52 protein-coding genes (2 of these 52 cut by a window edge) are annotated in these 56,723 nt (G+C 66.5%); 24 read left to right on the top strand and 28 right to left on the bottom strand.

Features of this window, described 5'->3' with window-relative positions; all coding sequences use genetic code 11:
* Positions 1 to 1,458, bottom strand: the 5' portion of a protein-coding gene (locus C5B91_RS17605; protein ID WP_115820107.1) for an ABC transporter permease subunit. 669 nt of this gene lie to the left of the window's left edge; the window shows 1,458 of its 2,127 coding nt (coding positions 1-1,458); the start codon lies at positions 1,456 to 1,458; its stop codon lies off the left edge, out of view.
* 207 nt (positions 1,459 to 1,665) lie between these two features.
* Positions 1,666 to 3,762 (bottom strand): ABC transporter substrate-binding protein, encoded by a 2,097-nt coding sequence (locus C5B91_RS17600; RefSeq protein WP_115820108.1) that lies wholly within the window; start codon positions 3,760 to 3,762, stop codon positions 1,666 to 1,668.
* A gap of 154 nt (positions 3,763 to 3,916) precedes the next feature.
* Here C5B91_RS17600 and C5B91_RS17595 point away from each other — a divergent pair, with 154 nt between their 5' ends.
* The 3 genes from C5B91_RS17595 (at position 3,917) to C5B91_RS17585 (ending at position 7,361) form a co-directional block, all read left to right on the top strand.
* On the top strand, positions 3,917 to 4,159 hold the full coding sequence (locus tag C5B91_RS17595) for a hypothetical protein (protein WP_229722663.1): 243 nt from the start codon (positions 3,917 to 3,919) through the stop codon (positions 4,157 to 4,159).
* Between the two features lie 490 nt (positions 4,160 to 4,649).
* Entirely contained in the window at positions 4,650 to 5,705 is a 1,056-nt protein-coding gene (locus C5B91_RS17590; RefSeq protein ID WP_115820109.1) for a S9 family peptidase, read from the top strand.
* A gap of 117 nt (positions 5,706 to 5,822) precedes the next feature.
* Complete coding sequence (locus tag C5B91_RS17585) at positions 5,823 to 7,361, top strand: glycoside hydrolase family 28 protein (RefSeq protein ID WP_115820110.1); 1,539 nt, start codon at positions 5,823 to 5,825, stop codon at positions 7,359 to 7,361.
* 48 nt (positions 7,362 to 7,409) lie between these two features.
* Here the strand turns inward: C5B91_RS17585 and C5B91_RS17580 are convergent, their stop codons facing one another.
* Positions 7,410 to 8,786: a DUF362 domain-containing protein gene (locus C5B91_RS17580; protein ID WP_004041218.1), complete on the bottom strand. Its 1,377-nt coding sequence runs from the start codon at positions 8,784 to 8,786 to the stop codon at positions 7,410 to 7,412.
* 23 nt (positions 8,787 to 8,809) lie between these two features.
* The gene (locus C5B91_RS17575; RefSeq protein WP_004971560.1) at positions 8,810 to 9,958 is read right to left on the bottom strand and encodes a Gfo/Idh/MocA family protein; all 1,149 of its coding nucleotides are present in this window, start codon (positions 9,956 to 9,958) and stop codon (positions 8,810 to 8,812) included.
* Positions 9,959 to 10,333: 375 nt separating this feature from the next.
* Between C5B91_RS17575 and C5B91_RS17570 the strand changes: the two genes are divergently transcribed.
* From C5B91_RS17570 to C5B91_RS17550, 5 genes are all read left to right on the top strand, one after another.
* Positions 10,334 to 12,433 carry a pectate lyase gene (locus tag C5B91_RS17570; protein ID WP_181950718.1) on the top strand — a complete coding sequence of 700 codons (2,100 nt, stop codon included), beginning with the start codon at positions 10,334 to 10,336 and terminating at the stop codon, positions 12,431 to 12,433.
* Between the two features lie 99 nt (positions 12,434 to 12,532).
* Positions 12,533 to 13,639, top strand: coding sequence for a Gfo/Idh/MocA family protein (locus C5B91_RS17565; RefSeq protein ID WP_004041221.1), 1,107 nt, complete (start codon positions 12,533 to 12,535; stop codon positions 13,637 to 13,639).
* A 103-nt stretch (positions 13,640 to 13,742) separates the two neighbouring features.
* The gene (locus C5B91_RS17560; RefSeq protein WP_049968778.1) at positions 13,743 to 14,510 is read left to right on the top strand and encodes an IclR family transcriptional regulator; all 768 of its coding nucleotides are present in this window, start codon (positions 13,743 to 13,745) and stop codon (positions 14,508 to 14,510) included.
* A 679-nt stretch (positions 14,511 to 15,189) separates the two neighbouring features.
* A complete protein-coding gene (locus C5B91_RS17555; RefSeq protein WP_004971567.1) occupies positions 15,190 to 15,375 on the top strand; it encodes a hypothetical protein in 186 nt (61 codons plus the stop codon).
* Positions 15,376 to 15,480: 105 nt separating this feature from the next.
* Positions 15,481 to 15,882, top strand: a complete 402-nt coding sequence (locus C5B91_RS17550) for a hypothetical protein (RefSeq protein WP_049968779.1) — start codon at positions 15,481 to 15,483, stop codon at positions 15,880 to 15,882.
* A 29-nt stretch (positions 15,883 to 15,911) separates the two neighbouring features.
* Here C5B91_RS17550 and C5B91_RS17545 read toward each other — a convergent pair whose 3' ends face one another.
* The 5 genes from C5B91_RS17545 to C5B91_RS17525 all read right to left on the bottom strand — a co-directional run bounded on the left by C5B91_RS17545 (position 15,912) and on the right by C5B91_RS17525 (position 21,121).
* Entirely contained in the window at positions 15,912 to 17,045 is a 1,134-nt protein-coding gene (locus tag C5B91_RS17545) for an ABC transporter ATP-binding protein (RefSeq protein WP_008097191.1), read from the bottom strand.
* A gap of 10 nt (positions 17,046 to 17,055) precedes the next feature.
* Positions 17,056 to 17,922, bottom strand: coding sequence for a carbohydrate ABC transporter permease (locus C5B91_RS17540; protein ID WP_008097192.1), 867 nt, complete (start codon positions 17,920 to 17,922; stop codon positions 17,056 to 17,058).
* A 4-nt stretch (positions 17,923 to 17,926) separates the two neighbouring features.
* Positions 17,927 to 18,820, bottom strand: coding sequence for a carbohydrate ABC transporter permease (locus tag C5B91_RS17535; RefSeq protein WP_049968780.1), 894 nt, complete (start codon positions 18,818 to 18,820; stop codon positions 17,927 to 17,929).
* A 22-nt stretch (positions 18,821 to 18,842) separates the two neighbouring features.
* Entirely contained in the window at positions 18,843 to 20,315 is a 1,473-nt protein-coding gene (locus tag C5B91_RS17530; RefSeq protein WP_081909253.1) for an ABC transporter substrate-binding protein, read from the bottom strand.
* 128 nt (positions 20,316 to 20,443) lie between these two features.
* Entirely contained in the window at positions 20,444 to 21,121 is a 678-nt protein-coding gene (locus tag C5B91_RS17525) for a glycerophosphodiester phosphodiesterase (protein WP_049968781.1), read from the bottom strand.
* 114 nt (positions 21,122 to 21,235) lie between these two features.
* On the opposite strand from C5B91_RS17525, the gene C5B91_RS17520 reads away from it, so the two are divergent.
* Positions 21,236 to 22,000: an inositol monophosphatase family protein gene (locus C5B91_RS17520; protein WP_049968782.1), complete on the top strand. Its 765-nt coding sequence runs from the start codon at positions 21,236 to 21,238 to the stop codon at positions 21,998 to 22,000.
* A gap of 75 nt (positions 22,001 to 22,075) precedes the next feature.
* Here C5B91_RS17520 and bioB read toward each other — a convergent pair whose 3' ends face one another.
* Positions 22,076 to 23,134 (bottom strand): biotin synthase BioB, encoded by a 1,059-nt coding sequence (gene bioB / locus C5B91_RS17515; RefSeq protein ID WP_115820111.1) that lies wholly within the window; start codon positions 23,132 to 23,134, stop codon positions 22,076 to 22,078.
* 141 nt (positions 23,135 to 23,275) lie between these two features.
* On the opposite strand from bioB, the gene C5B91_RS17510 reads away from it, so the two are divergent.
* Entirely contained in the window at positions 23,276 to 25,408 is a 2,133-nt protein-coding gene (locus tag C5B91_RS17510; RefSeq protein ID WP_049968784.1) for a glycoside hydrolase family 3 protein, read from the top strand.
* A 13-nt stretch (positions 25,409 to 25,421) separates the two neighbouring features.
* On the opposite strand, the gene C5B91_RS17505 is transcribed toward C5B91_RS17510, so the two are convergent.
* From C5B91_RS17505 to C5B91_RS17495, 3 genes are all read right to left on the bottom strand, one after another.
* Positions 25,422 to 25,772 (bottom strand): SHOCT domain-containing protein, encoded by a 351-nt coding sequence (locus tag C5B91_RS17505; RefSeq protein ID WP_115805575.1) that lies wholly within the window; start codon positions 25,770 to 25,772, stop codon positions 25,422 to 25,424.
* Between the two features lie 56 nt (positions 25,773 to 25,828).
* A complete protein-coding gene (locus tag C5B91_RS17500) occupies positions 25,829 to 26,167 on the bottom strand; it encodes a hypothetical protein (protein WP_049968786.1) in 339 nt (112 codons plus the stop codon).
* A gap of 218 nt (positions 26,168 to 26,385) precedes the next feature.
* The gene (locus tag C5B91_RS17495; protein WP_115820112.1) at positions 26,386 to 26,985 is read right to left on the bottom strand and encodes a MarR family transcriptional regulator; all 600 of its coding nucleotides are present in this window, start codon (positions 26,983 to 26,985) and stop codon (positions 26,386 to 26,388) included.
* A 437-nt stretch (positions 26,986 to 27,422) separates the two neighbouring features.
* Between C5B91_RS17495 and C5B91_RS17485 the strand changes: the two genes are divergently transcribed.
* The 3 genes from C5B91_RS17485 (at position 27,423) to C5B91_RS17475 (ending at position 30,820) form a co-directional block, all read left to right on the top strand.
* Positions 27,423 to 29,513 (top strand): heavy metal translocating P-type ATPase, encoded by a 2,091-nt coding sequence (locus C5B91_RS17485; RefSeq protein WP_394337595.1) that lies wholly within the window; start codon positions 27,423 to 27,425, stop codon positions 29,511 to 29,513.
* A gap of 192 nt (positions 29,514 to 29,705) precedes the next feature.
* Positions 29,706 to 30,305 (top strand): phage tail protein, encoded by a 600-nt coding sequence (locus C5B91_RS17480; protein WP_008097214.1) that lies wholly within the window; start codon positions 29,706 to 29,708, stop codon positions 30,303 to 30,305.
* Entirely contained in the window at positions 30,302 to 30,820 is a 519-nt protein-coding gene (locus C5B91_RS17475; protein WP_115820113.1) for a phage tail protein, read from the top strand. The genes C5B91_RS17480 and C5B91_RS17475 overlap by 4 nt, the downstream gene beginning before the upstream one ends.
* Positions 30,821 to 30,841: 21 nt before the next feature.
* Here C5B91_RS17475 and C5B91_RS17470 read toward each other — a convergent pair whose 3' ends face one another.
* On the bottom strand, positions 30,842 to 31,039 hold the full coding sequence (locus C5B91_RS17470) for a hypothetical protein (RefSeq protein WP_008097216.1): 198 nt from the start codon (positions 31,037 to 31,039) through the stop codon (positions 30,842 to 30,844).
* A 152-nt stretch (positions 31,040 to 31,191) separates the two neighbouring features.
* Between C5B91_RS17470 and C5B91_RS17465 the strand changes: the two genes are divergently transcribed.
* Together C5B91_RS17465 and C5B91_RS17460 are read left to right on the top strand one after the other, a co-directional pair.
* Positions 31,192 to 31,686: a TRAM domain-containing protein gene (locus C5B91_RS17465; RefSeq protein WP_115820114.1), complete on the top strand. Its 495-nt coding sequence runs from the start codon at positions 31,192 to 31,194 to the stop codon at positions 31,684 to 31,686.
* Positions 31,687 to 31,781: 95 nt separating this feature from the next.
* The gene (locus C5B91_RS17460; protein ID WP_008097218.1) at positions 31,782 to 32,231 is read left to right on the top strand and encodes a hypothetical protein; all 450 of its coding nucleotides are present in this window, start codon (positions 31,782 to 31,784) and stop codon (positions 32,229 to 32,231) included.
* 118 nt (positions 32,232 to 32,349) lie between these two features.
* Here the strand turns inward: C5B91_RS17460 and C5B91_RS17455 are convergent, their stop codons facing one another.
* The 8 genes from C5B91_RS17455 to C5B91_RS17420 form a co-directional block, all read right to left on the bottom strand.
* On the bottom strand, positions 32,350 to 33,378 hold the full coding sequence (locus C5B91_RS17455) for a transcription initiation factor IIB family protein (RefSeq protein ID WP_115820115.1): 1,029 nt from the start codon (positions 33,376 to 33,378) through the stop codon (positions 32,350 to 32,352).
* A 102-nt stretch (positions 33,379 to 33,480) separates the two neighbouring features.
* On the bottom strand, positions 33,481 to 34,653 hold the full coding sequence (locus tag C5B91_RS17450; RefSeq protein ID WP_008097220.1) for an ABC transporter permease: 1,173 nt from the start codon (positions 34,651 to 34,653) through the stop codon (positions 33,481 to 33,483).
* A 22-nt stretch (positions 34,654 to 34,675) separates the two neighbouring features.
* Positions 34,676 to 35,872 carry an ABC transporter permease gene (locus C5B91_RS17445; protein WP_115820116.1) on the bottom strand — a complete coding sequence of 399 codons (1,197 nt, stop codon included), beginning with the start codon at positions 35,870 to 35,872 and terminating at the stop codon, positions 34,676 to 34,678.
* Between the two features lie 49 nt (positions 35,873 to 35,921).
* Entirely contained in the window at positions 35,922 to 36,716 is a 795-nt protein-coding gene (locus C5B91_RS17440) for an ABC transporter ATP-binding protein (RefSeq protein ID WP_199519542.1), read from the bottom strand.
* Between the two features lie 6 nt (positions 36,717 to 36,722).
* Positions 36,723 to 37,907 carry a hypothetical protein gene (locus C5B91_RS17435; protein ID WP_049968793.1) on the bottom strand — a complete coding sequence of 395 codons (1,185 nt, stop codon included), beginning with the start codon at positions 37,905 to 37,907 and terminating at the stop codon, positions 36,723 to 36,725.
* A 222-nt stretch (positions 37,908 to 38,129) separates the two neighbouring features.
* The gene (locus tag C5B91_RS17430) at positions 38,130 to 38,435 is read right to left on the bottom strand and encodes a translation initiation factor (RefSeq protein ID WP_008097228.1); all 306 of its coding nucleotides are present in this window, start codon (positions 38,433 to 38,435) and stop codon (positions 38,130 to 38,132) included.
* Between the two features lie 97 nt (positions 38,436 to 38,532).
* A complete protein-coding gene (locus tag C5B91_RS17425) occupies positions 38,533 to 39,306 on the bottom strand; it encodes a helix-turn-helix domain-containing protein (protein WP_004971611.1) in 774 nt (257 codons plus the stop codon).
* A gap of 109 nt (positions 39,307 to 39,415) precedes the next feature.
* Positions 39,416 to 40,993, bottom strand: coding sequence for a helix-turn-helix domain-containing protein (locus C5B91_RS17420; protein ID WP_115820117.1), 1,578 nt, complete (start codon positions 40,991 to 40,993; stop codon positions 39,416 to 39,418).
* A 442-nt stretch (positions 40,994 to 41,435) separates the two neighbouring features.
* Between C5B91_RS17420 and C5B91_RS17415 the strand changes: the two genes are divergently transcribed.
* The 3 genes from C5B91_RS17415 to C5B91_RS22515 all read left to right on the top strand — a co-directional run bounded on the left by C5B91_RS17415 (position 41,436) and on the right by C5B91_RS22515 (position 43,098).
* Positions 41,436 to 41,819, top strand: coding sequence for a hypothetical protein (locus C5B91_RS17415; protein WP_115820118.1), 384 nt, complete (start codon positions 41,436 to 41,438; stop codon positions 41,817 to 41,819).
* Between the two features lie 379 nt (positions 41,820 to 42,198).
* Positions 42,199 to 42,816 carry a class I SAM-dependent methyltransferase gene (locus C5B91_RS17410; protein ID WP_004971616.1) on the top strand — a complete coding sequence of 206 codons (618 nt, stop codon included), beginning with the start codon at positions 42,199 to 42,201 and terminating at the stop codon, positions 42,814 to 42,816.
* Between the two features lie 120 nt (positions 42,817 to 42,936).
* Positions 42,937 to 43,098: a hypothetical protein gene (locus C5B91_RS22515; RefSeq protein ID WP_004971617.1), complete on the top strand. Its 162-nt coding sequence runs from the start codon at positions 42,937 to 42,939 to the stop codon at positions 43,096 to 43,098.
* A gap of 113 nt (positions 43,099 to 43,211) precedes the next feature.
* Here C5B91_RS22515 and C5B91_RS17405 read toward each other — a convergent pair whose 3' ends face one another.
* Both C5B91_RS17405 and C5B91_RS17400 read right to left on the bottom strand, forming a co-directional pair.
* Positions 43,212 to 44,213, bottom strand: a complete 1,002-nt coding sequence (locus C5B91_RS17405) for a PQQ-binding-like beta-propeller repeat protein (RefSeq protein WP_115820119.1) — start codon at positions 44,211 to 44,213, stop codon at positions 43,212 to 43,214.
* A gap of 250 nt (positions 44,214 to 44,463) precedes the next feature.
* The gene (locus C5B91_RS17400; protein WP_008097237.1) at positions 44,464 to 45,252 is read right to left on the bottom strand and encodes a winged helix-turn-helix domain-containing protein; all 789 of its coding nucleotides are present in this window, start codon (positions 45,250 to 45,252) and stop codon (positions 44,464 to 44,466) included.
* Positions 45,253 to 45,448: 196 nt separating this feature from the next.
* Here C5B91_RS17400 and C5B91_RS17395 point away from each other — a divergent pair, with 196 nt between their 5' ends.
* Positions 45,449 to 46,423, top strand: a complete 975-nt coding sequence (locus tag C5B91_RS17395) for a DMT family transporter (protein WP_008097238.1) — start codon at positions 45,449 to 45,451, stop codon at positions 46,421 to 46,423.
* Positions 46,424 to 46,682: 259 nt separating this feature from the next.
* On the opposite strand, the gene C5B91_RS17390 is transcribed toward C5B91_RS17395, so the two are convergent.
* Genes C5B91_RS17390 through C5B91_RS17380 form a run of 3 tightly spaced genes read right to left on the bottom strand, consistent with a single transcriptional unit; the run spans position 46,683 to position 49,208 of the window.
* Positions 46,683 to 47,081: a hypothetical protein gene (locus C5B91_RS17390; protein ID WP_049968796.1), complete on the bottom strand. Its 399-nt coding sequence runs from the start codon at positions 47,079 to 47,081 to the stop codon at positions 46,683 to 46,685.
* Entirely contained in the window at positions 47,078 to 47,443 is a 366-nt protein-coding gene (locus C5B91_RS17385; RefSeq protein ID WP_181950719.1) for a phosphatidate cytidylyltransferase, read from the bottom strand. The genes C5B91_RS17390 and C5B91_RS17385 overlap by 4 nt, the downstream gene beginning before the upstream one ends.
* 58 nt (positions 47,444 to 47,501) lie before the next feature.
* The gene (locus C5B91_RS17380; RefSeq protein WP_049968797.1) at positions 47,502 to 49,208 is read right to left on the bottom strand and encodes a histidine kinase N-terminal 7TM domain-containing protein; all 1,707 of its coding nucleotides are present in this window, start codon (positions 49,206 to 49,208) and stop codon (positions 47,502 to 47,504) included.
* A gap of 200 nt (positions 49,209 to 49,408) precedes the next feature.
* On the opposite strand from C5B91_RS17380, the gene C5B91_RS17375 reads away from it, so the two are divergent.
* The 5 genes from C5B91_RS17375 to C5B91_RS17355 all read left to right on the top strand — a co-directional run bounded on the left by C5B91_RS17375 (position 49,409) and on the right by C5B91_RS17355 (position 56,567).
* On the top strand, positions 49,409 to 51,394 hold the full coding sequence (locus C5B91_RS17375; RefSeq protein ID WP_115820120.1) for a helix-turn-helix domain-containing protein: 1,986 nt from the start codon (positions 49,409 to 49,411) through the stop codon (positions 51,392 to 51,394).
* A 202-nt stretch (positions 51,395 to 51,596) separates the two neighbouring features.
* Entirely contained in the window at positions 51,597 to 52,220 is a 624-nt protein-coding gene (locus tag C5B91_RS17370) for a TasA family protein (RefSeq protein ID WP_049913744.1), read from the top strand.
* Positions 52,221 to 52,324: 104 nt separating this feature from the next.
* A complete protein-coding gene (locus tag C5B91_RS17365; protein WP_115820121.1) occupies positions 52,325 to 53,821 on the top strand; it encodes a TasA family protein in 1,497 nt (498 codons plus the stop codon).
* A gap of 3 nt (positions 53,822 to 53,824) precedes the next feature.
* The gene (locus C5B91_RS17360; protein ID WP_115820122.1) at positions 53,825 to 54,661 is read left to right on the top strand and encodes a signal peptidase I; all 837 of its coding nucleotides are present in this window, start codon (positions 53,825 to 53,827) and stop codon (positions 54,659 to 54,661) included.
* 7 nt (positions 54,662 to 54,668) lie between these two features.
* On the top strand, positions 54,669 to 56,567 hold the full coding sequence (locus C5B91_RS17355; protein ID WP_115820123.1) for a hypothetical protein: 1,899 nt from the start codon (positions 54,669 to 54,671) through the stop codon (positions 56,565 to 56,567).
* Between the two features lie 33 nt (positions 56,568 to 56,600).
* Here the strand turns inward: C5B91_RS17355 and C5B91_RS17350 are convergent, their stop codons facing one another.
* Positions 56,601 to 56,723: the 3' end of a hypothetical protein gene (locus C5B91_RS17350; protein ID WP_008097251.1), read on the bottom strand. The gene runs 234 nt beyond the window's last position; only the last 123 of its 357 coding nucleotides appear in the window; the start codon falls outside the window, past its right edge; the stop codon is at positions 56,601 to 56,603.

Raw genomic sequence — 56,723 nt, 5'->3', positions numbered from 1 at the left:
CACCGCCGCGCCCGACAGCATCATGATGAGCATCGGGCGGGTCGCGAGCACCTGCTGTGCGAGGAGGTCGCGCCCGATGTCGTCGGTGCCGAGCGGGTAGCGCATGTTCTCCAGCGGTTGCAGGAGAATCGGCCCCTGCATCGGCCTGACCTCGGGGACGAGGAACTGCCCGAACAGCCCGAGGAAGCCGAAGATACCGAGGATTATCGCGCCGACCCGCGCCCGTGGCGAGGTCCAGATGATGCGGAACGGGGTCAGGAGGCTCTGGTCGATTCGCTCTCTGATGTACTCTCCGCGCGAGAAGTCGGAGCTATCGACGTCGAAGCTCATCGCGCCGCTGGCCGAGATACGGTTCCCTTCGATGCGGTCGTCGATGGTTTCGGTCTCGTCCGCGCCGCCGCCCCGCAGGCGGTTGACGAACCGCTGGAGCGTTTCGCGGTACGACCGCGAGTAGGACTCGCGCTGGGTGTGCCCGGCGCGGGGGTCGATGAAGCCGTAGGTGAAGTCGGCGATGAGCAGGCCGATGACGGTGACGATGGTAAACAGGATGACCGCCGCCATGACCGTCGTGTAGTCCCGCGCCATCGTGGCTTCGTAGAAGTAGAAGCCCATGCCGCGGTAGCGGAATATCTGCTCCATAATGACCGACCCGCCGAACAGGCTGGCGAGGCCGGCCATGAGGCCGGTGTACATCGGCAGCATCGAGTTCCACCCGATGTACCGCAGTTGAATCCGGCTGTCGGGCAGTCCCCTGAGTTCCGCCACGTCGACGTAGTCCTCACCGATGATGCGGGTACAGTGCGCGCGGAACTCGAGGCCGCCCCACGAGGTCAGCGCGAACGCCATGATGGGCAGCGCCGCGTGTCGCAGCACGCTGGCCATGAACTCGATGTTGAACCCGGGCGTGAGCGCGTTGTCGTACCGCCCCCCGTTGGGGAAGAACTCGGTACCGAATCCGAGCGTGAAAAGCAGTACGAGCCCGACGATGTAGTACGGGACGGCGTCGGAGAAGATGACGAAGTAACTCCCGACCACGTCCCAGGTGTCGCCCTCGTGGACGGCGAGGAAGCCGCCGATGAGAAACACCATGATGGTGCCGATGACGAGGGCGAAAAGCGAGACGAACATCGTCCACGGGATTGCCGGTCCGAGCACGTTCCAGACCGGGTCCGCGTAGAAGATAGACCGTCCGAAGTCCAGTTGCGCGACCGACACGATGTATTCGACGTACGCCTGCAGCATCGGCTTGTCCGGGTTGATGTTCGAGTACATCTCGACCATCTGGTTGAGGCGGGTCGACGAAACCGCCCCTCCGGACCGCTGTCTGATCTGCGCGGCGATGTAGTCCATCGGCCCGCCGGGAATGAGCCGAACCGTCACGAACGAGAACGTGATCGCCGCCCAGACCGTTATCAGGGCCTGCGCTATCCGGCGCACGTAGTAATTTTTCTCGACCATCCTTGCTAGTTCTTACCTCTCATGTGGGTACTTAATCATTATGAATAGGGCTACTTTCGTCCGCACTCGACCGAACCGACCTCGCCGTCGTCGCGTCCGGAGGCGGCGCGTTGCGCCTCCGGACGGGGAGTTCACCGTATGGCTGATACGTTCTGACTGATTCGGTGAGACGACGGTTTCTCGTTCAGGTGGCGGCGCTCGGCGCGGTTACTGGCCTCCCTCCGCCGGGTGGAAGTATTCGGTTCCCATCTTGGCCATGTACTGGCAGTAGGAGTACTGACCGATCTCGACGATCTCGTAGCGGTATGCCGGGTTCAGGTTGTCGTTCGGGGGCTTCGTCGCCCAGTTGTCGTGATTCAGCCAGTAGCCGCCCGTGCCGCCCTCCTCGTTGATGAGCATCATCGGCAGCGACTGGTTGAATATCCACGAGACTTCCGCGACCTTCTGTCTGCGCTCTTCGTCCGACATCTGCGTCCGGAGCTCGTTGAGCTTGTCGATGACGTCGACTTCCTGGAGGTCACCGGCCGGGTCGCCGATGGGGTACGGAACCTCGACGACGCGGTCCATCGCCCAGCTGTCGTTGCTCGGAAGCGGCTGTCCGGACAGCGACTCCTGGACTCTGAAGGAGTTCGAGAAGCCGAGGAACGGCGGGCCGGACTTCGCACCGCCCCAGTTGTCGAACAGTAACTCCCAGTCGCCGGACTCCATGGTCTTGCCGGCGCGGATGGTCGCTTCCTGTGCGGTCACTTCGGTCTGGAGACCGAAGTCGTCCAGGTAGGACTTCGCGATCTGTGCGAACCGTAGGGCCATCGGCTCCTCGTCGGACGTCGCCGTGTAGAACCGAAGGGTGACGTTCTCCCCGTTCGGGTCCTTCCAGCGGTTGCCCGACTTCGAGAAGCCGGCGGCCTCGAGGAGTTCGGTCGCCCGCTGTTCGTCCACGTCGTCTTCCGTGTGGGCGTACCGCTCGAGCTTCGCGAGGTCGCCGCTCGGCCAGTTCGAGTTCCCGCCGAACCATGGCACTTCCTTGTCCTGCCCGATGCCGGACGGAATGCGGTCTTCGACCCAGTAGGTGCCGTAGTCCGGAACCCACTCGACGAGCGGCTTCCGGGGGACGATGTGGTGAATCGCCTTCCGGACGCGCGGGTCGCCGGTGATGTCGCTCTGACAGTTGAGCAGGACGCCCATCGCCCCGCTGCGCATCTGCGGCGTAATCTGGTCCTCGGAGAGGCTGTCGGCCGGCCCCCACCCGTTCTCCTTGAGCCGGTCACGAGCGGACTGCGACTCCGGCGGGTAGCTCACGTCGATGACGCCCTCCTGCATCGCCTTGGTCCGCTGTTGCTGGTTCGGGTAGCGGTGCCAGTCGAGGCTGTAGTCTATCATGTCGCCCGTAATCTCGCCGTTCGACCACTCGGCGTCGCTGAAGGGGCTGACGTAGTCGTCGTAGGGTTCGAAGTGCGCGACGTTCTCCTCTCCGCTGACGAACTCCCAGACGGAGTTCCCTGGGACGTTCGCGTTGTCCCAGACGTTCTGTTGAACCGCCTGCATCATCTCCTGCTGGGCGGAGGTCCGTTCCGATTCGGTGGTGGCGTCGTCGAACATCTCGGCGTACTTCCCCCAGATGTCTCGGTGCGCCCAGAGCCACGCGCGGCGTTTCATGTGACCGAACTCGAATATCTCCCGGCTGATGTCGGGCTCGACCAGGTCGAACGTGAGTTCGTACTTCCCGGTCGTCTCCACGTTCTCGTACAGCGGTTGCGCGCCGTAGCCCTTGTGGACGGTCTGCATCAGCTTGCCGATTTTGAGCTGGGTCGCCACGTCCTCCGCGGTCAGGTCGTCGCCGTTGTGCCACGTGTAGGTGTCGCGGATGTTCCACGCGACCTGTCCGTTGTTGGCGTACTCCCAGTCCTCGACGACCATCCCTTTCGTCTTGTTCGACACCTTGTCGTGGACGGCCAGTTGGTCGAACATCGCCCAGTACCACCGGAACGAGAAGTTCGCGGCGTTGCCGTACGGATTGAACCGGGCGTTCGTCGGCGCGAGCGAGATGATGTGGTCGAGCGTTCGACCCGACGACTGGCTGGTCGAATCGCCGTCAGTCGTCGTGCTCCCGCCGCCACCGCCTTCGTTCTCGAGCGGCGTCGGCGTATCCTCGTTCCCGCCCTGACTACAGCCAGCCAGCGCAGCGGCGCCGGCCGTGGCACCGAACGCGTTTCGAAGCAGACGACGGCGCGTCTGTGGCGATACGTCTTCCCACTCGTCGTCGCTGATCCACTTGTCGGACTCAGCGCTGCTTTGCGAATCCATCACACAGTACCCATTATGACTATCCCATATATACCCATCGATAATGGTAATTATCTACTGACATTATTTGATTACGCGGCCGCGCCCGTGACTCTCGCGACGCGCGGGGCGGTCCCCCAAAGGACTATTATCCCGTTTTGCGAAATCGCCGGTAATGGGAACCTCAGAACGGTCGTACTTCAAATGTTGGATTTGCCGAAAGAAGATGCTGTGGACGAGCGTGCTCTCGTTTACGCTGCTCATCGTCGTCCTCGGCCTCCTCGCGATGACGGGCATCGAACGCGGGACCGCGTCGTACGTCGTCCTCATGATGGACTTCGCCCTCGCCGGCGTGCTCCTCGCGACCGTCGGCGTCGTCTTCTGGCGGTGCGGCTACCTGAGTGACGCCCTCGACTGAACGCTTTCGGCTTTCTGTTTTCTCCCGTCGTCTCTCCCGACTCGGCTCATCACTGTTCTTCATATCATAGTATCACTTTCATCGCTATCTCGCCGCTGTCTTCCGATTTTCGTTCCTAATTTGTAATTGAGATGTTAGTTTTTGTTCGCGTATGGGGAACTCAACATCCGAATTCGGTTGGGCGTCCTCGCTGAGTGGCGTCCCAGTCGCCGCCGCGAACATCAGAATCGTGGCATTTGTGGCCTCTACTAGCGGAAATGGGGATTGACTCGGTTCGCCACGCGCCGTGACGACGCTACAACCGTAATGCTCATTCTCCCGATTTCAGGTCGGTTCGTTCTCCATCGAAAACGACCGAAAACCGACGAGTGATGGGTTTTACGCCCGATTTCATTCGCATTTAGGTTTGTTCGCCTACGGGGAACAATCCTCCGATCCGCGACGTCGACACGCACTTGTGAACCCGTTGCGTTCGTCGGAACGACACCGAATGACTGGCTTCGACTACGACGACTGGTTCGACGACGTCCTCCGAGCGACCGACGGCTCGGCCGCGTACGCGGGTGAGACAGGACAGGAATTCGAGGCGTGGCAGGAGTCGTTCCGCGCCGAACTGCGCGACGTGCTCGGATTTCCGGCGATTCGCGACAGCGCCGTCGAGGACATCGACCCGAGGCGACGGGAGCATCCGGAAGCGACGGTTCGACACCGGAGTTACGAGCGACAGACGTGGAGCGTCCGCACCGAACGGGGGTTCCGCGTCCCGTTCTACCTGCTTCTCCCCGACTCGGTGGACCCGCCGTACCCCGTCGCCGTCGCGCTTCACGGCCACACCGAACACGGCAAAGACCTCGCCGCCGGCGTCGCCGAGGGCGAGGCGGCCGGCCGTCACATCGCCGACGACCGACGAGACATGGCCCGACAGGCGGCCCGGCGGGGCTTCGCCGTCGTCGCTCCCGACATGCGCGCCTTCGGCGAGCTGTCACCCGACACATCCGACGACTCGGACTCGTCCGACGCCGTCAGCGCGTGTACGCGCTGGCAGAAGCGCGCCCAACTCCTCGGCCGGTCGCTCGTCGGCGAGCGCGTGTGGGACGTGTGTCGTCTGGTCGACTTCGTCGAGGGGTACTCCGCGCTCGACGCCGACCGACTGGCCGTCTGCGGCCACTCCGGCGGCGGGACCGTCGCGCTGCTCGCGGGCGCGCTCGACGACCGAATCGGGCACGTCGTCGCCTGCGCGTCGGTCTGTCCGTTCGAGGACTCCATCGTCCCCATCGACCACTGCCTGTGCAACTACGTCCCCGGCCTCCGACGCCTCGGCGAAGTGTGGGATATCGCCGGCCTCGTCGCTCCGCGGTCGCTCCGCATCGTCGCGGGCGAATCCGACCCCATCTTCCCGATAGCCGGGACGAGACGGGCGTTCGACCGCATCCAGGGTCGGTACCGCGCTGCGGACGCCGAGGGAGAGTGCAGCCTCTTCGTCGGCGACGGCGGCCACCGCTTCTTCGAGGCCGGCGCGTGGCCCTTCCTGCGCGACCGACTCTGAGTCGGCGTGCTCTCTCCGCCCCCGCTTCCGTCTCTCGTCTCGCCTCTCGTCGCCGATTTCGGTGCGTCGTGGTACCTCGGCACAACGTTTATGAACGCGCTCGCGGATGCTTCAGGCGTGACTCTCGAACAGCGGAACGTGCGCGACTACGGTATCGAAGACGACGATTCGCTCGACACGGCGGCGATTCAGGCGGCGCTCGACGACTGCGCCGGCGAGGGCGGCGAGGTGTATCTCCCGCCCGGGACGTACCGCAGCGCCCCGCTCCGCGTCGGCGACGACACGACCTTCAGACTGGCAAACGGGGCGGAACTCCGGTTCGTCCAGGACTTCACCGAGTTCCCGACGGTCGAGAGCCGCTGGGAGGGGTGGGACCAAGACGGCTTCCACCCGTGTCTCCACGTGGCCGACGCCTCGAACGTCACCATCACCGGCGAGGGCGTCATCGACGGCGGCGGCTCCTACTGGTGGGAGTTCGTGTCGTTACCGCCCGAGCAGTACCCCTCCGAACTCGCCGCGCGACTCGAGGAGATTCGAAGCGGCAACCAGCAGGACGAGGTGAGCACGTTCACGGTGCGCCCGCCGCTGCTCCAGATAGACGGCTGTGAGAACGTGACCGTCTCCGGCGTGACGCTCCGGAACTCCCCGTTCTGGAACACGCACGTCGTCTACTCCGACGACGTGACGATTCACGACGTGTCGATTCAGAACCCGCCGGACGCTCCGAACGGCGACGGCATCGACATCGACTCCTCGCGCTTTGTCAGGGTCAGCGACACCCACATCGACGCCGGCGACGACGCCATCTGCCTGAAGTCCGGCAAGGACGAGCAGGGCCGCGAGGTCGGACGCCCGACCGAGAACGTCGTCGTAACCAACTGTACGGTCGAACACGGCCACGGCGGCGTCGTCATCGGGAGCGAGACTGCCGGCGACGTGCGGCACGTCACCGTCACGAACTGCACCTTCACCGACACCGACCGCGGCATCCGCATCAAGTCCAAGCGCGGCCGCGGCGGGACGGTCGAGGACCTCCGGTTCGACACCATCATCATGCGCCGCGTCGCCTGCCCGTTCGTCATCAACGGCTACTACCAGACGGACATCGACAGCGACCCCAAGCCCGTCACCGAGGCGACGCCGAACGTCCGAAACGTCGACTTCCACCACATCACCGCCGAGGAGGTCGAGTCGGCGGCGTTCCTCGCCGGCCTCCCCGAACAGCGGTTCGAGGGAATCTCCTTTACCAACGTGGACATCGACGCGACCCGCCCGTTCGACGCCTCGGACCTCTCGCCGGCGATGGCGAAGGGGTACGACCAGCGACACGGCGTCTTCTGTAAGTCGCTCGGTCGCGTCTCGTTCAAAGACGTTCGCGTGACGGTCCCCGACGGGAGCGGGACCCCGCTGACCGCGGAAGCGAGTTCGACCGTCGTCCTCGACGGTTTCGAGGCCGAGGCGGACGAGGGGCCGGCAGTCGAGGCAGACGGCGTCGAGAACCTCCGAATCGGCGGCTGCGTCGCCCCGGACGACGGCGAGCCGTTCGCCCGCGTCCGCGGCGAGAGCGACGGCGAGTCCTCGGTACTCCTCGCCGGCAACTACGGCGACATGGACGAGGCCGTCGTCTCGGTGCAGCCAGAAACGGTCGAGCAGTAGGCGACGCCCGACGCACTCGTTTTTCCGAAAAAGACGCGCTCGCGTTCTTCAGTCCCGGAGCGACGGCGCGGCGAACTGGCCGTCCTCGAACGCTATCGGTGTGGGATCTTCGACCACGCGCAGGTCGTCTCGCTCGCGGGCCTCCTCGACGAGCGCCGGCGAGGCGTACAGCCGGTGGAGATGCATGGTGTCGGCCGCGCGGACGACCCGGACCGTGTCGGGCTCGACGACGCCGATTGTCGACAGCGCGGCGACCACGCCCGCGCGGTCGGTCTCGACGACGGGCGGGAGTTTCACGCCGCGGATGGTGCTCGCGGTGAGCGCGTTGATGAGCGTCGTCTGCGCGTCCAACTCGGCGACGATGTCCTCGTGAATCACGTCGGCCGACCCGACGCCCATCGCGTTGCCGTGGGTCTTCTCGGTCAGCCCGTGGGTGTAGATGCGCTTGATGTTCGGCTTCTCGGGCGCGGGCTCGTTGATGGAAAACGGCCGGCGGCCGATGACGTTCGTGTCCATCCCCTGCCCGCTAATCTCCTTGCCCTGTCGGTCGAACACGACCAAATCGAGCTCCTCGAACGGGAGCTTCGGCATCAGTTCGTACGCGGTTTCGAGCAGTTCGCGCTCGCGGTCGAGGAATCCCGACGGGGGGACGCCCTCGATGAGCGTGGTGTCGTCGTGCTGGTCTTCCACGATGGCGACGCCGCCCACGATGGGAAGCGAGTCCAGCAGTTGCTCGGTTATCTCGGGAATCATCCGTCGGAACGACCAGTCGACGGCCCACTTGTGGGCGATTTGCGCGCCGCGCTGTTTGCCCATGCCGATGACGAGCATCTTCGACAGCCCGCTTTCGACCTCGCCGTCGAAGTCTGTGTGGGGCTTGACGCGGTTGATGGGGATGATGGCGTCCGCGCCCGCGGCGTTGGCGTCGGCGACGACGGGCACGTCGCGGTCCGGCGTGCGCCCGACCTCCACGACCTCCATACTGGACCGAATCTCGCAGCCGATTCGCTCCTCGGTGATGCCGAGTTCGTTCAGCATCTCCCGCTGTCCGTCGCCGGTCGCGCCGCCGTGGCTCCCCATCGCGGGGAAGACGAACGGCTCGTAGCCCGCCTCGGAGACGGCGTCGACGACGCCCGCGACGATGTCGGGTATGTTCGCGATACCGCGGCTCCCGACGCCGAGCGCGACCTCGCCACCCTCGGGAACAGCCGCGAACGACAGCGCGGCGACGGCCTTCGCGGCCGCCTCCGGAACGTCGGCCGCCGGAATCGGATTCGTCTCCCAGACCTGTTCGATGATACCTAACTCGGGGAGCGAGGGGTTACCGCACGCTTCGAGGATAACGTCTTCCGGGACTGAGAGCCAGTCTACGGGGTTCTCGTCGCCATCTGTGTGCATGCGGAACTCGACGGCCGAGTTCGACATAAAACTGTTCGTCGGGGGCCTTTCTACACGCTGAGGTCGTCGAGGACGACGCGGCGGCCCTCCTCTGAGGACCGATAGCTCGCCTCGGTGAGCTGGACGCCGCGCGCCCCGGCGGTGAAGTCCCACGGGAACGGTTCGTCGGCGACGACGTGCCGGATGAACTTCTCCCACTGGAGCTTGAACGCGTTCTCGAACACCTGATTGTTCGGGACGCCCGTCCAGTCCTCGTAGAAGTCGTGTTCCTTCGGCGTGTCGGGGTTCCACTCCGGTTTCGGCGTGTTCGCGTGCCCCTGCGTCTTGCAGTCGCGCAGGCCGGCGACCGCGCTTCCCTCGGTCCCGTCGACCTGAATCTCGAGGAGGTCGTCGCGGTTGACGCGGACGGTCCACGAGGAGTTGAGCTGGGCGACGATGTCGTCTTCCAGCTCCATGATGGCGTAGGCGGCGTCGTCCGCGGTCGCCTCGTAGGACTCGCCGTCCTCGTCGATTCGCTCGTCGATGTGGGTCTTCTGGAGACAGCGGACGGACTCCACCTCGCCGAAGAGGTTCTCCAGCACGTAGCTCCAATGGGAGAACATGTCGTCGACGATACCGCCGCCGTCCTCGGCGCGGTAGTTCCACGAGGGGCGCTGTGCCTCCTGGCCGTGGCCGGTGAACACCCAGTAGCCGAACTCGACGCGCACCGAAAGGATGTCGCCGAAGAAGTCCTGTTCGATGAGTCGCTGGAGCTTCAACAGCCCCGGGAGCCAGAGTTTGTCTTGGACGATACCGTGTTTCACGTCGCTCTCTTCGGCCATCCCGGCCACGTCGAGCGCGGCGCTGAGGTCGCTCGCCAGCGGTTTCTCGCAGTAGACGTGCTTTCCGGCGTCGATGGCCTTCATGACGCTGTCCGGGCGGCGGGGGGTTATCTGCGAGTCGAAGTACACCTCGTCGTCGCCGTCGAGACACGTCTCGAGGTCGGGGTCGACGGTCCACCGGTCGATACCGTGTTCCTCGCTCAGTTCGCGGAGTTTGCGTTCGTTACGGCCGACGAGAAGCGGGTCGGGCATTACTCGTTCCCCGCTGGGAAGTTCCACGCCGCCCTCCTCGCGCAGCGCGACGATGGAGCGGATGAGATGCTGATTCGTTCCCATCCGGCCGGTCACGCCGTTCATGATGATACCTAGCTCTTGCATGTGCTGACTCGTTGCACCAATCTGCTGGTCGGAGTGTAATAACCTTTTGCATGGTTTCGGTTTCCGCCGGAACGATTCGCGCGCCTGACCGTCGCCTGCATCCGCGAACCGTCGATTACGACGATGTCCGACAGAGCGTAATCGAGGACGTGTGTGAGTGAACGCCTCTATTCGAATATCCCGAATTTTATAAGGAATAGGCGATGTGTTACAAACATATTGGTGTAATATCTCATGTCTCATCTCGTCATTTCGAACCAGCGCCGGCGTCATTCGTTCGACACTCTCGAACTTTATATGCTGTGTCGGCCTCGGTCCAGACTGCCATAAATTATAACAATCGTTGAATATGTTGTCTGTTCGAGTGATGCACTCATGAGACCCGACAGACGGACGTTCCTCCGCGTGCTCGGAGCAGGAAGTATCGGTGCGGCGACGACTGGCCTCTTCGGTGGCAGCGCCGCGGCCGCGACCGTGATTTCGATGCAGGGCGGCGGCGACGACATCTGGGGCACCGCCGACGCGTTTCACTACTACTATACGGAGCTGAGCGGCGATTTCGACGTCGCCGTCCAGAACACCGGCATCGACAACGTCGAAAGCTGGACGAAGGCGGGCCCGATGGTCCGCGAGTCGCTCGACCCCGACTCGAAGAACGTCATGGTCCGTCGCCGGCCCAACGGCGAGGCGTCGATGCAGTATCGGCCCGAAGACGGCGCTGAGACGGATAGCGTCGGCGGCACACCGGCCGACTGGCTCCGTCTCAAGCGAAGCGGAGACACGATAGAGACCTACCACTCCACGGACGGCGAGACGTGGACGTCGATTAACACGCTCGACGCCGCCGACATCTCGCTGGGCGACAGCGTCTACGTCGGACTGGCCGTCACCAGCCACCTCTCGGGGACGCTCGCGACGGCGACGTTCCAGAGTCTCTCGGGGGTCGACCCCGACCGGAGCCGCGATATCGGCGACGTCGAAGTCGCGGGGAGCGTGGAGAACACGACGGGCGTCCCGCTCGTCTCGACCGGCGACGTGACCGACATCGGCCCCGGGTCCGCCACGCTCACCGGCGACCTCGGCGACCTCGGCGGTGCCGATTCCGCAGAGTGTTACTTCGAGTACCGGGAGGTACCCACCGAGTCGTGGAAGACCACGGATTCGACGGAACTCACCTCGTCGGGAGCGTTCAGCGTCGACGCCGACGACCTGACGCGGCGTCGCTACTACGAGGTTCGCGCGGTGGCGGACACGGCCGACGGCGACACCGCTCGGGGTTCGGTTTCCACGTTCAGCACCACGAACCCGTCGAACAGCAAGGTTCCGGCCCACGCCGGCCCGGACAGCGTGTCCCACTTCGGACCGAGCGACGGGTTCGCCGAGGCCGCACCGTGGCTCGACGACGACACCCCGATCATCGTGATAACCGAACCGACCCGCCGCCAACTGGAAAAGGCGGTCACCATCGACGGCGAGCGACTGGTCGTCTTCGAGACCAGCGGAACAATCGACCTCGGCGTGCGCGACCTCCCGATTCCGTACGACAAGTGCTACATCGCGGGCCAGACCGCGCCCTCGCCGGGCGTCACCCTGGTCAAGGGTCGCGTGAATATCGGGGCGAGCGACTGCGTCCTCCAGCACGTTCGAGTCCGACTCGGCGACGCGGGCATCGAGGACGCGACCGAGGACTGGGCGCTCGACACGGTCAACACGGCCGACGAGACGACGAACAACGTCATCGACCACGTCTCCGCCTCGTGGAGCGTCGACGAGTGCCTCTCGGTCGGCTACGAGACCGCGGAGACGACCGTCTCGAACTGCCTCGTCGCCGAGGCGCTCGACGACTCGGTCCACCCGAAGGGCGAACACGGCTACGGGTCGCTCATCGGCAACGACGCGAAGAACGTCGCCATGCTGGGGAACGTCTGGGCGTTCAATACCGACCGCCATCCCAGACTCAAGGAGGGAACCGAGAGCGTCGTCGTCAACAACGTGATGTACGACTTCGAAGACGGCACCTGGCTTGACCCCGACACCGAGGCGAGCATCGTCGGCAACGCCTACCTCCGACCCAACTCGGACAAGGCGAACGTCTTCACCGAGGACGACGTGGACACCGCCGTGGCGTACCTCGAAGACAACCTCACCGACGGCGACGTGGCGATGGTCGACGAGAACGTGACTGTCGTCGATGAACGGCCGCTGTGGCCCGACGGACTGGCGGCGATGTCGTCGGACCGGACGTTCGACCACAACCTCGCGAACGTCGGCGCGCGCCCGGCCGACCGGACGGCGACCGACGAACGCATTCTCGAAAACGTCGAAGGCGGAGAGAGCTACCTCGTCGACAGTCAGGAACAGGTCGGCGGCTACCCGGACCTCCCGGTCAACAGCCACGAGCTGAACGTCCCCAACGGCGGGACTCGCCCGTGGCTCCGGTCGTGGTCTCGTCGGGTTGAGACGCCGCAGCGCTAACCGCACGAGGCCGACGCACCGTCTGCCACCGCACCGTCCGCCCCCGATTACCTTGCTTGTACCCGAACATTTTTAAATCACTTTCGGTGAACTACGTGTATGGGTACGAATATCGGATACATCGGTATCGACCACCACCACCGGGACCCCTACTTCGCGGTCGCGAGCGAGTTGGACGCGACGATTACCGCGGTCTGCGAGCCCGGCCGGCGGGTCGACGTGGAGAACATCGCGGCGATGGACGACCGGCCCGACGAAATCACGACCGAGGGACAGGACATGGCGGACCTCGTCGGCGGCGCGGCGGTCTACGAGGACCCACACGAACTCGTCTCCGACGCCGACGTCGACGTGGCGTGGATAACCTACCGGAGCGACGAGACGCCGGAAATCATCGAGAGCGCCGTCGAGAACGGCGTTCACGTCGTCAGCGAGAAACCCATCGCTCGGACCGCCGCCGACCTCGAAGACATCGCCGAGCGGGCCAACGAGCTCGGCGTGACCGTCTCGCCGACGATGTACTACCGGCGCAACCCCGTCGCGATGGCGCTCCGCGACCGAGTTTCGGAGGGCTTCTTCGGCGACGTGTGGACGCTCGACGGCCGCTTCAACGCCAGCCAGCTCTCCTACCGGGACACCGACCACTACCTCTACGACCGGGAGACGAGTCGCGGCGGCGCGCTCCAGTGGATTGGCCCGCACTGGGTCGACGTGATGCCGTGGATTCTCGACGACCCCATCGCGCGGGTGAACGCCCGGTTCCACGACGCGGTCGAGGCTGACGTGGAAGCCGGAGCAGTCCTCCAGTTCGAGACCGAAAGCGGGACGCTCGGGACGTACCACACCGGCTACTACCTGAGCGACCGCGGCAAGGACACGCACCTCGGGCTCTACGGCACCGAGGGGCAGGCGCTGACGCCGCTGCACCACGACTCGCTGCAGCACGAACCCACGGTCCCGCTCGACATCACCTCGGAACACCCCGACTGGACCGCCGCGCCCAAGCGGACCGTCGAGTTCGAGTTCACCTACGACCGGTTCCCGGCGTGGGGCGACTTCGTGCAGGACTACTTCGAGGACTACTTCGCGGGCTACGAGACCGGCGACGTGCCCGCGACGGCCGACGACGCCGTGCAGCTGCTTCGCGTCCTCGATGCGGCCTACGAGTCCGGCGAGCGCGGCGGCTGGGTCGAAGTCGAGGGGTGAACGCGCCCGACGACGCCGCGCCCGCCGGGCCACCCTGCGCCGCGGGGTCGACCAGCTGTTCGACTATCCTGAACTTTAAATGTATAGCCGAAAATATTGAGTCATGCCAACGGATGACTCGACCAAGACGCTCCGGACGACCGCCACCTCGATAGAGATTCTGAAGCAACTCGAAGCGATAGACGGCGCGCGAGTCTCCGAAATCGCCGAGCGGATGGACAAGCCCAAGAGCACGATTCACGGCCACCTCGCGACGCTCAAGCAGGAGCAGTTCATCATCAAGGAGGGCGATTTCTACTTCATCGGCCCGGAACTGCTCCGATTGGGGAACCAAGTCCGGACGCGAGAGCCGGCGTTCGTCCTCGCGCGGCAGTTCACGGAGCGACTGTTCGAAGAGACCCGCCTCCGGTCGATTTTCACCGTCGAGATGGGGGGAAAGGCCGTCTTCCTGCACACCGCGTCGGGGAGTAAGATGGGGTGGTCCCACGAGCAACTCGGCAACCGACTGTTCCTGCACAACACCGCCGTCGGAAAGGCGATTCTCGCGGAACTCCCGGAGCCGCGCATCGAACAGATAATCGACCGATGGGGCCTCCCGCAGGAGACGGAAAACACCACCACCGACCGCGAGGCGCTGTTCGAGGAGTTAGAGCGCGTCCGCGAGCAGGGCTACGCCGTCAACCGCGCCGAGAACTTCAACGAACTCTACGCTATCGGTGTCGCCGCGACGCGCCGCTCGGGCGACGTTATCGGCGGGTTCAGTGTCACGGGGCCGGCCCACTCGGTGACCGGCGAGGACAGGAAAGCCGAGCTCGCGCACACGGTCAAAGACATCGTCAGCGAGTTCGAACTGGAACTCGCGCTCGCGTGACTCGGGTGGGACCGACTCGCGTCACTCGCCGCCGGCGACCGTTCTTCGGACGTTCGGAACTGCCGAACATTATATACTTACGATAGTTACAGCTGCTCTCTCCGCTGTATTATTACTGCGAATCAACAAATTACGCTCGTACGTCTGTAATATATTTTCGTAACGCGCCACCGTGGTGAGCGAGCGTTCGGACGCAGTGACTGCACGTGCTCGATTACGCCCGGCGCAATCTTACTATCGGATACTATACCAATTAACAATTTCATCAGAATAAATTCATTTCGGAGCCCCGAGGCGCTATCTATCGACTCGCGTTCGACGGCATCCGAGAAATCACTACTCGGTCGCTGAAACGGCGAAAATTACTAGATGGCCCGCTCGGACCGATTTTTGGCTCGGGCTTTCGGCACCAGTCGACACTGCCCCGAATCGCCACAGTTCGCCATCGAGAACAATCCGTGAACGCCGATCAAACGGTCATTACGGCTCGTTCGCCTCTCTCCGTTGTCTCCCTGTACTTCCGAACTACGAATCGGGGTTCGAGACGTCGCCTCGTGAAATAACACTTCTGAATATATAACGAATAATTTACTATTCTTTCGGTGTCTGCTCTCGGAATCCGCTGTGTTCGTTCGACGGCCGCCACCTTTTCTTCCGAGGAGTCGTTATCTCTGATGCTATGGGCGTGATGAGCAAGCTTCGACGGCTGCTCGGCCTCGTAGAGGGACACGAAGACGACGTCGCCAAGCAGATCGGAAAGCGAACGAAGGTGAGCGAGGAGAAGGCCAAGAAAGGCATCGAGAAGGCGACTGACGCGGTTGAAAGCGGCTCTGACGGCGGCTCGGGAGACCGGAGTAGCTACTGACCGACGGTGGCGTGACGGGCCGTGACGGGCGGCCGGCCGGGAGGGTGCCCGCACCTGCACACGTTTCGGCGAACCACTCATACCGTTCGGCCGCCCACACGGATTATGCCCGAATCTCGCACGCCGTCGCTCGACAGACGAGTTTTCAAGTCGGTCGCCAACGCCGAGGGCGGCGACGTCGGCGGCGACACCTACTTCTGGTTCGACCAGTCCGACGACCTGATTCACGCGACGTACCGCGGCGGAACCGTCAGGCTGGGCCACCTCGTCGGTCTCCGCCTCGACGACACGCTCGACTTCCGGTACTCCCACGTCACCGAGGACGGGACGACCGCGACCGGCCACTCGACCGACCGCATCGAGCGACTGGGCGACGGTCGCCTCCGCCTCCACGAGGACTGGTCGTGGGACTCGAAACCGGGCTCCGGGACGAGCGTTCTCGAAGAGCTCACCGACGAGGAGCGGGCGGGGCTGGACCTGTCGCCTGACCCCTTCGACGGACAGTAGTGACGGGGTCCGTGCCCACCTCGCCCTCGTCAATCTGCTAGGGCGCTCTCGGTCTCCTGCTCGGGTACAGACGAGTGGTACACGGCGTCGCCGTCCGAATCGAACAGGTGGAGTCGGTCCGTATCGACGGCGAGTTCGACGGTGTCCCCGGCCGCAATTCGGCTCCGCGGCTCGACCTTGACTCGAATCTCCTCGTCGCCGAGGCGACAGTGCAAAAGCAGTAGCTCTCCGAGCGGTTCGGTGACCGTCACCTCGGCGGTGAACGACTCTGACACCCCGGCGCGGTTCGAGACGAGGGACACGTCTTCGGGCCTGACGCCGAGCGTGAGTCCGTCGTCGTCGATACCGTCGAGTCCCGAGCCGGCGGGAAGTGTGAGCGAAAGCCCCGGTGCCGTTGCGACGTGTTCATCCCCTCGCTGTCGGACCGACGCGGGGATGAAGTTCATCGCGGGCTCGCCGACGAATCCCGCGACGAACTGGTTCGTCGGGTAGTCGTACAGCTCCTGGGGCGCAGCGACCTGCTGGAGCCTCCCGTCTTCGAGTACGGCGACCCTGTCGCCGAGCGTCATCGCCTCCGTCTGGTCGTGGGTGACGTAGACGGTCGTCGTTTCGAGGTCGCGGTGGAGCTTGAGTAACTCGGCGCGCATCTGGACCCGCAGTTTCGCGTCGAGGTTCGAAAGCGGCTCGTCCATCAGGAACACGTCCGGCTCGCGGACGAGCGCGCGGCCGATAGCGACCCGCTGTCGCTCCCCGCCCGAGAGTTCCTTCGGTTTTCGGTCGCGGAGATGCGCGATGTCGAGCGTCTCGGTGGCATCTTCGACGCGTCGCTCGATTTCGTCGCGGGAGAACTCGCTCGCCGATTTCATGCCGAACTTCATGTTCTCGGCCGCCGTCATATGGGGGTACAGCGCGTAGTTCTGAAACACCATCGCAATGCGTCGGTCCTTCGGCGGCACCTCGTTGACGACGCGGTCGCCGATGGCGATAGAACCGTCCGTCACCGATTCGAGGCCAGCGAGCATCCGGAGCGTCGTGGATTTCCCGCATCCCGAGGGGCCGACGACGACGAGGAACTCGCCGTCGTCGATTTCGAGGTCGATACCCTTCACGGCGCGCACGTCGTCGTACGTCTTCCGTAGGTTCTGAATCGTGATGTCTGACATGGTGAGTTCGCTATTTCTGTTGGATGGTGAGTGTCCGCAGGAGCGGTCGGTGCAGCACGACGAGCACCACGAGCGGCGGGAGCAATGCGAGGACCGCACCGGCCATGATGAGCCCCCACTGCGTCAGCCCCGCCTGCGCGGAACCCTGGAGGTACCGAATCCCGACCTGGACGACTTGACTGCTCTTGTCGGTCACGACGACCAGCGGCCAGAGGAACTGGTTCCACGTGTAGATGAACGTGATAACGCACACCCCGGCTATCATCCCCCTCGACATCGGGATGAGCACCCTGAACAGGAAGGTGAGCGGGCCGACGCCGTCGAGGCGCGCGACCTCGACGAGTGAGGCCGAGATTCCCATGAACTGCTGGCGAAAGAGGAAGACGGCCGTCGCGCTCGCGATGTACGGCCCGGTCAACGCCAGGAGTGAGTTCGTCCAGCCGAGGTCGGCCATCAACTGGAACAGCGGGACGATTCGAACCGGCACCGGCAACAACAGCGTCAGCAGGATGAACATGAACACCGCCCGCTCGTACGGGAAGCGGTAGTAGACGAGCGCGAGCGCCGCGAAAAGCGAGAGCGTGACCTTCCCGACGACGACGATGACGCTCATCACGAACGAGTTCAGCATGTACGTGCTGAAGTCGTAGTTCACGAGTGCGTCCGAGTAGTTCGAAAGCCCCTTCGACCCGAGGCCGAGGTTCGTCACCTGATACACCTCCGTCGTCGACTGCGTGCTCATGATAACCGCGAGCAACAGCGGCGACGCCATCAGGAGAATCGAGAAGACGATGCCGCCGTGCAGCAGCACATCGTCGGGTAGTCGGTGGACGAGCCGTCTCGCGTCGATGTTCGTGGTGTCTGTTTCTGTTGCCATCTCGTTATCCTCCGTACCGCCCGTACCCCGACGCGAACCGAAGTTGGAGGTACATCAGAATCGACACGACGACGAACAGAATCACGGACTGCGCGGACGCCAGCCCGAGGCTGTTGAACTGGAAGGCGTCGCGGTAGAGCTTGAATATCAGGAAGTTCGTGGCGTCGCTGGGACCGCCGCTCGTCATCAGGTCCACGAGCGGGAACGTCGAGAAGAACGCGTATATCGTGTTCATGATGACGAGGAACGTCATGGTCGGTGCGATCATCGGCACGTACACCTTGTACAGCATCCTGAACCGACCGACACCGTCGATACGGGCGTTCTCAGTCAGTATCTCGGGGATGTTGTTCAGCGCGGCGACGATGAAGATGATGTTGTAGCCGAGCTGCTTCCAGACCGCGACGACCGCGAGTATCGCAAACGCCTGCGGGCCGTCGTTAAACCAGTCCAGCGTAAAGGGCGTCAGAAGCTCGAGGTAGTGGGTGAAGATGCCGAGGTTCGGGTGCAGGATGAAGTTCAGGAGAATCGCGGCGACCGCCGGCGGGAGTGCGTACGGCCAAATCGCGGCGACGAGATACACGGACGACCGGACGTCGACGGAGAATATCAGGTAGCCTATCAGCAGCGAGACGCCGAGCGTTCCGAAGACGACGACCGCCGCGAACGCGACCGTGACGAGGAAGCTGTACTGGTAGACGTCCGAGGTGAGCAGGCTGACGAAGTTCCCGAGCCCGGTCCACGTCTGTCGCTGTCCGAGGAACAGCGTCTCGTAGAGGCTGAGACGGAACGTCTCGAGCGCGGGGTAGTACAGGAACGCGACGAGGACCGCCGCCGTCGGGAGTAACAACAGCGCCGCCTGAAGCGTCGAATCGTACGGTTTTGTGGCAGTAGACATGTAAATAACGTGTCGGGGGAGCCTACTCGCTCCCGTCGTAGTTGCCGTTGTAGCCGGCGAGCGCCTCGCCGACCTGCGTGTCCATCCGCGACAGCCCCTCCTCGACGCCGAGTTGGTCGTTGATGATGCTGACCGATATCTCCTCGTTGATGGACCGGGTCTTGGGGAAGACGCCCATCACCGCGCCGCGCGTCGCGGGCGTATCCTCGGTGTCCTGTAGCTGGTCGAACGCCGTGCTGAAGTTGGGGTTGTTCTCGAACCAGCCGTCGTTCGTGAGTCGGTCGATGGCGCTCTGCCGAACCGGGAAATAGCCGCTGTTGCGATGCCAGCGCGCCTGTTGTTCGGGCTGTGTGACGTAGGCGATGAACTCGCCCGCGGCCTGCTTCTTCTCGTCGGCGAGGGCGTCGGGAACCCACAGCGACCCCCCGCCGATGACGACGCCGGTGTTCGCGCCGTCGGGCGTCGGCAGGTAGCCGGTGCCGAGTTCGAAGCCGTTCTCCTTCGCGCCGGACTGCATCGAGACGATGTTCGACGTGGAATCCCACAGCATCGGCACCTTCTGGGTGAGAAACGCCTGTCGCGCCTCTCCCCACGCCTCGATGCCGGGGTTGAGATAGAGGCCGTCTTGGGCCATCTGCTTCCACCAGGAGTAGACGCTGCGCCCCGCCTCGGAGTTGAAGAACGTCTGGTCGGGTCGACCGTCGCGGCCGTTTTCCTGGTTCACGAGCACTTGGTCCTGCTTCGCGAACTGCTGTTCGATCTGCATCCACGTGTGGTTCGGCCAGCTGATTCCGCTCTCCATGTCGGTCTGGTCGACGATGGTCTGTGCGGCCTGCCGGACTTCCGCGAGGCTCCGCGGCGGGCTTTCGGGGTCGAGGCCGGCCGCCTCGAACGCACTCTTGTTGTAGAGCATGATGGTGTTCGAGGAGTTGAACGGCATCGAGTTCAGCGTCCCGTCCATGCGGTAGTAGTTCAAGACCGACGGCAGGAAGTCGTCGAGGTCGATTTTGTCTTCGGGCAGAATCTCCTCGACTGGCGTGAACGAACCGCTGTCGAGCGCGAGTCGCGTCCCGACCTCGAATATCTGGACGATTCCCGGCGGGTCGCCGGCCCGCGACGCTTGCAGCGACTGATTGAGATTCTGTCGGTAACCGCCGTTGTTGACCGCCTCGATGGTGATTCCGTCGTGCTGCTGTGAGAACTCGCTGGCCATGTCTTCTAGCGTCTGGCCGAGTTCTCCCCCGAAGATATGCCAGAACGAGACGCTCACGTCTTGAGCGCCCGACGAGCCGGCCGTCGTTCCCGACTGTTCGGCGCTCCCGCCCCCGGTCTGGGTGGGTGAATCGCCTCCGCCGGAACAGCCCGCGAGTCCCGCGACGCCGACGGCCCCCGCCGTTGCGAGGAATCCGCGCCGACTGGTTGTGCGTCCGATAGCTCGGTTCGTCATTTCGGCTCGTTCGCCGTCAGGGCCATTTTCAGGCATGTATCGGAACATATTCGAACACATAATTTAAATTTTACTATTATATCCCAAATAATTAGACATATGTTGTTCTCTGGTGTGACTCGTACCGCTCTGATTGGGGTATAAAAACCACGTCGGCATCGAGCGTCGAGTCGGAATCACGGACACGGCCCCGTGGTGACGACGTCCCATCGGTCGACGGTGAGGGCGTCGACGCCGACCGACCGGAGGGTCGTCGCAGTCGATTCGTCGTCGACGGTCCACGCGTCGACGAGCAGGCCGGCGTCGTGCGCGCGCTCCACGAGGTCCGTGGAGGTGCACAGGCCGTGTTCGACGTGAACGAACTCGCAGCCCCGCTCGGCCGCCCACGCCAACTCCGCGGAAACCTCGTCGCGGAACGAGTAGCCGATATCAGCCGCTGACGGCGTCTCCAGGGCGATGCCGACCGCTTCGCGCGACGGGGACGAAAAGACGACCCGCTCGTCGAGCGTCTCGACGGCCGCTAAGGCGTCTTCGACGAGCCCCGGGTCACGGGTATCGAGGTTCATGCCGGTGCCCGCGGGCCACTCGTCGACCACCCGCTCGAAGCGCGGAATCGTCGCTTCCGACCCGCCGACTCGAAGCGCTGTGAGGTCGTCGACGGCGGTTTCGGCGAGTTTCCCCGAGACCGTCGTCAGCCGCGACAGGTCGTCGTCGTGAAACGCCACCAGTTCCCCCGAGCCACAGCGCATCACGTCGACCTCGACGAGGTCGACGTGGGGGGCAGACTGCTTGACCGCGGGAATCGTGTTCTCTGGATACTGGCCCGCACAGCCTCGATGCCCGATAGTGAGCATACGATACGTCACCGGCAACGACTTATCAACCGTGCTATGATAGCAACGTACTGAACAGATTACTATTGAGACAACATAGCAGTCACAATATACGAGTCCCGGCCAAGCCGGTGTATGGTTGACGACCGTTACCTGTGGACCGCGATTCGGGCGGCCGAGGTCGCCGGCGACGAGTTACGGGCCCGCTTCCGGTCGGGGTCTCGCGGGCGGTCTCGCGACCGCCCGGCGGACGAGGCCGCCGAAGAGCGCATCATCGACGTGATAGCAACCGCGTTTCCGGACGACAACGTCGTCTCCGAGGAGTGCTCTCCGGAGTTCCGCCCGAAGCCGCGTTGGGTCATCGACCCGCTCGACGGAACGGTCAATTTCCACAACGGCGTGCCGCACTTCTCCGTCTCTGTCATGTACGAGGGTGCGACACGGCCCGACGTCGGCGTCGTCAACTACGTTCCGGCGGACCAGCTGTACGTCGCAATCGAGGGCGAAGGCGCGTTCGTCAACGGACGGAAGCTCTCGGTCTCGAACGCCGCGGAGCTATCGGACGCGCTTGTCGTGACCGGATTCGACTCGCTGGCCCGAGCGAACGGCGACGGCGCGTATCTCGAGGCGCTCTGCGAGTCGACGCGAGGCGTTCGCCGGATGGGATCGGCCGCCGCGGAGTTGGCGCTCGTCGCCGCCGGCCGCTTCGACGTGTACTTCGAGCAGAACCTCGATATGTGGGACACGAGAACTGGCCCGCTCCTCGTCCGCGAGGCCGGCGGCGAGGTGACGCACGTCGAAGCGATAGACGACGTGACCGGCGACACCGTCGTCGCGTCCAATCAGGCGCTCCACCGGCAGGTCATCTCGCTCATGTCGCGGCACAGCGCCCTCGGGTGAGTGACGCGTCTCGGACTGGTGGTTTGGACGTTTGGCAGCCCGGCAGTTTGGCGGTTCGGCGGTTCGCCAGCACTCTCAGCCGTCTCTCGCTTCTCGGCGCTTGACGGCCTCCGGGTCGAAGTCGTTGACCGCGCGGTTCGGTTCGAGGCCCGCCCGCTCGACGACCTCGATGTCGGCCGCCGGCGACTGGCCGTCGGTCGTCAGGTAGTCGCCGGTGAGGACGCCGTCCGCGCCGGCCTCGAACGGCAGGTGTTGCTCGTCGGGCGCGAGATTCGCCTCCCGGCCGCCGGTCAAGCGGACGCGCGCGTCGGGGTGGAGCAGTCGGTAGACTGCGACGGTCTTGACGAGTTCCGTCGTCGTGATGTCGGCGTGGTCGGCGTCGCCGAGCGGCGTCCCGGGGACGGGGTTGAGCACGTTCACCGGGAGCGACTCGACGCCGATTCTCTGGAGTTCGATAGCGGCGTCGACGCGGTCGGCCGGCGTCTCGCCCATTCCGAGGATGACGCCGGCACAGAGGTCCATTCCCGCGTCTTTCGCCCGGCGGAGCGTCACGAGTCGGTCCTCGAAGTCGTGGGTTCCGACCACCTCGTCGAAGTACCGCGGCGAGGTCTCGATGTTGTGGTTGTAGTGGTTCACGCCCTCGTCGGCGAGGATTCGCGCTTCCTCCTCGGTGAGCAGGCCGAGTGAGGCGTCGATTTCGACGCTCGTCTCGTCGCGGACGAGTCGAATCGCCTCCAGCACGTCCGCCCACTCGTCGGGCCGGCGCTCCTTCGAGACGCCCTTCTCGGCGACGACGATGCCGAACCGCTGTGCGCCGTCGCGTTCGGCCCGCCGCGCGGCGTCCAACACCGACTCCGGTCCGAGAAAGCTGTGCGTTTCGACGCCGGTGTCGAAGTGCGCCGACTGCGCGCAGAAGCCGCAGTCCTCGGCGCAGTCACCGGCCTTGGCGTTGACGATGGAACAGGCGTCGACGGTCCCGTCGGAGCGGACGGAACGGACGTAGTCGGCCCCCGCCGCGAGGGGCTCGACCGGCTGCGCGATGAGCGCTACCCCGTCGGTCCGGTCGAGTTCCTCGCCGCCGAGCACTCGCCGCACCGCGTCGTCGACAGTCGGGTTTCCAGTCTCGTAAACCATATCTCATCTCTAAGTTGACGAGTTCAAAAACCCGTTGCCTCGTCGACATTCACTGCCCCGGTCGTCGACTCTCCGACAAGGTGCCTTCCCTGCTGGCATCACAACACTATTCGAGCCACTGGCGAAACTCGTACTAGTTCTATGGCTCTCTCGGATACCGACGTCTCCGACGTGGTCGACTCGCTCTCCCTCGACGAGAAGTGCTCGCTCGTGCGCGGCGCGGCGGACCCCGAGGGGACGGCGACGGGCTACGTCCCCGGAGTCCCCCGACTCGACATCCCCGAGCTTCGTCTCGCCGACGGGCCGCTCGGGATTCGTATCCCCGGTCGCTCGTCGACCGCCTTTCCGGCTTCTATCGCCGTGGCGTCGACGTTCGACCCCGAACTCGCGCGGCGACAGGGCGTCGCGATGGCCCGCGAGGCCAAAGCCAGCGGCCAGCACGCGGTTCTCGGTCCCGGGCTGAACCTCGTTCGCGTCCCCAACTGCGGGCGCAACTTCGAGTACTACTCCGAGGACCCGGTCGTGACGGCCGATTTCGCCGCCGCGGCCGTGGAGGGCCTCCAGTCAGAGGACGTCATCGCCACGCCGAAGCACTACGTCGCCAACAACCAGGAGACGAAGCGACTCGTCGTCAGCGCCGAGGTCGGCGAGCGGGCGCTCCGAGAGCTCTATCTCCCCGGATTCGAGGCGGCCGTCGAGGCCGGCGCGGGGTCGGTCATGACCGCGTACAACCGCGTCAACGGGACGCACATGAGCGACCACCGGCGGCTCGTCACCGAGGTACTGAAAGACGAGTGGGGCTTCGACGGCTACGTCGTCTCCGACTGGTTCGGAACCGCGAGCGCCGTCGGTGCGGCCACCGCCGGCCTCGACCTCGAAATGCCGGGTATCTCGCTCGAAGCGCTCCACGAGGCGTTCGGGATCGACCCCGACGCCGAGATGCTGGCGGAGGGCGACGACGAGAGCATCCCGGCCGGCGAGACCACGACGCCCAAGTTCGCGACCGAACTGAAACCGGCGGTCGAGTCCGGTGCGGTCCCGGCCGACCGCCTCGACGATATGGTCGCGCGAATCCTCGGGCAGATGGCCCGTATCGGCCTCCTCGACGGCGAGTGGGGCGACGGCGGCGCGCTCGACACGGCCGAACACCGCGACCTCGCCGCGACGCTCGCCGCCCGCGGCACCGTTCTCCTGAAGAACGACGACGGGGCACTTCCGCTTTCCGACGACGCCGACGTCGCGCTCGTCGGCCCCGGTGTCGCGGAGGCGATGCTCGGTGGCGGCGGCTCCTCCGAGGTCACCCCCGCCCGCGAGGTCTCGGCGCTCGAAGGAATCCGCGCCCGGACCGACGGCTCGGTCGCGTTCGAGCCCGGCGTCGAGCGCGTCGTCACGCCCTCGTTCTTCGACGGCGGGGACGCCGACTCCGATGGCGACGCCGACGACTTCCCCGGCGGGAAGACGCCCGACATCGACGCGGCGGCCGACTGCGCCCGCGAGGCCGACGTCGCGGTCGTCGTCGTCAGGGACGCGACCACGGAGGGCGCGGACCGCGAGTCGCTCCGACTCCCCGGCGGACAGGACGAACTCGTCGCGGCCGTCGCCGACGCCGCCGACCGGACCGTCGTCGTCGTCCAGTCCGGCGGCCCGGTCGAACTGCCGTGGCGCGACTCGGTCGATGCTATCGTCGAGTCGTGGTACCCCGGACAGGCCGACGGCGACGCGCTCGCGTCGGTCCTCTACGGCGACGCCGACCCCTCGGGCCGCCTCCCGGTCACGTTCGCGCCCGAGGGGTCGTATCCCGCGGCCTCCGAGGTACGATACCCCGGCGTCGACGACGAGGCGCGGTACGACGAGGGCGTCTTCGTCGGTTACCGACACTTCGACGCCGCCGACGCGGACGACGAGCCGACCTACCCCTTCGGCCACGGGCTCTCGTATGCGACCTTCGAGTACGGCGAGGCGGAGGTGCGCGGCGACGACGCAGTCGCGGTCGAGGTGACGAACGCGTCCGACCGCGACGGGAGAGAGGTCGTCCAGGCGTACGTCCGGCCGCCGACCGTCGCGGGCGTCGAGCGCCCGACGCGAGAACTCGCCGGCTACGCGGCCGTCGAACTCGCCGCCGGCGCGACCGAGACGGTCGAACTCACCCTGTCCGAGCACGCGTTCCGAAGATACGACGACTCCGAGGGGTGGACTGTCGACGCCGGCGACTACGTCATCGAGGTCGGTCGCTCGTCTCGCGACGTTCGAGCCGAGACGACGGTGTCACGATAGACTGCCGAACGAGCTATTCGGTGCGCTTCAACCGTTCGCGCCGCCGTTCGAACTCGTCGTCCGAGAGTTCGCCCCGCGCGTAGCGGGTTCGGAGGACCGACAGCGGCCGTTCGTTGGGTTCGGTCTCCCGCCGCTTCCCGAGGGCGAAGACGAGGTACAGCGGAACCGCGAGCAGTAGCCCCATCCAGAGGAGTCCCCAGAGGCCCATCCCGCCGCCGAAGAGCCCCCAGCCGCCACCCATCATGCCGCCGCCGTACCCGCCGCCCATGGCGGCGGCCGTGCCGGTCGCCGCGACCAGTAGCGGGACCGCGAGCATCGCGAGTCGGCGAGCAGTACGTCCGTGGTGCGTGTCACATTGTGTCATATTTCGAATCGGTGAGTTGCGGTGTTCTGTCGAGGCGATTCAGCCGGTCAGAGCCGTCAGCAGTGGCCCTGTCCGTACATTCCGCCGTTCTGCCCGTACATTCCGCCGTTCTGTCCGTACCTTCCGTGGTCGTGGTCGCCGTCAGCCATGTCCCGGGCCATCTCGTCGACGGTCACGCCCATGTGCGACTCCATCCACTCGACGCTCTCCGGTCCCATGTGTTCGGTCATCTGCGACTCCATCCACGCCGCCCACTCGGCGGCGGTTCCGCCGGCCGGGGCCGCGTCGTCGACAGCCGTTTCGTCGCCGTGTGCGCTGACCGCGGGCGCGGCGACCGCGAGTCCGACGATTGCGAGCACCGCGAGCAGCCAGCGGCCGAGTTTGACGTTGGTCATTGTGTTTCTCCTCGGTTGGTCGTAGGGCCGCTCCGGGGTTATCGGGATGGGTGTGAACCCTGCGCTGAGAGCGTTCGAGAACGTTTATACTGCGCTCTAATCGTTTTTCAGAAACGAGACCGTTCATCCGCGCCGAATTCGTCGGTGTCGGGTTTCTCCGCGTACTCTCCCGTACCGGTTCGGGCACCCCGCGGGAGAAGAGACGCCGCGGCGGTCGGCTACGGCGCTTGGTTCTGCTGTAACTCGTCGCTCGGATAGATTCGATACGTCCGCCCCTGTCGCTCGCGGTACAGCAACCCGCGTTTTTCGAGGGCGCTCACCGTCTGGCTCACCTTGCTCTTCGAGAAGTCAGAGCGGTCCCGGAGTTCTATCTGCGTGATACCGGGCGAGGTGAGAACCGGTTCGAGCACCCGGCGTTCGTCCTCCGGCAGGAGGTCCAGCACGCGAGTTCGCGGGTGCGACGCCGAGGGACTCGTTTCCCCCGATTCCTCGGCTTCCGCCGGCGGTTCGGACCGCTCTCGCTCGGTCGGATTCACCGTCTGGTCCTGAACGCGCTCGCTCGCGTCCGCACCGTCGAGCGCGTCTCGAACCGCGAGATACCCGCCGCCGATGACGGTCGCGGCGAGGACTGTCCCGAGGACGTACCACAGCGGGTTCGTTCCGTGAACGGCCCCCATCGACGTTCCCATATCCATCATCGAGCCCATCTGCTCGAACGCTTGCTGTCGCTGGTACGCCTGCCAACTGAGCGCCCCACCGATGAGAACGGTGCCAGCGACGAGCGCGCCGACGACCGCGTCGGCCCGTCGCCGATTCATCCGTCCCGCCTCGGTTCGCCGTGGTGCTCGTTCATGCACGGTGATTGGAGCGACACCGGTGTACCAGTTGTGATTGCCTCGTCCACTCCTGCGTGCGCTCGGTGGGGTCCGGGATGACCCGCGATGTTTTCGATTCCAAGATACCGACCGTCTCAGAGCCGATGTTTCGAAGGGAAAATCCGCATAAGGTCGGAGAGCGTACGTTTCTGTGTACGTCGGCGACTGTCTCCGTCGAGGGATACCCGCTGACCGTGAACAGAGAGCCGAAGTCGCGTGATACGATGCGCTTCTCGCGTCTGCGAGAACCTAGACGGTTCGAGGACCGCATGCCGCTCGACGACCGCCTCGCCGCCCGCTCCCGAATCTCCTTCGCCTGACCGCGCCGCGCTGTTTCAGGCTCCGGACAAGATACGGGGAACGGCACCACCCACCAATCCATGAGCACCCACCCAGACCACGACCACGACGCTTCGTCGCACCACCATCGCCAGGCTCACACCGACCATTCGGGCCACGAACAGATGTTTCGGCGGCGGTTCTGGGTGTCGCTCGCGCTGTCGTTGCCGGTCGTCTACTTCAGCGAGTTCGTCCAAGGTGTCTTCGGCTACACCGCACCGACGTTCCCCGGAAGCGTCTGGATTACGCCCGTCCTCTCTATCGTCGTCTTCGCCTACGGCGGTGTGCCGTTCCTCTCGATGGCTCGGACCGAACTGGAAAGCCGCGAACCGGGGATGATGATGCTCATCTCGCTGGCGATTACCGTCGCGTTCGTCTACTCGATTGCGAGCCTGTTCATCGAGGGGACGACGCCGTTTTTCTGGGAACTCGTCACGCTCATCGACGTCATGCTCCTCGGTCACTGGATGGAGATGCGGTCGGTCCGGCAGGCTTCCGGGGCGCTCGACGAACTGGCCAAACTCATGCCCGACACCGCCGAGCGCGTCACCGAGCGTGGAGACACAGAGGAAGTCCCCGTCTCCGCGCTCTCGGAAGGCGACGTCGTGCTCGCCCGGCCCGGCGCGTCGGTTCCCGCCGACGGCGAAGTCGTCGAAGGCGAGTCGTCGGTCGACGAGTCGATGATTACGGGCGAGTCCCGCCCCGTCGACAAGGACGCCGGTTCGGAGGTCATCGCCGGCACGGTCAATCAGGACGGGAGCCTCCGCGTGAGGGTCACGAAGACGGGAGACGAGACGGCGCTGGCGGGCATCATGCGTCTGGTCGAGGACGCCCAGCAGTCCAAATCCCGCACGCAACTCCTTGCGGACCGCGCGGCGGGGTGGCTGTTCTACGCCGCGCTCGCCGTCGCGGGAATCACGGCGGTTGCGTGGGTTCTCGCGGTCGGGTTCAGCGTCGGCGTCCTCGAACGCGTCGTGACGGTTCTCGTCATCGCGTGTCCGCACGCGCTCGGTCTGGCGGTCCCGCTCGTGGTCGCAATCAACACCTCGACGGCCGCCCGGAACGGGATGCTCGTCCGCGACCGAATCGCCATGGAAGAAGCCAGACGCCTCGACACCGTCGTCTTCGACAAGACGGGCACGCTCACGAAGGGCGAACAGGGGGTCGTCGGCGTCGAGACCGCGGGCGACTGGGACGAGACGCGGGCGTTCGAGGTCGCCGCGGGCGTCGAGGGCGACTCGGAGCACATGATCGCCCGCGCGATTCGGAACGCCGCCGCCGACCGCGACGTTCGACGGGCCACGGTGTCGGACTTCGAGAACCTCCGCGGACTCGGCGTCCGGGCGACCGTCGACGTTCGACAGAGCGGCGCTCCGTCGAGCCAACCAGAACCCGAATCGGGTTCTGGTGACGGTGAGACGGTGCACCTCGGCGGCCCCAACCTGATAGACCAACTCGGTGTCGAGCGCCCCGACGACATCGCGTCGTTCGCCGACGAGGCCGGCTCGAACGCGCGGACCGTCATCTATCTGATTCGCGACGAGTCGGAGGTCGTCGCGGCGTTCGCGCTCGCCGACGTCGTCCGCGAGGAGAGCCGGCGGGCCATCGAGGCGCTGCACGCGATGGGAATCGAGGTGGCGATGCTGACCGGCGACTCCGAGGACGTCGCGCGCGCCGTCTCTGCGGAACTCGGCATCGACCAGTATTTCGCGGAGGTCCTGCCCGAGGAGAAAGACACCAAAATAGCGCGGCTCCAGTCCGAGGGGAAACGGGTCGCGATGGTCGGTGACGGGGTCAACGACGCACCGGCGCTCGCGAGGGCGGACGTCGGCATCGCCATCGGCTCCGGCACCGACGTCGCCATCGAATCGGGCGATATCATCCTCGTCGACAACGACCCCGTAGACGTGGTTCGGCTCGTCAAGCTCTCGAAGGCGAGCTACCGAAAGATGCAGGAGAACCTCGTCTGGGCAACCGGCTACAACGTGTTCGCGCTCCCGCTCGCTGCCGGCGTCCTCGCGCCCGTCGGTATCCTCCTGTCGCCGGCGGTCGGCGCAGTGTTCATGTCCCTGTCGACGATTATCGTCGCTATCAACGCCCGCCGGCTCCGGGGCGTCGACCTCTCGGCCTGATGGGAGGCCGTCTGTGCTATAGCCTCCGGTTGACGGCTCGTACATATCTCCCATTCCGCGTGCTTTCACACGTAGGGTACACGTTCATTAGCCGCCGCGGCGAGTCACGATTGCCATGTTTTCACGTGACAATACTTCGCGGACCGCTGTGCCCCGGATGCCGGTGCTCGTCCTCATCGGAGGCCCCTAACGATGGTTGCCCGAACCGACCCGTACCGACAACTTCGGTTCGTGCTCGAAATCGAGGGACTCGTGACCGCCGGGTTCAGCCGCTGTGACCTCCCGTCTGCGACCTCGGCGGTCGTCGAGTACCGCGAAGGGGCAGACCAGCCGACGCCGCGGAAGCTTCCCGGACTGAACGAGTACGGGCCGCTCGTGCTCGAAGTCGGCGTGACCGACCGGTCGCTCGAACTGTCCGAGTGGCGGACGCTCGTCGAGCAGGGCAAGATGACCGAAGCCCGGCGCGACGCCGCGGTCGTGTTGCTGGACGCGACGGGCAACCCCGCCGCTCGCTGGGTCTTCCGCGAGGCGTGGCCTTCGCGGTACGACGCGCCCCGATTGGACGCGATGACCTCCGAAGTCGCCGTCGAACGCCTCGTCGTCGTCCACGAGGGATTCGCTCGCGTCGCGGTCGAAACCGGTGACGACGAGGACGACACCGAGAGCGACGGCGGCTCGACCCCGTCGCTCCCGGACCTCGACTTCCCGGTCGGCGAGGGACTGCCGCAGGGAATCGACGAACCGCGACTGAAGACGAGCCGCGCCGGCGACGAGGAGCCCGACGAGACGTGACCGCGGCTGAGTCGACTCCCTACGGTGCACACCGCTTTCGGGTTCGGTGCGACGCGCTCCCGAAACTGGGGTTCTCCGAGGTTCGCGGGCTCTCGGTGGCGGTCGAGTCCACGAACGGAGACGTGGCGCGGTCCGACTCGCCGCCGCCCGAGACCGACCGCCACGACCCCCGCGCGCGGAAGCGACCGGGTCCGCGACCGCGGCCTCCCTCGCCGTCGCGCCGAGCGACCAGTTCGCCGCCGCTCGAACTCCGCCGAGGCGTCACCGACGACCGGTCGCTGTGGGCGTGGTTCCGGTCGTGGGTCGACGGCGAGACGACCCCGCAGGACGTTCGCATCTGCCTGCTCGACGCGACCGGCGAACCGGTCCGCGGGTGGGTCTGCCGGGCGGCGACGCCGGTCAGGTGGACCGGGCCGCACCTCGTCGCCGACGCGGCCGCGGTGGCGACGGAGTCGCTCGAACTGAGCCACGAAGGAATCGACTCGCTCTCCGACCTCGACGAGTGCGCCGACTGAACTGGTGGTTGGCGCGCCGGTCTACCGGGCGGAGTCGCTCAACTGTCCTTTGGGGCCGCTGTCTTCCGGTTCCAGCACCGCCTCGTATTTACCGCGGTAGTACAGCCACCCGAAGACGAGCAGCGTCAGGGGAAAGAACACGAGGGCGACGAGCGCGGCCGGCGGGAACAGGACGAACAGCGCGAACGTCTGCCACGAAACGAGCGTGTCGCGTGCCATACTCGAAATTCAAACCACGTTGTCATGTGTCTTCGGGCGCGCCCGAGGTCCGTCGCAAGTCGGGTCTCGGTAGGTTCCACTGGTCTCTGTCGCCCGAGACGAGTGCGGTATTTTCACCACCTTTTATTTGGTTTGACGCGAAGTAGGGGGAAGTGACTGATATCTCAGATTCTCTTCGGCTCCTTTTCGAGACTTCGGTCGAGCGAGACGGCGACCGTTACGTGGTGTCGATTCCGAGCGAACTCGTCGAAAACGGGTCGATTTCGACGGAGGAACTGTACCGCGTCGCGCTGTTGACGAGTCCGGGCACCGCGTCGACGACCGAGGCTTCGGCCGAACCGACGGCAGCGAAGACGACCGACGGCCGCGGCATCAGTTCGGACGGCGAGCGGGAACCGGAGGCCTCGGCGTCGGATTCCCGCGAGGCGCGTTCACAGCCGCGAAAACCGCCCGTCGCGGAGGGCGACGTCCGAGCCGTCATCATCGACACGCTCGGCGACCAGGGCGACGGCATCGCGAAGGTCGAACGCGGCTTCGTCATCATCGTCCCCGGCACGGAGCCCGGCGACCGCGTCGAGGTCGAAATCACCGACGTGAAACAGACCGTCGCGTTCGCGGAACCGGTCGACGGCGCGGGCGCCAACTGACCCGTCGAGACCGACCGCGGCTTTCGCCCCGCGGTGTTGGCATATTCCAACCGGGGCCCCATTAGGTTCCGAGCCGTAGCCGTCGGTACCACCGCATGTCCGAACGAACGCTCCGTCACGCCTCTTCTCCACGCGACGACACACGAACCGAGTCTCCCCGAGCCGACCGCCCGGCGTTCGAATCGAGCGTCGACGTCGACGCCGCCGCCGACGCTGACGGCGGCCCAGGCGCGCGGGCGCAGTCGACGCCCGCGAACCAATGGCGCCCGACCGTCCGACAGGGCATCGCGCTGTGGGCGCTTATCGCGGTCGGCTGGGCGGTCGTTCCCGCCGACCATCCGCTACAGATTGCCGTCGCCGTCAGCGGCGTGTACGCCTCGCTTCTCCTGCCGACGGCGCTCTACTTCGACTTCCGGGAGCGACGCCCCGAATCGAGCCTCCGGCGGGCAGTCCGCGGGACTGCGAGCGCGTTCGCCGCCCGCGCCCGCGGCGCTCTGCCGGGACGCGGCGGTGCGACTCGCTCGTCGTGCACGTGCAATCGCTGACGGGTCCGAGAACGTTACTGCGTCCTCGCGGCCGAGCCCGAACGGTTTGAACGCCCGGCTGAAAACGAAACGGACCGAATCGAAGAGAAAAGCGGCTTTTAGCGCCCGAAATCCCGCGTTACGCGGTCGAACCCACGGTCATCTCGCCCGACTTCTGGGTCGCTTCGAGGAGTTCGCGGTAGCGGTTCCTGATTGTCACTTCGCTGATGTCGGTCACCTCGCTCACCTCGGACTGCGTCAGTTCCTCGTCGGCGAGCAGCCCGCCGGCGTAGATGGCCGCCGCCGCGAGGCCGACGGGGCTCTTGCCGCTGTGGATACCCTGTCGCTTCGCGTTGTCGAGGAGCGACCGAGCGCGGCGCTCCACGTCGTCCGTCACGTCGAGTTCGGAGACGAACCGCGGGAGGTACTGCGCCGGGTCGGCCGGCTTCATGTCCAAGCCCAGCTCGCGGGAGACGTAGCGGTACGTGCGGGTGAGTTCCATCTTGTCGACTCGGGAGACGCGTCGGACCTCGTCGAGCGAGCGCGGGACGCCGGCCTGTCGGGCCGCGGCGTAGATGGCGGCCGTGGCGACGCCTTCGATGGAGCGGCCGGGGAGCAGGTCGTCGTCGAGGGCGCGGCGGTAGATGACCGAGGCGGTCTCGCGGACGGTGTCCGGAAGCCCGAGCGCCGAGCCCATCCGCTCGACCTCGCCGAGCGCCTGCTTGAGGTTGCGCTCCTTGGAGTCGCGGGTGCGGAACCGCTCGTTCCACGTGCGGAGCCGCTGCATCTTCTGACGCTGTCCCGACGACAGGGAGTTGCCGTAGGCGTCTTTGTTCTGCCAGCCGATGTTGGTCGACAGCCCCTTGTCGTGCATCATGTTCGTCGTCGGCGACCCGACGCGGGACTTCTGATCGCGCTCCGCGGCGTCGAACGCGCGCCACTCGGGGCCGCGGTCGATTTCGTCCTCGCGGAGGATTTCGCCCGTCTCGGGGTCGACCCACTCGCCGTGTTGCTCGTCGTAGACGAGGTCGGTCCGGTCTGCGACCGCCGCCTCGGACGACTCGGCCTCGTCTTCGTCGCGCTCGTCGCCGGACTGTCGGGCCTCTGGCTCCGCCGTCGGTGCCGACTCGTCCCGCATCGAACGCCAGTCGACGTGTTTCGTATCCATTGAGTATCGGTTTATTCTCTATCGAGGGTAATGGGCCCTCGGTTGGAATATGCCAAATACCTTCGATTCGAGGGGTGACGGCCGGAGGGCGATTCCGACCACTCAGCCCCGGAGCGCGTCGATAGGCCGCTCGTTCGCCGCCCGCCACGCGGGGTACGCGCCGGCGAGCAGGCTGGTCAGGATACCGAACCCGACCGCCCCGGCCAAGTACAGGAGCGCCGACTGCGTGAAGGCGAAGGGGTCGCCGAGGAACAGCGCGTTCGCCACCATCGCCACGACAACGGCGATAGCGAGCCCCACCGCCGATCCGAGCGCGCCCAGGAGCACCGCCTCGACGAGGAGAATCCGGACGATATCGCCTTTCCCGTAGCCGACCGCCCGCAGGACTCCGATCTCCTCGCGGCGCTTGATGACGGCCATCAGCATCGTGTTCGCAATCGAGACGCCGGCGACGAGAAGCGAGATGGAGCCGAGGCCCGCGAGGAACGCGTTGATTCCGTTCACGAGCGTCTTGAGCAGGCGGACGAGCGAGGTGAGTTCGAACACCAACAGCCTGTCTTTCCGGTCGTTGAAGCGGTCTCGGAGCGCCTCGGCGACGGCTTCGGCCCTGTCAGTCGACTCTGTCATCACCTGCACGCGACTGTACTGTCGGTCCCCAGTCTCCTCGATGGGGAGGTACAGCCGACTCCCGCCGAACGACTGGGTCTCGGCCAGCACGGCGACGACGCGGTAGGTGTGTTCGGTCTCGATCGTCCCGGTGGCCGTCTCCGTCTCGGAGACGAACGTGAGGCGCTCACCGAGTTCGACGCCACGGTCGGCCGCGAACTCGTGGGAGACGACGACGCTCTGCCGCCAGTTCAGGGGAATCTCTCCCCGCGCTATCTCGTGTGTCTTCCGGGGGTCGTCGACGTAAGTGACAGTCACCCCCTCGCGGGTGCCGTCGTCCGTTATCAGCTCCATATTCCCGGTCTGCGTCGCCACGACCGCGGCCGCCCCGACCGTCTCGTCTATCGCTTTGACGTCCTCTCTGTCGAAGTGCGACGCCTCCATGTCGGCCCCCGGCGAGACGTAGACGTTCGTCGCGCCCTGGGCTTGGATGCTCTGCAGTTGGCTCTGCTTGAACGCCGCGCCGCCCGCGCCGATTGCGCCGATTGCGACGACGCCGATGAGTATCGAGGCCGCCGCGAGTATCGACCGGACCTTCGCCCGCGAGATGTTCCGCCGGGCGATGACGAGCCGCGGGAACCGCCCGGCGATTCGGTGGCGCAGGCTCATCGTCTCTCGCCCCTCGTTCGCGTCATTCTAATGCCTCCACGGGCCGCTTGTTCGCGGACTTCCACGCGGGGTACACGCCGGCGAACAGCGACGTGAGAACGCCGAACAGCGCCCCGAGACCGACGTATCGAAGCCCCGCGGCCGTGAACGCCAGCGGGTCGCCGACGAGGAACTGGTTGAGCCCCATCCCGATGCCGAGCGCGAGCGGGACGCCGATTGCGGCACCGACGAGCCCGAGGATGGTCGCCTCGGCGAGAAGCAGGCTCACGACCGCCCGCTTGGGATAGCCGACCGCCCGCATGACGCCGATTTCGCGCTCGCGCTCTATCGCCGTCATCAACATCGTGTTCGCGATGGTGACCGCGGCGACGAGGAGCGAAATCGAGCCGACGCCGATGAGGAACTGGTTTATCATCTCGAACGTCTGACTGAAGCGCTCCCGCTGTTCTTGGACCCCCAAGACGGCGATGGTTCGCCTTCGGGTGTTGAACTCCGTCTCGAGGCTCTCGGCCGCCTCGTCTATCGACCCCGTCTGCGGGTCGACCCTGACGATGACCGAGCCGTACTTCGAATCGGAGTCTTCGAGCTGGCTGAGGCGGTCGAACGGGAGGAACACCGAGCGGTCGGCCTGTAGCTGGTCGGCGAACCCCTGCGGTTCGAGCACCGCAGCGACGCGGAACGTCCGCTCGAAGCTCCCGTTTATCGTCACCGTCAGCTGGTCGCCCGTCTCCACGTCGTTGTTGTCGGCGAACCGGGAGCCGACGACGACCTGCTGTCGCCAGCTATCGGGTATCGACCCCGATTGCGCCTCGTAGAACGTCCCGAGGGCCGCCAGTCCCTTCACCTGCGCCGAGGGGGAGGTCTCTCCCGACGACGTGCGGACGACGGTGTCCCAGCGCTCGATGACGGGGTGTACCGTCGCGCCCGAGGTCACCTGTCGCATTCGACTGACGTCCTTGTCCGAGATGCCGCCGACGATGTCCCCGTCGTCGTTCTGGTAGTAGACGGGGCTGACGGTGGCGGTCCCGCCGAACCCCTCGTACGCCTCCATCTGGTCCTGTTTGAACGCCTCGCCGCCCGCGCCGATGGTCCCGATGGCGACGACGCCGATGACGATGGCGACGACGGCCAGCGTGGTCCGCGCGGTGGCGCGCGACAGGTTTCGGCGGGCCAACACGACCGTCGGGAACCGGGCGGTCACCCGGCGGAGCCAACTCACGGGGACGCACCTCGAACAAGAACGGCGCGCGGCCGCCGCTTCGAGACGCTCACGCTCCGTGCCCCCCGTCAGCAGCTGTCTCGCCCGTGTCCTCGATGACGCCGTCGACGAGGTTCACCACGCGGTCGGCCTCCTCGGCGACGTAGGCGTCGTGGGTGACCGTGACGATGGCCACGTCCTCCTCGGCTCGGAGTTCGTCGAACAGGGCGAGGATTTCGTCGCCGGTGTCGCGGTCGAGGTTCCCGGTCGGCTCGTCGGCCAACAGGAGCGCGGGGTCGTTGATGAGCGACCGCGCGATGGCGACGCGCTGTTTCTGTCCCCCCGACAGCTCGTCGGGGTAGTGGTCGAGCCGGTCGCCGAGGCCGACCCGCTGAAGCAGTGTTTTCGCTCGCTCGCGCGTCTTCACCGGTGTCTTGTCGAGCATCCGCGGCATCTCGACGTTCTCCAGCGCCGTCAGCGTCGGAATCAGGTAGAAACTCTGGAACACGAAGCCGATTGCGCGCTTCCGCTTTCGGGTTCGGTCCGCGTCGGAGAACGTCGACACGTCCTGTCCCCGAAGACTGACCGCGCCGTCGGTCGGCACGTCGAGTAGGCCCAGCAGGTTGAGGAGCGTGGACTTCCCGCTCCCCGAGGGGCCGACGATGGCGACGAAGTCGGACGGCGCGATGCCGAAATTGATGCCTTTCAGCGCCCGGACGGTCTGGGTCCCCGTCTGGTACTCCTTCGTGACGTCTTCGCCGCGGAGTATCAGGTCGCCGGCGAGGCTCGCGGCGTCACTCGGGAGGTCCTCGCGGCCGGCCTCCGCCGGCTCCGCCTCCTCGGAGTCGGAGATGTCCCATCTCATCTGTCGTCAGCTCCGCCAGCGATAGACGACCGCACCCACGAGGAGGACCGCGGCGGCACCGCCGACCGGGAGGAGCGGGAGCCCGCCCGCCCCCGAGTCCGGCACGGGGCGACGCATCGTCTGACGGTCGACGCTGACCGACGTGGTGACCGACTTCTCGACGCCGCCGACGCTGTACCGAACCTCGACGGGAACCGAAGAGACGTTGCCCTGTGCGGCGGTTCGGAGGGTGAACGACGAGAAGTCGCTCCCGTCGATGCTCCCGATGAAGTAGTTGCTTCGCTCGACGCTCGACGAGTCCGCGACGGAGACGACGACTCCCTCGACGGCGTCGGAGCCGACGTTCCCGGCGGTCGCCGAGATTTCGAGCGCGCCCCCGGCCTGCGTCGCCTGCACGTCGGTCAGGATGACCTGTCCGGGGTTCGTCGGAGAGCTAAACGCGGGGCGGTACGTGCGGGTGAGTTCGTGTTTCTCGCCGCGGTTCGAGTACTGGAGCGTCACGTTCACCGGGTACGACCCGGCCTCGTCGACCCGCGCGGGGAAGGTGAACGTCGTGGCGTTGCCCGCCTCCAGCCGCGGCTTCACGCGCTCGGTGACGCTGAAGTTCACCTCCGACGAGGAGGAGACGACCCGCAGTTGTCGAATGTCCTCGGTGAGTCCGTTCGAGACGGTGACGTTCACGGACCGAGTGGCACCGGGCACGGCCTCCTCGGTCGAGAGCTCTAGCTGCGGGCGGGAGACCTCCTTCACGTCGACGGTCACCGGGTACCGAACCCGGACGTGCGAGCCGTCGTTCTGTCTGCCGACCAGTACGACGCGGAGGTTTTTCGACCCGGGCTCGTCGAACGAGACGGCGACCGGGATGGTGATGCTCGACCCGATGGTTATCGTTCCCACGTCTTCGATGCGCGCGATGTCGGTGGGGCTTCCCTGTCGGCGGACGTAGACGTCGGTGACGTCGACGACGCTCGGGCTGTTCTCGCCGTTCCGAATCGTCACTTCGAGGTCGGTCTGTTCGCCGGGCGTCGGCTCCGCCGGCGCGACCGTCACGTCGGAGATTCCGATGTGCGCCTCGGCCGCTTTCGCCGGCCCCGTCGCCAGCGGAACGGCGACCGTCGAGAGCACGATGACCGCGACGAAGAGCCACGAGAGAACCGAGCCGACGCCGTCGTTCGGTTCCCGCGGACTCATCCGTTTCTCCTCACGTGATAATGTTGTCTTGCTGCCATCATTGGCTAGTCGAACTAGCCAGCTCCACATAAGTTCCTTGGTTTACATGTCTGTTGCCGAACCAGTCTTCCTGCTGGGTTCGCACTCGGTCGCTTCCCGGGAAAAACGCGGTCGGGGTGGCGTGGGGCGAGGTGCAGTAAGGTCAGGTAAGATGGTGGCGACTTCGACGGGCGGCGCCCGGAATCAGGTCTCGACGCCGAAGCCTTCGTTGCGGAGCGCGGCTTCGAGGCGCTCGCCGTGTTCGCCCTGTAGCTCGATACGTCCGTCGTCGGTCACGGTCCCGCCGACTGCGAGCCGTCGCTTCAGGGTCGACGCGAGGGCGTCCAGTTCGTCGGTCGGGAGGTCGAGGCCGTCGACCACCGTCACGGGCTTACCGTACCGTCGGGTGTCGACGCGAATCGACGCGCGCTGGTCCGCCCGCGCGAGGTCGTCGCCGATTCCGAGGTCGTCCGGCAGGCCGGTGATGTCGCTGAAAGTGTCCTTTCCCACGTATTCGGGTACGCGTCCGCGGCGTATCAGGATGTGGTTGGAATATTCCAACCCTCCTGTGGGCGTGTCCCGCGGGACGTTCGACCCGAGTCGTCGGTCACGCGCTCGCTTCGAGCTTTTCCGGGTCGACGCGCTCTTCGACCTCGGTGCCGAGCGTGCCGGTGACGAACTGCCGGGCCAGCCACGCCTCGGCGCGTGTCAGACGGTACTGGAGCGTCGAGTTCGGGATGTCGAGTTCCTCGGAAATCTCTTGGACGGTGTGCTGGCGCGGCGTCTCGTAGTAGCCGAACTCGACGGCGGCTTCGAGCGCCGCCTGCTGTTCCGGCGGGAGGCCGTCGGCGGAGACGCCCTCTTCGAGCCAGCATTCGGGTTCGCTGATGCGCTGGACGCTCAGCGAAAGGCCGTCGCTGAGGCTGTCTTTGACCTCCTCGTAAATCTCGCTCACCGTGTCGTCGTCGGAGATGAGCAGTCGCCACTGGTTTTGGGCCCCTCGGCGCTCGGCCTGCATCAGGAGACCGTCGCCGATGTGCTTCGCGGCGACGTGCGGAATCGACTGAATCCCGTCGCCCTCCTCGCGGCAGGAGTAGACGATGCGCCCGTTGGGCGTCTCCGAGAGCACCTCGTAGTCCCACTCGACGACCGGCGCGCCGCACATCCCGAGGACGCCGTTGCACCGGGTGGCCTGTTCGATAACCTCGTCGAACGCTTCGAGCGCCTCCGTCGGCCCGGTGAGGCGGTCGAGTCGCCACATCGACTCGCTCGTGGCGTGTATCGCCATGGTCTTGGAGTGTAAGTCCGGGTTCTCGATGAAGAGGTCCATCACCTCGTCGGCACCCCGCTCGTACTCGACGGTGAAGACGAATTCGCGCATGGATTCGAGGTAGTCGCCGAAGGCCTATAGCCTTGGTTGGTATGTTCCAACTTCGGCTCGCCGCCCGGGACCACGGGCTCGGGGCCCGAACTTCGGTCGCTCGCCCCGCTCAGGACTCGTCGAACGGCGACCGGGCGTGTTCGGGCACGTTCTCGGGGCGGGCGATGAGGTTCTCTCGGCCGAGGTTTATCTTGGCGACGCTGCCCTCGTCGGCCATCCGCGAGAGGACGCGGCTCACTTTCGACTTCGACCAGCCCGTTCCCTCGACGACCTTCGACTGTCGGAGTTGACCGCCGTTGTCGTCGAGGAGTTTGAGAATGCGCGTCTCGTCGTCGAGGAGTTCCTCCGGGCCGGGATAGGCGTCGGCGGTCGGCTCCGGGCGAACCGGGCCGTCGCTCCCGCCCGTTTGGACTGCGTCCGCCGCCGCCCCGTCGCGCCGGCCGGCGGTGCGGTCGGTCGCGCGAGAGCGAACGTCCGACAGCAGCGCCCGCACCTCGCTTCCGCGGACTCGCGCGCCGACGGCGACCAGGACGACCGCGACGGCCGCGACCGCGAGGACGAGTAGCCAGCCGTCGCCACCGAGCCCCAGCGACCCGACGACCGACCCCGGCGCGGCGTTCGGGTCCGACCCCGCTTCGACCTCCGCGCCGTCTCCGCGCCCGTCGCCGTCGGTGTCGCCGCGGTTCGGGTCGGTCCCGAGGACGTTGACCTCGCGGCCGTCGTCGAGACCGTCGCCGTCGGTGTCGGCGGCGGTCGGGTTCGTCTCGTATCGGTTGGCTTCGGGGCCGTCTTCGAGGCCGTCGCCGTCGGTGTCGGCGGCGGTCGGGTCCGTCTCGTGGACGTTGACCTCGGGGCCGTCTTCGAGGCCGTCGCCGTCTGTGTCGGCCTCGGTCGGATTCGTCTCGTAATCGTTGACTTCCGCGCCGTCGTCGAGGCCGTCGCCGTCGGTGTCGGCGGTCGTCGGGTCCGTGCCGTGGGTCGTCACTTCCGCGCCGTCGTCGAGACCGTCGCTGTCGGTGTCGGTTTCGGTCGGGTTGCTCCCCTGCTCGTTGACCTCGACGCCGTCGCTGAGTTCGTCGCCGTCGGTGTCCGTGTTCGTCGGGTCGGTCTCGTAGCGGTTCACCTCCTCGCCGTCGGGCACGCCGTCGGTATCGGTGTCGGCGACGAGCACGTCCGTACCGCGGTCGAGTTCGTCCCGGTTGCCGAGGCCGTCGCCGTCGGCGTCCCCGGCCGGCGCGAGCACCGTGACGCCGTGGCTCGCCTGCGCGACCGGCTCGCCGCCCCCGCCGGGTCTGACGACGGCGGTCAGAGTTCGGTCGCCGGTCGCGTTCACCGGCCACGTCGTGAAGGCGAACTCGACGCGCCGCTCATCGCTCGCGTTCGCCCCCGCGCTCCCGAGCGGTTCGCACGCCAACAGCATCGTCGAGCCGTCGTCGAGGTCGGTCTGTAGGCAGACCTCGTAGTCGTCGCTGTCGGATGCGACGGCCACCGAAACCGTCGACGGCTGCCACGAGGCGACGTACGTCCGGCCGTTCTCGGTCGCGACGACGCCCGCGCCGGCGTGGTTGACCGCACCCACCTCGACGCCGTCCGCCGCGACGACGGCGACCGGTGAGAGGCCTGCCGCGACGACGAGCAACGTCACGACGAGCGCCCACCCGACCCGCGAGACGCGTTTGACTGGCATGTGTTCGCTCCTTATCTGTCGACTCTGCTAGTGTATAATGTTTTGTTTATATGTCCATTGGGCATTTTACAACCCTTTTGAAAGTCAATTTACCAAGAATGTTCCCAAATAGTTAATTATACTCCGGTCGTTGCGGTGCGGGTGCGGCGTCGGTCTCGGCCGTCGTCGCTGAGATTCACGGGCGCCTCTCTCGTCTCTCGACGGGCCTCGGTCGCCGCTTGTCGCCGCTCGCACTCGCCCCCTGTCGTCTCTCGCCCGGTCGCCCCTCTGACGTGAGGTAACCGACGTACAGAACCGCTTTCGTCGGCGCTCGCCCCGCCGGAAAACGTTCCGTTAATCCGACTGAAACGGTCGAAACGGCCAGGCGAAACGGTTGCTCGGGAGAGAACGGTCGGGACGACTCTTCCCCATTATCATCCGCCGAGCGATACTGCTGACTGCGATGCGCGAAACCCTCACTCGACGGCAGTTCGGTGCCGGAGTCGCCGCGGCGACCGTCGCCCTCGCCGGCTGTACGGACACGGGCGGGAGCGGCGGCCCGGTGAACGGGACGAACGGCACGGACGCCGAACCCGCGGTCGGCGGCACCGAGACGACCGCAGAGACCGGTGGTGTCGAGGCGACAACCGAAGACGAGACCACGACGGAAGAAACGACGATGGAAACCACCGAGACGACGATGGAGACGACCGACTCGTCGCTCGACAACTCGACGACGGCGAACGAGACGGCCGAAAACGAGACCACGGCGAACGAGACATCGACGAACGAGACATCGACGAACGAGACGACCGAAAACGAAACGACGACCGACGACTCGGCGTGACAGTCGCAGTCGAACCGATGACCCGCTGACGCCCGCGCCGCGAACGAGGCACGGCACGCTCGACTGGTACACCCGACTGCTCGTGCCCGCGCCGGCGCTCACCCTCTCCAGCCCTCCACGGCACACTCGCACCCAGTCACCCCCGCGGGACATCCGAATCCCCCTGACGCACCCCTCCAAATTCGGTCCCCCTGACGCACCCCTCCAAATTCGGTCCCCCTGACGCAGCCCTTCGCCCGTGCCCTCCAGCACGCCTTCACCGCGCCCTCCAGCGCACCCACCCCAGTCGGAGTCACCCGATTTTCGGAACTTCCCCCGCACGTCGTACCGGCGGCGCGCACTCCGCGGAACATTTACCCGCCCGTTCGCTACTCGGGGTATGGACGCAGACGACAACCACCGCGGGTGGGCCGAGCGCTCCGGCGACTTCTCGCCGGAGTACTACGCCCAAATCGGCCCGAACGAGGTCAGCGAGACGCTCGCGACCGTGTTCGAGCACTACGCGGCGGAAGACGCGTCGGTTCTCGAACTCGGCTGTAGTTCCGGTCGCCACCTCGCACACCTGCGCGACCGCGGCTACGAGGACCTCACCGGCATCGACATCAACGACGACTCCTTCGAGGTGATGGCCGAGTACTTCCCCGAACTCGTCGACACCGGCACGTTCCTCACCGGCGCAATCGAGGACCTGCTTCCCGACTTCCCCGACGACAAATTCGACGTTATCTACTCCGTCGAGACGCTCCAGCACGTCCACCCCGACGACACGTGGGTGTTCGAGGAAATCGCCCGCGTCTCGTCGGACCTCGTGATAACCGCCGAGAACGAGGGTAACGGACCGACCCGCGGACGCTCCGGCTCAGAGGTGAGCTACGTCAACGACGACTTCCCGCTGTATCACCGCAACTGGAAGGACGAGTTCTCCGACCTCGGCCTCGCGCAACTCCTCTGCGAACCGGGCAAGCGCGACACGGTTCGCGTCTTTCGGGTTCTCTAACACTGGTCGCCGTCGGTCCCGTCTCAGCGGCCGATACCGCGCCATCGACAGGCCTCCTCTCGCTCGCTTGTCGCACTCACAAATTGTTTCAACCAAGCCGGCGAACTGAGCGTGCTGACCATGTACACGATGTCCAGCGACGACTTCAGCGTTCACCTGCGCGACTGCGACGAGGCCGGCTCCGGGATTCCCATCACCAGCCTCCCGGACGAAGTCACCTCTCTGGACGACCTGCCGTGTTCCTGCTGGGACGAGTTCGACTCGTTCGACGAACTCGAGTGACGGCCGGGGCGCGAGGGCATCGTTCGGTCGTGGTTTCGGACGCCGACGCACCGCGCGCTCGGCGGGGCTCGTTTCGACGGGTGTTTGACGGCGACAGCGTTGCCTTCCGTGACTTACTGGCTCGGCGAGAGCGCCCAGAGCGTCCCCTCGCCCGTCTGTGCAAACGCCTGCGTCCCGGCCGCGCCGAGGAGATAGCCGTCCGCCGAGAGCGTCGTCTCGAACGGGTGGAAAAACGACGCGCCGCGAGACCACCGAATCCGGCCCGCGCGGGTCCCGACGACGAACGCCTCGTCGGTCGAGGCGGTTCGCTCGACCGGGCTGTCGAAGCGGACTTCGTACCGCTCCGAGCCGTCCCGAACCGCGAGTTCGTACAGCGTCCCGAAGGTGTCCGACGGCGGTTCGTCCGTCCCCTCAGCGACCAGAACCGTCGAGCCCCGCTCGTGGACGCCGACCACCTGCGCGCCGGCCCCGAACGAGGTGCGCCACCGGAGCGACCCGTCGGCCGCGTCGAGCATGGCGATGTCGCCGCCGCCACCGGCGTAGACGCTATCGCCGGCCGGAATCGGCCCCACGTCGGCCCAGTCCCAGCGGTCCGGTCGCCACGCCCACCGGAGGCTCCCGTCCTCGGGCGCCATCGCGAAGACGCCCTCGTCGTCGCCGTAGTAGACCGCCCGCTCGTCGGCGAACAGTTGGTCCTGCGGAGCGATGACGACGGTGAAGCCGACGCCGTCGACCGCCGATTGCTCCCACCGAACCGCGCCGTCGTCGGTCGCGAGCGCCGCGAGCGTCCCGTTCGCCGCGTAGAGAGTGTCGCCCGCGATGGCCATCGCAGAGCCGATGTTCCCGACGGTCTGAGACCACCGATGGCTCCCGCTTTTGGCGTCGAACGCACGGACTCGCCCGCGCCCCGCTCCGAGTTTCTCGCCCGCGTACACCGACCCGCCAGCGGCGAGGAGCCCCGTCGGGCGGCCGAAGTCGTGGTCCCACAGGCGCTCGCCGCTCTCTCGGTCGAACGCGACGACCCGCCCCTCGTCGATGTCGCCGTCCCGATGGCCGATGACGGCGACGACCCCCTCAGTGACCGACGGTGGGGAGAGGACGCTCGGTTCGGGCACGGACGCGGACCAGTCCGTCCCGTCGGGCGACCGGAACTGTCGGAGCGACGAACAGCCGGCGAGTCCACTTGCGAGGGCGGTGCCAGCGGCGGCGAGAAACGCGCGACGCGACGAGGAGCCGGAATCGGAGGAAACACGAGATGGAGGTGACGAAGGCGAGGGCATACGTCGGCTTCTCGCAGGTCGCCGATAGGTATTGTGGGTCGGTGGGTGGGGCGACGACGCGGTGGCTCCCCAGCGAGCGTCGCTTTTAGAGTCGGTCGAGGTCGAGCGGCTCCGCCGCCTCCCAGTACCGCTCGAACAGTTCGTCGGCCCACGCGAGCACTTCAGGTTCGGTCACGTCGATAGAGGCTTGGAGGATGCCGTTATCATCGCGGAGGAACAGGTGGACGGTCGCGTCGGCGATGGTCGCGGCCATCGGAATCGGCTCGTCGGTGATGCGGACGGCGGCCGCGTCGGCGTCGAGGAGGTCGCGGAGCTGTTCGCGCAGTTGGGAGTCGTGGGCGAGCGCGTCGATGGCGTCCGCCGAGAAGACGCCCTCGAACCGCTGGTCGCCGGCGGCGGTCCGCTCTCTGACGATGTCGAGGTTCTGCTCGTTGAACGCGTAGGAGAAGATGCGCACGTCTTCGGCCTCGCTCAGGAGGGACACCGCGCGCTTGACGGGCGCGTTCGGCCGAACCTGACTCGGCGTGGTAATCGTGGCCCCGGTGAGGTGTTCGAGGTCGAACGTGATGGCGTCGGTCGGGAGCCACTCGACGACCGGCCGGAGTTTGGCGTCGGTGTCGAGGATGTCGACGAGGTCGTCGAACCCCCGCGAGACGAGTTCACCGGTCACCGTCGCCCGGTACGCGCCGTCCTCGCGGACGAGCCACGACCGGTCTTCGAAGTCGCTGAGAACCCGACCCATTGTCGGCTGCGACGCCCCGGTCCGCTCGACCAACTCGCGCCGGGAGTGCGGCCGCTCGGCGAGGTATCTGAGCGCGTCGACGCGGTTCTGCGAGAGCGCGAGAAACGCTATTTCGTCTAATGCCGACTCCATGCGGCGGGGTTGTGCGCGCTCGGATATACTTCTTTCGTGGCGCGAAATAATTTCACAGAATGAATCATCCTCGTCCGCCGCGGACTTTTCTTGCTATGAATTGATTTCTGAATCAAACTATTCGTGGGGGAGTTGTATGACTCTCTAAGATGCGTTCACTTCACTCTGCGTTCGGTCTCTCGGTCGGTGGTGTCGAATGGTGACGGCGACGCGCCGGCGGTTCGTCCTGTTCGCGTTGACGGCGTTCTTCTTCGGCGGGACGTTCGTCGCCGCGAAGGCGGGCCTCGACTACCTCCCGCCGCTCCTGTTCGTCGCCCTCCGATTCGACATCGCGGCGGTATTGCTCGTCGGCTACGTCGTCGCGACCCGGCCGCGCGCCGAACTGCTCCCGCGGTCCGTCCGCGACGTGGTCGGCATCCTCGCCACCGGCGTGTTCGTCATCGGCCTCGCCAACGCTCTCCTGTTCGTGGGACAAGAGCACGTCTCCAGCGGTGTCGGGTCGATTATCTTCAGCCTCAACCCGATTCTGACGCCCGTGTTCGCCATGGCGCTTCTCGCCGACGAGCGACTCTCCACGCGGGGCGCGCTCGGGATGCTCATCGGCCTCCTCGGCGTCGGCCTCGTCGTCGGCGTCGACCCCGCGAACCTGCTCGGCGGCGAGGCGCTCTGGAAGGGCGTCGTCTTCCTCGGCGCGGTCAGCGGAGCGCTCGGGACCGTGCTCATCCGCTGGGCCGACACGTCGCTTTCGAGCACCGTCCGAACGGCGTGGGCGCTCCCCGTCAGCGCGGCGCTCACCCACGGCATGAGCGTCGCCTCCGGCGAGTCGTTCGCCGCGGCCACGTGGTCGCCGACGGCCCTCCTCGCGCTCGCCTACGTCGGCGTCTTCGCCGGCGCGGTGGCCTACCTCACCTACTTCGGCTTCCTCGACGACGTGGGTCCGATTCGCGGCAACCTCGTCTTCTACGCCGTGCCCATCGTCGCGACGCTCGGGGGGACGGTGCTCCTCGGCGAGTCGATTTCGACGCTCACCGTCGTCGGCTTCGCGACCATCTTCACCGGCTTCGCCGTCCTCGCGACGGAATCGCTCCTCGGCGAGGTCGCGCGCGTCTACGGGAAAATCGAGTCTCGCGTGGTCAGTCTCGCCGGGCACGGGGCTCCGGGACGCGACTGAGTCGCGGACGGGTCACTCGCGGAAGTAGAACTGAGAGGGGGTAGAGATGTAGGGGCGGACCCATCGAGCGGCGGTCCGAGGGGGCAGGGTCGGAGTACCGTTGGCACGGGATGGGCCGCCTGTCTGTGCTGTTATGTCACCGGTCCGCCGACCAGACAGCATCGAACGGACACGTGAGAATTGTCTGCCACCTAAGTAGTCTTTCTGGCCCGGTTCTCAAAAACGGCCGACTGCGTCGGTTTTCGCTCGTCCGTCCGTGTTATCGATACGAGAGCGCGACCGCTCCGAGCGCGGAAATCAGACAGAAGTTCCCGACGCCGATGAGGAACAGTTCGTTCGAGCCAGACGTGTCGACCACGATGACCGCCGCGAACGCCGCGATGCCGAGGGCGAACAGGGCGACGCCGAGATAGCGGTCGTATCGCGGGTCGTAGTCGAGTTCGGCCAGACGCAAGAGCGGTCCCGGCTCGGGCGACTCGTCGCTCCGAGCGTCGCGGACTTTCCCGCGAAAGTGCAGAAGCACCATGCCGGTCGCGCTGGTCCAGACGACTCCGGCCGCGAGGTCGACCTCCGGGCCGTCGAAGGCGACGACGAGTCCCACGAGGAGCGACGCGGCGGCTATCGCCCCGGCGACGGCGGTCTCGTTCAGCCTCGTCATTCGAAATCGAGCCGAAGATAGCTCGCTCCGTGTCGGTAGTTGTACGCCTCGACGACGACGCCGACCGCCGAGAGGATGGCGAGGACGCCCCACAGGAGATTCGACAGCGCGCCACTGGCGTACCCGCCGGCGAACAGCAGCGTCGTGTACACTGCGGAGGCGAGGGGGAACGCGGGATGCTCGCGGAAGGCATCGATTGCGCCCGTGGCCATGTAGACGAGGGTGAGCAGTCCCATGGCCGCGAGCGCCGGACTGACCGACTCGTCGGTGAGAGACAGTAGAGCGACGAGCACGACGGCGACGACCGCGAAAACGGCCAGTCGCCACCGGCTGACGCCGGCGTGGAGAACGGCGGAGGGCATTCCACTCATATCTCTCTGCTGACCTTTTGAGTGTTGGGACTGTGCGGTCGTCCCGCTCTCAGGCCCTCCGCAGGCGGACGACGAAAACCGCGCCGCGGGGGTCGTTGTCCTCGACCCACACGTCGCCGCCGTAGCCGCTCACGATGGTGTCGACGAGGTAGAGCCCGAGACCGGTTCCGGGGCTTTCGAGGCCCTTCTCGCCGCGGCCGAACACCTCCTCTTTTCGGTCGTCGGGGATGCCCGGTCCGTTGTCGGCGATTCGGACGAGCGCCTCGTCGTCCCGGACCTCGACCGACACGTCGATTTCGGCCGGGTCGGCGTCGTTGTGCCGCACCGCGTTCGTGAGGAGGTTGCGGAAGACGGTCCCCAGCATGTCGTCGGCGACGACGGTCACGTCCGGCGGCTCGCCGGGGAGCGAGACCGCGGCCTCGGACGTTCCGTCGCGAACCGCGCTCGCCTCGGCCCACAGCGGCCCGGCGAGCGTCGTCGGCCGGTTCGTCTCCTCGTCGTCGAGCATCGTGGCCATGAGGTTCCGGACGTTCTCGGTGAGTTCGGTGGCGTGCTCGCCGCTCCTGATTATCGCGTCGAGGCGCTCGCGAACCACCTCGTCGTCGACCGACTCCTCGACCAACTGGGCGTTGCCGAGGATGACGGCCATGTCGTTGCGGATGTCGTGGCGGATTATCTGGTTGAGCAGGGTGAGCTTCTCGTTCTGGGAGAGAATCGTCTGCTTTTGGCGGTGTAACTCGGTCACGTCGCGGAGGACGATGACCCATCCGATGGTCTGGTCGCCCCGATCGAGCCGCTGGGACCGGGCGCTGAGGTACACCGTCTCGCCGTCCGCTCGCGTGGTCCTGACGCTGTCGTTGCTCTCGGTCGTCAGGTCGAGGTCCGGCGAGACCCCCGTGAGCGGGTCGCCGACGGCCGCGCCGAAGCGCTCCAAGAGCGCTGCGCCGCGGTCGTTGACGTGGACGATTCGCTCGTCGGCGTCGAGGACGAACACCCCGTCGGGCGACTCCTCCATCGCGGTCGTGTAGGCGATGGGCGGCAGGTCGAGAAACCGGTAGCGGAAGAGCGCGACGCCGATAGCGGCCGACGTGACGGCCGCCGAAGTTGGCACGAGGTTCACGCCGTCGCTACTGAACGGGGGGATTCCGAACGTGGTGCAGGCCACGAAAACGAACGGGGCGGCGAGGCCGACGCTCACCAGCACCGCCTGCGGGATGTACGGCCGTCCGAGCCGAACCGCCTCGTAGAGGATGAGCGCGACGGCCAGCACGGAGAGCACCGCGTTGTAGAGCAACTGCAACACCACGTGGCCGAGGCCGACGTCGACCCGCATGACGACGACGCCGTTCGTCTCGACGAGGCGCGTCCCCTCGATGGCGAGGTCGTGGGGATTCGCGAACAGGAGCGCCAGAAAGACCACCGGAACGGCCATGAGCGCCGCGACCACTCCGGGCGTGACTCGGCGAATCCGGTCGGTGTGAAGGAGCGTAAAGAGGAGCGCGAGCGCGCCGAGCGGCGCGACGCCGAAGTAGAGGAACCGGTAGAAAAGCAGCTTCAGCGACGGGTCGGTCTGCAGGAGTTTGAGTGCCGAAAACCCGGTCCAGAGGACGAGCCCGACGTTCACGGCGAAGAACGCGCCGAGGTCGGACGACCGCCCGTGGAGCCGCATGTGCCGAAGGCTGTAGACACCTAGCAGCGCCGAGGTAATCATCGCAAAGAGGGTCGGCAGCGCGAAGACGGTGTATTGCCACCCCATCTCTCACCGCCCCCAACCGCCGCTCGCGTCCATCGGTGCGTGTTCTGTTCCCGCTCTGGTATTTAGAAGTACTTGTTCGGAAGCCGATTCCGCCTCGATATCGGCGTAAACCGTCCTAGGGTTCCCAGTTCCCCGATTCCCTCGGGTTCGTCACCCGAACAGTTTATCTCAGTCGCTGTGCCACGGACGGCCGAACCGCCGTGACCGAGACGACAGACGAGACGAGCGCGGACCCCGTCGCGGTCCTCCTCGTCGACGACAACCGCGACTGGCTGACGCTCGTGGTACAGCGACTCCACGAGGAGGCCCCCGACTTCGACGTTCGGGCGGCCAACAGCGTCGACGGGGCGCTCGACCGCCTCACCGACGACGTGGAGTGCGTCGTCAGCGACTACTACATGCCCGGACGAACGGGTATCGAACTGCTGGCGGCGGTCCGCGAAGACCGACCGGACCTCCCGTTTCTCCTCTTTACCGGCGCCGGAAACGAGGGGCTCGCCAGCAGCGCGCTGTCGGCCGGCGCGGACGACTACATCGTCAAGACGAGCGTCGACGACAGCGCCGCAGCGCTCGCCACGCGTGTCCGAACCGCGGTCGACAAGCACCGGACGGAGCGCGCGCTCGCGGAGAGCGAAGCGCGCTACCGGACGCTCGTCGAGAGCGTCCGCGACGCCATCTTCGTCGCTCGCGACGGCGGCGTCGTCCTCGTCAACGATGCGGCGACGACGCTCACCGGCTACGACCGCGCGGCGCTCCTCGCCGACGACATCGTCGAGACGGTTGTCCACCCGGACGACCGGGTCCGCGTCCGCGACGCGCTCGACCTGTCGGCCCCGCAGTCGCTCGACATCCGCATCCGCACCCGCGACGGCGAGACCCGCCACTGCATCCTCGACGTGGACCACGTCGTCGACGACGGCCTGCCCGGCAGTATCGGCGTCCTCCGCGACATCACGGCGCAGGTCCACCACCAGCGCCGACTCGAACGCGAGCGCGACACGAAGGAGGCGATTCGCGAGATTCTCGTCCGACAGTCCTCGCGGGTGGAGGTCGCGGAGGCGTTCTGCCGGTACATCGGGAGCGACCCCGACACCACCGTGGCGTGGGTTGGCGAGCGGACCGCGGGCGGCGGACTCGACCCGCTCGCGGTCGAAGGCGACGGGTCGTACCTCCGGGCCGCCGGCGTGCTCGACGCCGACGCGGCCGCGCGGCGCGACTCGACCGAACCGAGCCTGACCGCCTTCCGCGAGGGGGGAACAACCGTTCGCACAGTCGGTGCAGAAGCGTCACACCCCGGGAGCCCCGACGCTGATTCCGACCGGCGCTGGGTCGAGGCCGCGTCCGCGGCCGGAATCGAAACTGCGGTCGCAGTCTCGCTCCGATACGGCGGCGTCGACTACGGCGTCCTCGGCGTCTACCGCGGCGGTGCCGACGACGACCGCGAGCGCCGGCGGTTCGAAGAACTGGCGGAGACGCTCGGGTACGCCCTCAGCACCGCCGAGAGCCGGGAGGCGCTCGTGGCCGACGAGGTCGTCCGCGTCCGACTCAGCGTCCGCGACGGCGGCGCGGGGGTTCTGGCGGTCGGCGACGCCCTCGGTCGGGACGCGGAACTCGTCGTCCACACGGTGTTGCCCCGCGGCGACAGCGAGCGCTACTTCGTGACGGTTCGCGGGGCGACCGAGGCCGCGGTGACCGACGCGTTGGCGAGTCTCGACGGCGTGACGCCCGGGGGCGTGGTGGCCGAGGACGAAGTTGTCAGGGCGCAGTTCGACACGGCCGCGCCCTCTTTCGGGACGGCCATCGCCGACGCGGGCGGCGTCCTCCAGCGCGTCGTCGTGGCCGCCGGCGAGGCGATGGTCGTCGTCGACCTCCCCCGGCGGCGACCGGCCGGCCCGTTCGTCGAGGCGCTCGCAGCCGGGTTCGACAGCGTCGTCATGACCGCGCGGAACCACCGCTCCGTCGAGTCCGATATCGGGGCCAGCGTGTTGGCCGGACTCACAGACCGACAGCGCGAGTCGCTCGAAGTCGCGTACCGAACGGGCTACTTCGAGCGTCCGAAGCGCCGCAGCGCCGCCGAGGTCGCCGAGGCCATCGGCGTCTCGCGGTCGACGTTCACCCAACACCTCAGGGCGGCCCAGCGGAAGGTCTTCGCCGAGCTGTTCGACGGCGAGCCCGGCGACGTGTAATCCAGTCGAGCCGACACGCCCGGTCGGTCCTCGTCTCATCTCTCCCCTGACGAAGGCTATCACGTCACCCGGTTTTTGCCGGATACCGCATAGTGGTGGTATCGGATTATTGCCGCCTAATCGAGTAGCTATCTCTGAAGGTCACCCCACCCAGAACGTCACGGAAGGGAGTGGGTGTATGGTGGGCCGCACGGAGAAACCGATGCCAGAGAAAGTATTCAAACTCACACGACGCCGCGCCCTCGGGGGACTCCTCACGATCGGTGCGGGAAGCGCCGCAGCCGGGGTGGGCACGTTCGCCCTCTTCAACGACACCGAATCGAGCACCGAGAACACGCTCCAGGCGGGGACGCTGAGCCTCGCCGACGGAGCCAGTTCCGCGAGCTTCAGCGCCACGGGCCTCGCGCCCGGCGACGAGACCGACACCTTCGAAGTGGACCTCGAAAACGACGGGACGCTCGACGGGAGCCTCGACATCGACCTCGCGCTGACCGAAAACGACAGCGACGCCACGGCCGGCGACGACGGCGACGCGGACGCCTCGGTGGCGGACCTCGCGGGCGTCCTCGACGTGACGACGTTCGAAGTCGGGAGCCTCGACGTGCTCGCCGACCGCTTCGGTGGGTCGGCTACCCTCGCGGACGTGGTCGCCAACAACGCCGGCGAGGACGACGACTCCAACGTCCGAGACATCGCGCTCGCGTCCGGCGAGACCAAGACGTTCTCCTTCGCGCTGGAGATGCAGGAGAGCGCCGGCAACGAGTTCCAGGCCGACGGCCTCGACATCCAGTTCGACTTCGAGCTGAACCAGCGGGACAGCCAGTAACCACACTCGCGTTCGCGGGCGACGCAGACGACGCACCCGGTCGCAGTCGACCGAGTTCACCTCTTTCGTCCCGACCCGCCGGACGCACTCACCGACGCCACTCGATGCCGAAACAGACACCAACGCTGACGCTCACTCGACGCCGATTCCTCGGCGGCCTCTTCACGATTAGCGCCGGGAGCGCCGCCGCGGGCGTTGGCACGTACTCGGCGTTTTCCGACACCGAGCGCGCCGACGCGTCGTTCGGCGTCGGCACGCTCGACCTGACGGTCGACGGCGACGACGAGCGACTCACGTTCCTCGAAGAGTCCGGCCTCGCGCCCGGCGACAGCGGCACCGCGTCGGTGACGCTCCGCAACCGCGGGTCGCTCCCGGGTTTTCTCGACATCGACGTACTCGGTGTCACCGACGACGAGAACGGCCAGTCGGAGCCCCCGTCGCAGAACGACCCCCGCGTCGGGGACGGCGAACTCGCGCAGGCGCTCGAAGTCCGCGCGTGGCTCGAAGCCCCGGACGGGTCGAAGACGTTCCTCTGCGGCAGTTCCGACTACGCGACCCTCGACTCGATGTTCGTCGCAGACGAGACGTTCGACCTCGACTACGAACTCGCCCCCGGCGAGTCCGTCGAGTTCGTCATCGCGTGGCGGCTCCCGTCGAGCGCCGGCAACGAGGTCGCCTCGGACGTCGCGGGCGTCGACCTCCGGTTCGCGCTCGACCAGCGGGCCGACGACGACGGCGACGCCACTTGCGAGGTCGACGACGACGGTGACGACGATGACGACAATGGCGACGGTGACGACGATTCGGCGTCCGGTTCCGGCGACGCCCGCGCCGCGATGGGCGGGTGGGACTGGGCGACGCTCGCTCGCTACGGCGACCCCGAAGACGGCTCCGCCCCCGGTAACTCGGAGCCGGAGAACTACGAAGTCGCGGTGCTGAAGCGCTCCGGACGCTCCGAGACCCGCGTCCACAAGCAGAACGACCACTGGCAGCACGCGTGGTCCTCGGGACGGACCGAGTCGTTCCGGGTCGACTTCGACGGCAGCAAGGTGACGATGACCATCGGCGGCACCGAGTACCCGGACAAGAACGGGCGGAAGGCGCAGGGCGTCGGCGCGGACGACGTGGTCGCGCTCGGCGTCACGGTCTCCGCCTCGGCCGCCGGGTCGTCGGTCACGGTCTCGGACCTCGAACTCTCCGCGGACGGGGAGACGAGCGCCCTCGCCGACGTCTCGGTCGACGCGACCGGCACGAGTCACGTCCGCATCGACCGCGAGATTGACGGGTCGTTCTCGCTCACGGGGACGCTCCGGTTCTCGTGGGATGCTGACGAAGATATCGACCCCGACGACCTCGTGGTTCGGGTCGACGTCAAGACGGGCGACGATGACGGCGACGACAGTCATCACGACGACAGAGATGGCGACGATGACGACCACGGTCACGACGGTGACGGTGGCTCGGACAGCGATGACGACGACGGTGAAGACGACGACGGTGAAGACGAGGACGGCAACGAGAACGACGACGACGATGACGACGGAGACAGTGATGACGATGAAGCGGATGATGACGACGACGATGACGACGGAGACGACTGACCGATGCACTGGTCCCGTCTCGCCGCGGCGGCTCGCGTCCTTGGCGGCGTCGTCCTCCTCGTCGCCGTCGCCCTCGTCGTCGTGCTCGCTGCCCCGCAGGTATTCGGTGCCGAGGCCAGTTACACCGTCCTCTCGGGGAGCATGTCGCCGACGTTCGGCGCCGGCGACGTGGTGGTCGTCCGCGACGTTCCGCCCACGGACATCTCGGAGGGAGATATCATCACCTACCGGGAAGCCGGCAGCGCCATCACCGACGAGCGGACCGACCGCGTGACCCACCGGGTCGTCGCGGTGGACCGAAGCGGCGACAGTCCGGTGTTCCGGACGAAGGGCGACGCCAACGAGGACGTCGACTCGGACCCCGTCGCGGCCGACCGCGTGGTCGGGAGCGTCTGGTTCCACGTGCCGTACCTCGGACTCGCCTCCCAGTTTGCCCAGTCGAAACTCGGCTTGGTCCTGTTCGTCATCCTCCCCGGCGCGCTCCTCGTCGTGACCGAACTCTACTCGCTGTACACTGACGCGCTCGTCGAGGTCGACGGCGACGAGGAGGACGGCCCCGGGGGGAGCGCCGAAAGCGCTGGAAGCGACGGCCGGCCCAACGGCGGAGCCGGTATCGACGCCGGTTACGTCAGCGCCTCGGACGGCGGCGTCACGCTCTACCCGGAGCGGACGGGGGTCCGCCTTTCGGACCCCGTCGCAGTCGTCGAATCGCCTCCCTCGTCTTCCGCCTCCGACACCTCCGCTTCGACCGACGATATCGAGTGGGTGACCGACCCTGCCGACCGCGATGCGGCGGCGACGGCGGCCGACGAGACGCCCGCATCCGAGGACGGGCGGTGATTCCCTCGTGAGCGGCCCGGACGACGCGGACGCGCTCGACTGGACTCCGGAGCAGTCGCCCGAACTGATTCTCGCCGACGCGACCCGGTGCCGCCGCCTCGTCGACGAGACGGAAGCCGACCGCGACGCGACCGACTTTGACACGGACGACTTCGACGAGGTCGACTTCGAGCGCCTCGAACGCGGCGACCGCGTCCTCTGTCTCCCCGGCGAGGGCCTGCCCGTCCACGGGGTCGTCCGAGAGGTTCGCCGTTGGAGCCCCCGCTCGTCGTCGTTTGTGCGCGACACAGCCGCCGACTCCACGACCGTCGAGCGCATCTCGACCGACGAGGACGACGGCCCGCGAACCGACGAGCGTCCGGTCGCCGTCGGCGACGAGGTCGAAGCCGGCGACCGCCCCACCGAGACGGCGCTGGTGGTCGAGTACCGCCCGTCGCGAGCGGGCCTACTCCCGATTCCGCTGTCGCTCGCCTCGCTCTTTTCGGCGAAACTTCTCGGCACGCTCTCGCCGCGGCTCTCTCAAGTCCTCGGCCGGTTAGTCATCGTCTTCGTGGTTGTCGGCATCGTGCTGGTCGGAACCGGCTTGGCCGCCCCCGGAAGCATCGACCGCTTCCTCGACGACAGCGGCGTCAACGACGCGCTCTCCGACCTCCGAGGTAACGGTGACCCCGAGCCGTCGCCGCCGGAGGTCACCGTGACGCCGCCTCCGCAGACATCGGACGCCCCGTCCGACGAGACGAACCAGTCCGGCGACACGCCGACACCAACGCCCACGCCAACCACGAGTGCGACGTCTACGCCGGCCACGACGACGGACCCCGAGTCGACGGAGACGCCGACGCAGACATCGACACCGGCTCCACCAACGCCGTCGCCGACGTCCGCGCCGACGAGCACTCCCGAGCCGACCACTACGGCGCGCTCTACGGGCAGCGGAGGTGGTGGCGGTGGTGGCTCCGGTGGCGACAGCCAAACGACGACCGCGGCCACGGCCGCATCGTCGCCCGCGCCCGACCCGACGCTGACGGTCGAGGCCGCCGACCCACCGACGGTCCGAAGCGCCGACGGAACGGTCGGGACGCTCAGCGGCCCCGTGACCGGATCGCTCTCGTGGACCGGCGCGGTCGACAGCGTGGTTCTCGTGGTGAACACGTGGGCACCGGACGACGGCTGGCAGGAGGAGCGACGCGTCACCAGCCGGGGGTCGAGTCCCGTGGACGTCGCCGACGCGCTCGGCTCCGACGTGACCTACGCCGACGGCGACCGAACCGCGGGCTTCGCCGCCAGCGACGACGGCGAGACAGCCGTCACGACTGGCTACGTCTCCGTGACTGCGGTGTTCTTCCGCGGTTCGACCGAGGTCGCCCGAACCGAGGAGACCGCGTCGTTCGACGTAACCGTCGAAAACACCGCCGGGAGCGCCCCGGAGGGCGTCGACCTCGAACTCGGCTCCGGCGGGGCCGGCGTCTCGCTTCTCGACACGCAGTCGGTCGCGCCCGGCTCCGCGGGCAACTCGACGGGGACGCTCACCAACCGCGGGCGCGACCCCGGCGTGTTGACGCTGGATTCGATGCCGTTCGAGTCCGCCGAAAACGGCCGCTCCGGACCTGAACTGTCGGTCGATTCGACGGGCGGAGCCGACGAGGGTGAACTCCACGAGGCGCTCGCCGTCCGACTTCGCGTCGAGCGGGCGAACGGGACGAGCGCCTACGTGCTTGGCGACGAGACGACGTATCTCGACTTCGCCGACGTGTGGAACGAGTCCGTCACGCTCGGCCGACTCGATGGCGGGGAATCCCTGTCGCTCGTCGTCGAGTGGCGGATTCGGGAGTCGGCAGGCAACGAGATACAGACCGACAGCGTCGACGTGGAGTTCGTCTTCACGCTCGAACAGGCGACCGACTGAGCGGGTTGCGACACGTTTTCTCCTGGCCCCCCTTCACCCGACGAAGAGTCTGAGGTTGAACGCCGTGGCGAACGCCCCGATGACGGAGAGCGTGACCGGCGGCAGGTAGTACAGCACCTTATCGCCCACGCGAGCGCCGTAGACGCAGATTCCGAG

The organism is Haloferax sp. Atlit-10N (assembly GCF_003586325.1).
In the GTDB taxonomy this organism is placed as follows: Archaea; Halobacteriota; Halobacteria; order Halobacteriales; family Haloferacaceae; genus Haloferax; species Haloferax prahovense.
The sequence above is the reverse complement of the archived record's forward strand: the minus strand, read 5'-3'. Positions and strand labels throughout refer to the sequence as shown.

Coding starts and splice junctions, on each gene's coding strand:
- C5B91_RS17380 (WP_049968797.1), bottom strand. CDS start 49,208: ATGGGGTGGCAATACACCGTCTTCGCGCTGCCGACCCTCTTTGCGATG.
- C5B91_RS17600 (WP_115820108.1), bottom strand. CDS start 3,762: ATGGATTCGCAAAGCAGCGCTGAGTCCGACAAGTGGATCAGCGACGAC.
- C5B91_RS17365 (WP_115820121.1), top strand. CDS start 52,325: ATGCCGAAACAGACACCAACGCTGACGCTCACTCGACGCCGATTCCTC.
- C5B91_RS17460 (WP_008097218.1), top strand. CDS start 31,782: ATGTCCGAACGAACGCTCCGTCACGCCTCTTCTCCACGCGACGACACA.
- C5B91_RS17450 (WP_008097220.1), bottom strand. CDS start 34,653: ATGAGCCTGCGCCACCGAATCGCCGGGCGGTTCCCGCGGCTCGTCATC.
- C5B91_RS17510 (WP_049968784.1), top strand. CDS start 23,276: ATGGCTCTCTCGGATACCGACGTCTCCGACGTGGTCGACTCGCTCTCC.
- C5B91_RS17495 (WP_115820112.1), bottom strand. CDS start 26,985: ATGAATCGGCGACGGGCCGACGCGGTCGTCGGCGCGCTCGTCGCTGGC.
- C5B91_RS17480 (WP_008097214.1), top strand. CDS start 29,706: ATGGTTGCCCGAACCGACCCGTACCGACAACTTCGGTTCGTGCTCGAA.
- C5B91_RS17545 (WP_008097191.1), bottom strand. CDS start 17,045: ATGTCAGACATCACGATTCAGAACCTACGGAAGACGTACGACGACGTG.
- C5B91_RS17580 (WP_004041218.1), bottom strand. CDS start 8,786: ATGTCGAACTCGGCCGTCGAGTTCCGCATGCACACAGATGGCGACGAG.
- C5B91_RS17425 (WP_004971611.1), bottom strand. CDS start 39,306: ATGCGCGAATTCGTCTTCACCGTCGAGTACGAGCGGGGTGCCGACGAG.
- C5B91_RS22515 (WP_004971617.1), top strand. CDS start 42,937: ATGTACACGATGTCCAGCGACGACTTCAGCGTTCACCTGCGCGACTGC.
- C5B91_RS17590 (WP_115820109.1), top strand. CDS start 4,650: ATGACTGGCTTCGACTACGACGACTGGTTCGACGACGTCCTCCGAGCG.
- C5B91_RS17370 (WP_049913744.1), top strand. CDS start 51,597: ATGCCAGAGAAAGTATTCAAACTCACACGACGCCGCGCCCTCGGGGGA.
- C5B91_RS17565 (WP_004041221.1), top strand. CDS start 12,533: ATGGGTACGAATATCGGATACATCGGTATCGACCACCACCACCGGGAC.
- C5B91_RS17440 (WP_199519542.1), bottom strand. CDS start 36,716: ATGAGATGGGACATCTCCGACTCCGAGGAGGCGGAGCCGGCGGAGGCC.
- C5B91_RS17505 (WP_115805575.1), bottom strand. CDS start 25,772: ATGACACAATGTGACACGCACCACGGACGTACTGCTCGCCGACTCGCG.
- C5B91_RS17395 (WP_008097238.1), top strand. CDS start 45,449: ATGGTGACGGCGACGCGCCGGCGGTTCGTCCTGTTCGCGTTGACGGCG.
- C5B91_RS17530 (WP_081909253.1), bottom strand. CDS start 20,315: ATGTTCCGATACATGCCTGAAAATGGCCCTGACGGCGAACGAGCCGAA.
- C5B91_RS17555 (WP_004971567.1), top strand. CDS start 15,190: ATGGGCGTGATGAGCAAGCTTCGACGGCTGCTCGGCCTCGTAGAGGGA.
- C5B91_RS17560 (WP_049968778.1), top strand. CDS start 13,743: ATGCCAACGGATGACTCGACCAAGACGCTCCGGACGACCGCCACCTCG.
- bioB (WP_115820111.1), bottom strand. CDS start 23,134: ATGGTTTACGAGACTGGAAACCCGACTGTCGACGACGCGGTGCGGCGA.
- C5B91_RS17540 (WP_008097192.1), bottom strand. CDS start 17,922: ATGGCAACAGAAACAGACACCACGAACATCGACGCGAGACGGCTCGTC.
- C5B91_RS17385 (WP_181950719.1), bottom strand. CDS start 47,443: ATGCCCTCCGCCGTTCTCCACGCCGGCGTCAGCCGGTGGCGACTGGCC.
- C5B91_RS17485 (WP_394337595.1), top strand. CDS start 27,423: ATGAGCACCCACCCAGACCACGACCACGACGCTTCGTCGCACCACCAT.
- C5B91_RS17390 (WP_049968796.1), bottom strand. CDS start 47,081: ATGACGAGGCTGAACGAGACCGCCGTCGCCGGGGCGATAGCCGCCGCG.
- C5B91_RS17410 (WP_004971616.1), top strand. CDS start 42,199: ATGGACGCAGACGACAACCACCGCGGGTGGGCCGAGCGCTCCGGCGAC.
- C5B91_RS17575 (WP_004971560.1), bottom strand. CDS start 9,958: ATGCAAGAGCTAGGTATCATCATGAACGGCGTGACCGGCCGGATGGGA.
- C5B91_RS17455 (WP_115820115.1), bottom strand. CDS start 33,378: ATGGATACGAAACACGTCGACTGGCGTTCGATGCGGGACGAGTCGGCA.
- C5B91_RS17500 (WP_049968786.1), bottom strand. CDS start 26,167: ATGACCAACGTCAAACTCGGCCGCTGGCTGCTCGCGGTGCTCGCAATC.
- C5B91_RS17435 (WP_049968793.1), bottom strand. CDS start 37,907: ATGAGTCCGCGGGAACCGAACGACGGCGTCGGCTCGGTTCTCTCGTGG.
- C5B91_RS17470 (WP_008097216.1), bottom strand. CDS start 31,039: ATGGCACGCGACACGCTCGTTTCGTGGCAGACGTTCGCGCTGTTCGTC.
- C5B91_RS17520 (WP_049968782.1), top strand. CDS start 21,236: ATGGTTGACGACCGTTACCTGTGGACCGCGATTCGGGCGGCCGAGGTC.
- C5B91_RS17360 (WP_115820122.1), top strand. CDS start 53,825: ATGCACTGGTCCCGTCTCGCCGCGGCGGCTCGCGTCCTTGGCGGCGTC.
- C5B91_RS17420 (WP_115820117.1), bottom strand. CDS start 40,993: ATGCCAGTCAAACGCGTCTCGCGGGTCGGGTGGGCGCTCGTCGTGACG.
- C5B91_RS17595 (WP_229722663.1), top strand. CDS start 3,917: ATGGGAACCTCAGAACGGTCGTACTTCAAATGTTGGATTTGCCGAAAG.
- C5B91_RS17535 (WP_049968780.1), bottom strand. CDS start 18,820: ATGTCTACTGCCACAAAACCGTACGATTCGACGCTTCAGGCGGCGCTG.
- C5B91_RS17550 (WP_049968779.1), top strand. CDS start 15,481: ATGCCCGAATCTCGCACGCCGTCGCTCGACAGACGAGTTTTCAAGTCG.
- C5B91_RS17415 (WP_115820118.1), top strand. CDS start 41,436: ATGCGCGAAACCCTCACTCGACGGCAGTTCGGTGCCGGAGTCGCCGCG.
- C5B91_RS17525 (WP_049968781.1), bottom strand. CDS start 21,121: ATGCTCACTATCGGGCATCGAGGCTGTGCGGGCCAGTATCCAGAGAAC.
- C5B91_RS17400 (WP_008097237.1), bottom strand. CDS start 45,252: ATGGAGTCGGCATTAGACGAAATAGCGTTTCTCGCGCTCTCGCAGAAC.
- C5B91_RS17570 (WP_181950718.1), top strand. CDS start 10,334: ATGAGACCCGACAGACGGACGTTCCTCCGCGTGCTCGGAGCAGGAAGT.